Origin of the sequence: Pseudovibrio flavus (genome assembly GCF_009711345.1) — a bacterium.
GTDB lineage: Bacteria > Pseudomonadota > Alphaproteobacteria > Rhizobiales > Stappiaceae > Pseudovibrio > Pseudovibrio flavus.
This window is the reverse complement of sequence record NZ_SMMA01000055.1, coordinates 1-56,933: the sequence shown is the minus strand read 5'-3', so window position 1 is coordinate 56,933 and position 56,933 is coordinate 1. Positions and strand designations below refer to the sequence as shown.

The window sequence follows — 56,933 nt, the reverse complement described above, 5'->3', positions numbered from 1 at the left end:
TGCGCGACCGTATCGCAGCACTCGAAGCAGAAATCAAACGCCACAAGACAGAACTCGACAACAAAAGCTCCGCATCATCCGCTGCAGAAAGTCTTTTCAAGTAAACACAACAGATAACTATTGTAATTATTACTCAATTTTATTTCATAGATTACTATATAGTTTCGATTTTTATTTTGTTATTTACGTTGCGTTAACCATTTTATTATAGAAAAGGCTTATCCAGTCATCTGGATGGAAACAGCGAGTTGCTGTTTCATTTTGACGCCTCCCTGTTATACCACTTTGAGCCGCTCTCCAGCGGCTCATTTTTTCTTCCCCCTCATCTCAATGCTCCATTCAGACGGAGGCGAACCAACCCGCCTCGATCCGCTGATTGTGAACTGGCACGCCGGTTGCGTTACTCACATTAGTTAAAACTCTAATGACCCAAATTGATACGACTAGGGAAAACTACAGTATAATTAGTCTAAAATTGGCTGTTTGGACTGTTCTAGACTGGGACTCAGCGTACAAATGGGAATTAGGGGCCGATGAACGCACTGACCGGGAGCTAAAAAATGAGCGACATAAAAAGACTGGCCAGAACGCCTACAGTTTCTTTCGCAGATCATCTGATCGGCTCGAACGGCTTCAACAACCTGTTCAATGAAGGCATGGCGCTGGTAGAAGAAACCGCAGCCTACCTTGATGGCGAAGGCCGCTCGATTTCCAGAGAACTAAGTCGCCCAGCTTCCCTCGCCTACGCAACAGAATCCATGCGTTTGACGACCCGCCTTATGCAGCTTGCCTCGTGGCTTCTTCTACAGCGTGCTGTAAATGAAGGCGAAATGACCGCAGAACAGGCAGCTTCAGAAAAGTTCAAGGTTCGTCTGGATCGTGAGAAAGGTCCCAATCCATCTGACGGTGAAGAAAAGCTACCAACGCCGATGCTTGAACTTGTTGCCCGCTCATTGCGCCTGCAAGAACGCGTAAAGCATATGGATAGCCTTCTGCATGACCAGCTGGAACGTCAACCAGTTATCGGGCGCAAGAACCCTGTAGCAGACCAAATGACTATGCTTTCCGCTGCTTTCGCAGCGGACTAGAAGCAACGCCAGAACCTCCGACATTTCGGGAGGCCACAACAACGGGATGCTCCACTAAACTTCGCTGGTGAAGTCTTAGGTAGGAACTGGGAGATCCCGTTTGAACGGCCTGACCTTGGAAGCATCCAGCACTTATACCGTTGATGAGCAAGCCGTCCTCATAGAATCCGTCTCTGACATTCTTGAGATCTTGCAACGACCCTACGATTACCTCTCGGATGTACTGGGACCTGATCCGGTTGCCCCAGTAGGATACACCGACGACCGTTTCCCTCGCCCGTTTTCTGCGGGCCTATGGTTCCGCGGTGATGGCGATGCAAACCAAACGGCAACGCCCTCCATTTTCCGCCAGTTCAAGCATGGCCAAAGCAGCCACTTGGAAGAAAACAACCTGACAGCTCAATACCTTAATTCAAGCAGGGACGGCAAACTCTCCTTGAGAATGCTGGAAGGTATGTTGAACGATGGCCTTCCAACGCGTCTTCTGGAATGGACGGGAAACATATTGGAAGCCACCGCAACGGCGATAGAAAGCTACATCACGCAAACGCAGATGTCTGATAACGGCACAGTGTCTTCGTCGCCCAAGGGTAGTAGCGATATGCCGGCAATCTACATCCTCAACGCTTACCGGCTGAATATGCAAACCTCTGCTGTGCTGACCCATGCAGAGTTGTTCGTGGAGGATGAGCTGGATGTCATCCTGCGCGTCACTCAGGCAATTAGCCTTTATACAGAAGACGTTATAGCAACTGCCCTGCGCGCGCCGGCCCTTCGCTTGGATCAGAAGTGCCTGCAGATGATAGAAGCGCTTGAAAGCACCGAAGGCCAACCGCCTCCGGATTTCCTTCGTAATCTTGCCGCGCCCATCGCTGTCTATTCCACTCAGGACCCGGCAGGAACGCTGTTCACCCTCCACGGCGGCAAACTCAAATACTTCGAGACCACTCGAAACCCTGAGCTAAAGAACCGGAATTTCGATAGAAACAAAAACAGCCGTATGCCTGGGCAATGGAACTTTCTGCCAGAGCCCATCGAGCTTTATCAACTCAACGAGCATATGCAGGCGACCCGTTTTTGCCAGTTCATGAAGAAGTTCCTGATCTCGCCCGACGCCGTACACCGCATCCGCACAGAGCTGGACAGGCTGGGCATAAGACCGCGAACGCAAGCGGGCACCCCTGCCCACAAACCACAGCCATGGCAGATTCGAGGATCAGAGAACTTTACGCTCACCCTACCGCGGCTAGAACGCCCATACGGCAGCAACCAGAGCGCTGAGCTCTACGATGAGCAGGATATGGAGCTGATACGAGAAATGCACGCCAGCGCCTCTGAAACACCGCAGACAAACGAGCAATAAAAAACCCCGCTGCAAGCAGCGGGGTTTTTCGAACGACTTCGTCGTGTCTTCGTGGCGATTATGCGCCGAGGAAGCCACCGAATTTGTTCTTGAACTTGGATACGCGACCATCGCGGTCCATCAGCTGACGGTCGCCGCCGGTCCAAGCTGGGTGAGAGCTTGGGTCGATGTCGAGGTTCAGCACGTCACCTGCGGAACCGTAGGTAGAACGAGTGGTGTATTCAGAGCCATCAACCATCTTTACAGTGATGGTGTGGTAGTCTGGATGGATATCCTGTTTCATAGCCAGTCCTTTCAGCGTCAGCCCCGCCTCCGCAAAACCGGTCAGGCTGGCTCAATCCGCAATTACTCAAGCAAAGCCGACCTCGTTCAAGGAGGCAGCTAAAATAGTGAGGGCGTCTATAACCTATAGCTCCCCGTGTTACAAGAGGTTTAAGCCATGTGTTTTAAGAGAATCGGCTTGCAAATTGTCTTTCGAGACTACAGTTCTCATAGGAGCACCGAAAGACACCCTTCCTGATTGATCGAGGTCGCCAAATACATGTCGCAGGCTGAACCGGTTAAGCCCCGTATATCCCTCAAGCCATTACTCGCACTTCTGCCATTTCTTATGCATTACAAAGGGCGAGTTTATGGCGCAATCGCTGCACTTGTTGCAGCTGCTGGCCTTACCCTAGTGCTACCTGTTGCCTTAAGGCAGATGATTGATCTGGGCTTTGACGCTGGAAGCGCTGCCGCAATCGACCAATATTTCCTCGTAATTATCCTCGTAGGCGGCGCACTCGCCGTAGCCAGCGCCAGCCGCTACTATCTGGTTATGTGGATCGGCGAGCGGGCTGTTGCAGAGTTGCGCTCGGCGGTCTTCCGCCACCTCACAGAGCTAAGCCCCTCGTTCTTCGATAAGACTCGCTCCGGAGAGATCATCTCTCGCCTGTCTGCCGACACCACGCTTATCAAGTCTGCCTTCGGCGCTAGTGCCTCCATTGCTATGCGACAGGTGCTTTTGCTCATCGGCGCTGCCGGTATGATGGTGGTCACCAGCCCAAAGCTCTCAGCTATCGTGCTGCTGGCGATTCCCTTGGTCGTCCTGCCGCTCATCGCGTTCGGCAGATCTGTCAGACAGCGCTCACGTACGGCGCAGGATTCGCTTGCTGATGCCCTCGCCTACGCCACAGAGGCCCTTGGCGCAGTGCGCACCCTGCAAGCCTTCACAGCAGAAAAGCAGGTCTCCGACCGGTTCGAAAACGATACACAGACCGCCTTTTCTGCGGCAATCTTCGCAACCCGTGCCCGTTCAATCCTCATCGCAACAATCATGCTGGTGGTTACCCTCAGCATTGTGTCGGTGCTGTGGATAGGCGCGCTTTCGGTCATCGACGGCACCATGTCCGGCGGTGAGCTAACACAGTTTCTCATCTACTCCATCATGGCCGCTGGCGGGGTTAGCTCCCTTGCACAGGTTTGGGGCGAGCTTTCACAGGCAGCGGGCGCGGCCGAGCGCCTATCCGAGCTACTGGCCATTGAGCCGGACATCGCCGAGCCAAGCACCCCGCAGCACTTTGCAGGTGCTGTAAGAGGTGCAATCGCTTTTGAAGGCGTGGGCTTCTCATATCCAACCTCTACATCCCTCAGCGTTCTGGAAAACATCAGCCTGCACATTCGCAATGGCGAGAATGTTGCAATCGTTGGCCCAAGCGGCGCGGGTAAATCAACCCTCTTCCAGCTATTGATGCGTTTCTATGACCCTTCTGAGGGCCGCATCACTTTGGACGGGAAAGACCTCACATCTCTGCCACTCCATGAACTGCGGGATCAGATCGCGTTGGTTCCGCAAGATACAGCTATCTTCGCTATGAGCGTTGCCGACAACATCGCCTACGGGTCGCCGCATGCCAGCCGCGAAGACGTAGAACGAGCAGGCAAACTTGCCCGTGCTGACGAGTTCATTGTCAAAATGGAAGAAGGCTACGACACCATTATTGGTGAGCGGGGCTTTACCCTTTCAGGCGGACAACGTCAGCGCATCGCCATTGCACGCGCCATTTTGAAAGACGCGCCGGTGCTGTTGCTTGATGAAGCCACAAGTGCGCTGGATGCCGAAAGTGAAACCCTTGTACAGACAGCCCTTGAAGAACTCATGAAGGGTAGAACGACACTCGTAATCGCTCATCGCCTTGCAACGGTGCTCAAAGCCGACAGAATTATTGTGATGGAAAACGGTGGCATTGTGGAATCAGGAACCCATGCGTCCCTGATCCAGAAGGGCGGGCTTTATGCAAAGCTTGCCCGAATGCAGTTCGATTCGGGCAATGCAGCAATGCAGAACTCTGATTAGTTGTCGTCGCCAGAGGTAACAATATAGTTCAACGGCAGACGGCCACCATCGGCATAAATCGTCTGTCCGGTAATGTAGCTTGCTTCGTCAGAGGCAAGGAATGCAGCAACGGCGGCGATTTCCTCTGCTTTGCCCAAGCGGCCCAGCGGCGTGCGAGAAAGCACAACATTCATCTTCTCGCTGCTATCGTTGATAGAGGCGAGCATCTCAGTATCGATAGAGCCTGGGCCAATGGCGTTTACGCGAATGCCGTATTTGGCCAGAGCCAACGAGGAAACGCGTGTCAGCTGGCTCAAACCACCTTTAGACACAGAGTAAGGCAACTGGTTCTCGATACCCAGAACCGCATTGATCGACGAGATATTGATAATACAGCCCGGCGCACCGCCTTCGTTAACCCGCTCAACCATGTTGCGGGCAACAACCTGCGTGCAAAGGAAAGGACCTTTGAGGTTAACACTCATAACCTCGTCAAACTCTTCCTCTTTGATCTCCAAGAAGTCACCGGCAATGGCAATGCCAGCGTTGTTGACCAGAATATCGACATCACCGAATGCATCGATGGTAGCGGCCACCATGTTGCGCACGCCCAAACGCTCTGCAACATTGCAATGAATATAGGAAACCTGACCAAGCTCGCTCAGTTCAGCTTCAACAGCTTCGCCAGCTTTTTCGTCAATATCAGCGAGCATTACTTTCGCGCCGGCTTCGACAAATCTCTTTGCAATCGCATAGCCTATGCCTTTGGCGGCACCTGTGACGATGGCAACTTTATTCTCAAGCGTCACGATAAGATAACTCCGTGTAAATCAGCAAAAACGGCGCAACCTTAGTCTTTTCCATTGGCGCTGTCGACGCCAAGGGTTGTCTATCGTGGACAAACCGCACCCAAAAGAACGTAGAAAGCCGGAAATCTCCGGCTTTCTCTAATCAAAATTACAGAAGAAATTTCATTGGGCTAAAGGGCTTTTGTCAGACCTTTCCCAGCGAGTTTTTCCTCAATCTCCTGCAAGATCACCGGATCATCAATGGTTGCGGGCATCTTGTAGGTAACGCCATCGGCTATAGAGCGCATAGTACCGCGCAGGATCTTGCCTGATCGCGTTTTTGGAAGTCTCTCAACCACAACAGCCAGCTTGAAGGCAGCTACTGGACCGATTTGCTGACGAACAAGGGTAATAAGCTCCTTCTCGACAACTTCCGGCTCTCGCTCCACTCCAGACTTCAGCACCACCATTCCGCAAGGCAACTGCCCCTTCAGCTTGTCCGTAATGCCAATCACCGCACACTCGGCAACATCTTGATGGCTGGCGAGCACCTCTTCCATGGCGCCTGTAGAGAGCCTGTGTCCGGCAACATTAATAATGTCGTCAGTACGAGCCATGATGAAGAGGTAGCCATCTTCATCAATCGTTCCTGCATCCGAGGTCTTGTAGTAACCGGGGAACTCGTTGAGATACGCCTCTTTAAAGCGTTCCTCGGCGTTCCACAGGGTCGGCAGACAGCCCGGAGGAAGAGGCAGCTTAACAACGATATTGCCAAGGGTATTCGCAGCAACAGGATGACCGGCATCATCGAGAACCTGCACATCATAGCCCGGCATAGGCACAGTGGAAGAACCAACCTTCACCGGTAGTTTGCCAAGGCCCAGCGGGTTTCCGGCAATGCACCATCCGGTCTCCGTCTGCCACCAATGGTCGATAACAGGAACACCCAGAATTTCCTCTGCCCACTCAAGCGTATCCGGATCGGCCCGCTCACCTGCCAAGAACAAGGAACGCAAGCTGCTCAGCGAGTATTTGGAAAGGAACTTGGCCTCTGGGTCTTCCTTCTTAATGGCACGGAAGGCGGTCGGCGCGGTGAACAGGCAAGAGACAGAGTGCTCGCTAATCACACGCCAGAAAGCACCAGCATCCGGCGTTCCCACCGGTTTACCTTCATAAAGCAGCGTTGTCGCTCCATGCAGCAAAGGCGCATATACAATGTAGGAGTGACCAACGACCCAGCCTACATCAGAGGCCGCCCAGAACACTTCACCCGGCTCTACACCGTATAGATGGCCCATGCTCCACTTGAGAGCCACCATGTGACCGCCGTTATCACGTACCACGCCTTTAGGCTGGCCAGTCGTGCCGGAGGTGTAGAGAATATAAAGGGGATCGGTGGCAGCAACAGGAACACACGGAGTAGTCAGCCCTTCGCGGAGAGCTTCTGTCATCATGTCGCCAAGGTCATAATCCCTTCCCGGCACCATGGAAGCAATGCACTGCTTGCGCTGAAGAATAAAACAAGCGTCCGGTTGGAAATCACAAAGCGCGATCGCTTCATCCAATAGCGGCTTGTATTCAACCACCCTCCCCGGCTCCAACCCGCAAGACGCAGCAACAACAAGCTTTGGCTTGGCATCTTCAATACGCGTTGCCAGTTCCTGTGCAGCAAATCCGCCAAAGACTACGGAATGGATAGCTCCGATACGCGCGCACGCTAGCATCGCCATAACGGCTTCCGGCACCATCGGCATATAAATGAGAACGCGGTCGCCCTTCGCTACGCCGTGACGCTCCATAAGCGCGGCCATGGCACTTACCTGATCCAGTAGCTCGGAATAGGTGTAGGTCTTCTTGGTGCCGGTGACAGGACTATCGTAAATAAGAGCAGGCTGACCGGGGCGGCCGCGCTCCACATGACGGTCTAGGCAATTGTAGCAAGTATTGGTGTGCGCCCCCACAAACCAGCGCCCATACGCCCCTCGGGACCCATCAAATACCTTTGACCATGGCTCCAGCCAATCAATCGCGCCCGCAGCAGTTTCCCAAAACTCCTCAGGGTTTGCCTTCCAGTCTTCATAGACTTCTTTGTAATGGCTTACCATTTGCGGTCCACCTCCCATGTCCACATATGCAGCCAGCGACCTCCAACCAGCTACCTCCGTTCCCCTAGAGTGGCCAGAGAGTGACGCTAAGGCAAGAGGCTAGACATTGGAAAATGGAATGAGTTCGGCTGTTCCTTTCCTTTGGGTCTTGAAGAAGTTGGCTACCCGTGACACAGAAGGGCACCACCCCAGATTATCTTGAGCGAAAAATGCTACCTATTGCCGATCCCGTCTTTTACCTCTGCGCGATCCCTGCCGTTCTGATTATCGGCATCTCCAAGGGCGGCTTGGGTGGTGGAGCGGCTTTGATCGGTGTTCCGCTTCTTTCGCTGGCGATACCCCCGCTTCAGGCAGCCGGTATCCTGCTGCCGATTCTCTTGGTGATGGATGCGGTCGGGCTCATCTCTTTTCGCGGCACCTACGACAAGCGCACGCTGATAATGTTGATACCGGCAGGACTGGCAGGCGTATTCATCGGCTGGATGACGGCATCCTACGTGTCTGAGTCGCACGTACGGCTCATCGTCGGCATTATTTCGCTCATGTTTGTGCTGAACTATTGGCTCGGTGGGCGCAAAAAGACAGAGCCTGCACCACACAACACGCTCAAAGGCCTGTTCTGGGGAACGCTTTCCGGCTTCACCAGCTTTGTCTCCCACGCAGGCGGCGCGCCCTATCAAATGTACACGTTGCCTTTGAGGCTATCGCCGGTCCTTTATGCGGGCACCGCGATCATCTTTTTCTCGACCATCAATTTCTCGAAGGTCTTACCTTACTTCCTGCTCGGCCAGTTCGATGCAACGAACCTGTCGACGTCGCTTGTTCTGCTACCCCTTGCAGCTATCGCCACATATGCAGGCGTTCACCTGGTGCGCATCATCAACGTTACGCTGTACTACCGCATCACCTACTTTGTGGTCTTTCTCGTAGCGCTGAAGCTCATTTACGACGGTCTGACCGCATAAAATAAAAAAGCGGGCCGAATGACCCGCTTGAATGTCTTGTCTAAGCTCTTTGAAAACAGAGTTAGGCAACGCCGGTAAACGAGAGGCAGCTATAACGCAGCACACTCAGCGGAGCCTCTCCGCTAAAAGGGCTTTCGCGTACTCCCACGATGAGAGCAACAACGCCCGATACCAGCAGCACTGAAACCCAGAAGAACCAAGTGCGGCGCATGTGATGCACGGCCACATGGCGGCATAGGTAAAGGTTTACGGCAAACGCCAAGCCGATCAGACCAAGCAGCCAAACAGACACACTTTCAGATGCAGCTCCACCGGCAAAATTATTCAACGCCCAGAAAAGTCCAGCTGCGCCAAAGCACGCGCCAAGCACGATAGTCGCCACGTCTTTGTGGAGTTTTTTATTGAATCGTTGCATGGGTGCTCTTCCGTCTTTTGGACCGCTCCTTACAGAAAGGCCTTGGACCGCGTTATGAGCTCAGTATAGGCAGAAGTTTTAAAGACGAAGATGGCGCAAATTGTCGCCCGCAGTAAAATAACTTCAAGAATGGTAGAATAACGGCGCAAACATCGTAAAATTACAAACAACACCGGCAAGTATCATTAAATTTATCAACAATTCTGCTCAATCGCTCAGCTTATATATACCAAAGTATAATCATAAAATAAGCGCCACATCGTGAGATATGACGCTTACACCCAGTATATCAGGGTTCAACTGTGAAATTTTAGTGACGCGTTTCCGTCTTTAGCTTGGCAATCTCGTCCTTTATCTGGAGCTTCCGTCGCTTGAGCTCAGCGATTTCCAAAGAGTCTGCGGAAGGGTGAAGCGAAGCAACTGCGATTTCTTTTTCAAGAGAAGCGTGGCGACGTTCCAGCTCGGACAGATGAGATTGGATGGACATAGATAAAAATCCTCCTGCCATTAGCGTTTACGAAGTGAGTGTGACACCAAATTCTCGGCTTGTCGAACGAGGAATGGATGTAATTTCCGTAAGGTCCGCAACGCACGATAGGCATATTGCCACCATTTATCCGTAATTGTGCTCCAGCAAAAAACCACTAATTAACCATAGGGGTCTCCGCTATTTCACGTATCTCCTTAGAAACGCCACGACAAGTTGTAAGCACTATGGAAAACCGGTGGCGTGGTAGAGCCAATCCCGCCTATACTCTGCGCAACGCAGCATTACCCATAGCTGCGACCCCTTGCCACAGGACCGGGAGGTTTCATGACAGATGACGCGACAGATCAGGAAGAAATAAGAGCCCTCGTTACATCCTTGCGACTCGAACACCGCGATCTTGATGATGCGATCAACGCTCTCACAGCTTCCGGCACCAGCGATCATCTTCAGCTACAGCGGCTCAAAAAGAAAAAGCTACAGCTGCGCGACCGGATAATCCTTCTAGAAAACCAGCTCCTACCCGACATAATTGCGTAACTGAGTTAATCGCTACAAAAAGGTTAGAGCGTCCCCCTTGCCTCAGTGCAGCGGATCCCTATACTTCGCGCCTTCTTTTCAAAACTCTCAGGGGATCGGGGTATGGCAAACACCTCCAGCGCTTCCGTTGCTATTATTATGGGAAGCCAGTCCGACTGGCCAACAATGAAGAACGCCGCGGACACTCTTGATGCACTCGGCATTTCCTACGACGCGAAGATTATCTCCGCTCACCGCACTGTTGACCGTCTTTATGACTTTGCAACCAACGCCCGCGATAACGGCTACCAGATCATCATCGCCGGTGCTGGTGGTGCAGCGCACCTGCCGGGCATGACTGCGGCAATGACCCCTCTCCCTGTTTTTGGCGTTCCGGTTCAGTCCAAAGCCCTCAGCGGTCAGGACAGTCTGCTTTCTATCGTGCAGATGCCAGCGGGCGTTCCTGTAGGCACTTTGGCGATCGGCCGCGCTGGCGCAGTTAACGCTGCATTGATGGCCGCATCTGTGCTTGCACTGAACGACAAGACCATTGCTGACAACCTTGATGCATGGCGCGCCAAACAAACCGACGCAGTTGCACTTGAACCAGTAGACGACCCGGCATAAAAGGCCCGCATACTCAAGCGAAAGAAGGCTCTGAATGACCAAAGCCCTTACTCCCGGAGATACCGTCGGCATTCTTGGCGGTGGCCAGCTGGGGCGTATGATTGCCAGCGCAGCAACACGTCTGGGTCTCAAGACCCACATCTTCTGCCCTGATGCCAATTCCCCCGCATTTGATAATTGTGCGGCGGTGACCAGAGCAAACTACACAGATCAAGAAGCCCTCGAAAAATTCGCCGCTTCCGTTTCTGTTGTCACCTATGAGTTTGAAAACGTTCCGGGTGAAACCGCAGCTTTCCTTGAAGCCCGTGTTCCGGTCCGTCCAGGGTCCAAGGCACTCGCCGTTTCTCAGGACCGCCTCCACGAAAAAACCTTCCTCCAAGACGAAGCCGGTGTGGCTGTTGCCCGCTTTATGCCAGTGGAAACACAGGCAGAGCTGGAAGACGCGCTCGCAGCGTTTGGCGGTAAAGGCGTTCTCAAAACCCGCCGCTTCGGTTACGACGGCAAGGGCCAGATCATGATCCGCTCAGCTGAGGACGCGCAAGGCGCAGTCGCCAAGCTCGGCTCAGGCCTCATTCTGGAAGAACTGATTCCTTTCCAGAAAGAAGTCTCCGTCATCGTTGCTCGCGGTGTTGATGGACAGATCGAATGCTACGACGTGGCAGAGAACGTTCATAAAAACCACATCCTCAAAACCTCCACAGTTCCTGCTTCCGTCAATGAAGCGACTTCCAAGGAAGCCGTTGCCATGGCAACACGCATCGTTGAAGGGCTGGACTATGTGGGTGTGATGGGCGTTGAACTCTTCCTTCTGGAAGATGAAAGCGGCCAGCAGCTGAAAGTGAACGAGATTGCGCCGCGCGTGCATAACTCCGGTCACTGGACCGAGGATGCCTGTCAGGTTTCCCAGTTCGAGCAGCACGTACGCGCTGTAGCAGGTTGGCCACTGGGCAGCGCAGAGCGCGATTACGACGTGGTGATGGAAAACCTGATCGGCCACGATGCTGATAGCTGGAAGGATATTCTGGCGGAAAAGAACGCTCGCTTGACCCTCTATGGCAAAGCAGAGACCCGCGACGGCCGCAAGATGGGCCACGTAAACCGTCTCGCTCCTAAGAGCTAAAGGCGGCAACGCTTTAGAGTATAGCTAATAAAAAAGGGCGATCCACGGATCGCCCTTTTTGCATTCTGTCTTTAAGTGGACTGCCGCCCGCAATTGCTTAGCAGCACTCCAAGCCTGTTTCCCTGCGGCGATAGAAGCGCCATGTCAGCATCGCAGCCGAGGCAGCAAGACCGCCAGCAAGACCAATCCAGATACCTTCAGGACCAAAGCCAAGCTTGAACGCCAGCACGTAGGACATAGGGATACCGATGACCCAGTAGCCAATGAACGCAATAATCATTGGGGTACGGGTATCGGAAAGACCGCGCAGCGCACCGGCTGCTACGACCTGAATACCGTCAAACACCTGAAACGCAGCAGCCCAAACGAGCAGAGGAACGCCAAGCGCCAGAACTGCCGCCGCATTCGGGTTGGTCTGGTCGAGATAGAAACCGATCCAGATTTCCGGCAGAAGCCAGAAGAGCGAAGCACCAACGACAGCGACGCCCATAGCCATCAAGATACTACACCAGCCAGCAAGCATAATGCCTTGAGCATCTTTACGGCCCAGAGCCAAGCCAACACGCACAACAGTCGCGTTGGAGAAGCCGATTGGAATCATGAAGGCAAGACCGGCAAGCTGCGCGACAATACCGTGTGCAGCAACTTCCAGCGTACCGAACCAGCCCATCATAAAGGCAGCAGCGCTGAACAGACCTGTTTCAGCAACCAGCGCCAAAGAATACGGCCAGCCAAGGCGCAGGGTTTCAAAGAATGCACCCCAGTCCGCACGCCAGAAGCGAACGAACACCTCGTAGGTCTTCACGGTCGGTTCGTTGAGCACGTACCAGATAAGAATGACAGCAGCCAAAGCGTTGGTACCAACGGAGGCAACACCTGCGCCGACAATACCCATTTCAGGCATGCCGAACTTACCGAAGATGAAGGCATAATCGAGCACCGCGTTAAACAGCGCACTGATTACCGTTGCCCAAAGCACGATCTGCGCACGCTCAAGCGAGGTCAGGAAGCTACGCACCGCCATAACGAACAACGATGGATAGATCGACCACTGCAAGATACGCAGGTATTCACCAGCCAGCGCGGAAACATTAGGGTCCTGACCAAGCAGCAGCAGTATCTGCTCCCCTTGCCAGAGCACTCCCATGCCCAAAGTGGAGAAGCCAAGCGCGATCCACATACCCATGCGGGCCGCACGGCGCACACCACGCACATCACCCTGCCCTGCAGCTTGTGATGCCAGTGGCATAACAGCCTGCACCAAGCCAAGGCCAGCGAGCCATACAATATAATAGAGCTGGTTTGCCAAAACCGCAGCAGCAAGCTGATCTGCGCCAAGCCAACCAATCATCACCGTATCGGTAACGTTGATTGCCATCTGCGCCAGCTGCGCACCAATAAGCGGCAGGCCCAGCAACAATGTTGCCTTGGCTTCCTTAAGCCAAAGTTCCAGTGGTCCGGCTTTTCTGCCGCCGAATTTTTCAAACGACGCCATGCATTGCTCCTGCACAAAAACAGACAGCTCATACCTCAGACCGGATTCCAGTCTCGGTTAACTGATGGGATGGAGTTGACCTAAACTGATTAGGTGATCAGTTAGGCGACCTCTTTTTTGAAGTTTTTCACTTCAAGAGGCATAAAACTAGGAGCACCTATGCCCCCAAAATAAATCATTTGTCCAGCAGGAACTTCAAACCAGTCATTATTGATTGGGTCCAGAGGCTCCGAGACAACGGTCAAACCACCATCACACAGCCGGTAATAAAGGCTGGGAACAATAGCGTCACTGGAATAGCGCATTACATAAAGACGCTCACCATCAGAAAGGGCCGCAGTAAAGCGCAATGCTTCCCGCACGCCATTCTGATTCATAATGTCGAGCACGTCCTCAAGCACTTCACGGGTTACACGGCACGGGTCCACCGCCACACCACGGCTGAGCAGCGCAAGGAAGAGCGCTTCGCTATCTGTCGTGCCTTGGCGGTGGGCGTAATACTCGTCCGAGATCATATTCTCGATCTGTCTGCGGATCTTTTGATATCCGCCGATCTGCCCGTTATGCATAAAGAGATAGTTGCCAACCGCGAACGGGTGACAATTGTTGCGCGATGTCGCTGTTCCGGTGGACGCACGCACATGGGCAAAGAACAAACCCGACTGGATTTGATGCACAAGGCGGCTGAGGTTTTCATCACCCCATGCCGGAAGCGTGTCACGATAAAGACCGGGCGCAGAACGCGCGCCGTACCAGCCGATACCAAAGCCGTCCCCGTTGGTATCGACCTTCGCCTCGCTACAACTGAGCGATTGCGCGATGAGAGAATGTTTTGGCTGCCGGACAAGGTCCTCCAAAAAGATAGGTTTGCCTTTATAGGCCAGCCAACGACACATAGTTCCCCTCACCTGTTGCTAGGCTCACCTTCCCAGCAAATACACTTCTTTAATATTAGACTTTCTGCAAAGCCGTTTGATCACCGGCCGCGATTACGCAGCTTGTCGGCTGTCTCGATAATGATCGTGCTGGCAGTCTTTTCAAACGCAAATGGCAAGATTGCATGAACAAAGGCAGCAAGACTTGCGCCGAGCATGATACAGCCAAAGCGGAAGGCAAAGGCCATATGCTGGAAATAGGTTTCGCCGACAGAGCGTGGATGATCGGTAAAAGCGGTCAGAATGCGCATATATAAAGTCCTCCGGATTTCTAATTTTCTTGTTTGAACGAGCCAAGCTTAAAGAGAACCTGCAGGACGCGCTTCCCATTCTTCGCATTAATACGTATATTTATGCGACAATCATACCAAGAATCGGGAAATACTGATGACAAAGCTGGATGAATTCGACAAAGCGCTGCTCGATCAACTCCAAACCGACGCGACTTTGTCCCTTGCTGAGCTGTCTGAGCGCATAAACCTGTCCCGCAATGCCATCTGGCGACGACTCACGAGACTCGAAAGCGAGGGATTCATCCGGGAGAAGGTGGCCAGACTCGACCGCGACAAGCTGAATCTGGGTCTGACTGTGTTTATTTCTGTGCGAACCGAAGCCCATTCTTCACAGTGGTTCGATTCCTTCCACAAGGCGGTAAGCGAAATCCCTGAGATCACCGGCATGTACCGAATGACTGGAGATGTAGACTACGTTTTACATGCTTTTGTTCCGGATATGCGTTCGTACGATAGACTTTACAAGCAACTCATTAGTAAAGTGGCCCTCTCAGACGTTTCATCTAGCTTTGTAATGGAAGAAATTAAGGACACGACCAAGGTCCCTTTGACCTACATCTGAGTGCACAACAGGTCCTCTACACATTATTTTCTGAACTTACGAAAAAAATTAAGCAAGTTTCAGAGTATCGACTGTAGACACGATCATCGCATTCTGGTAGGAACCCCCAACACTTGAGCGAGGCCCTTCGTGGCGGCGTACCTTTGGTTATGCGGCTTTCTGCATCGCTCTCGTCATAGTCTCTAGATGGATCAACGCCGGTCAATTGCGATAGGTGTTGGAGAAAAAGGATCAACGCGTGCAGGTTCTCGTTCGCGATAACAATGTCGACCAGGCGCTTAAAGCGCTGAAGAAGAAGATGCAGCGTGAAGGCATCTTCCGTGAAATGAAGCTTCGTGGCCACTACGAAAAGCCATCTGAAAAGAAGGCACGTGAGAAGGCTGAAGCAGTACGTCGTTCCCGCAAGCTCGCTCGTAAGCGCGCTCAGCGTGAAGGCCTTCTGATTGGCAAAGGCCGTCGTTAATTCTTGACGCCTGCCTCGGAATAGGATGAGGCGCGTCTAGCGCCCCATATTCTTCAAAACGGACCCACCGGAAGCTTCTGGTTGGTCCGTTTGCTATTTCTGGTGGTGTTTTTTCCTAGAATTTGTCAAACTACACCTCCATATCAAAATTAAAGGAAGGCCGTATGCGGCACATGAAGATTGACCGTTGGGGCGCAAAACTGCGACCTGTCATCACCACGTGCGCACTTGCTGCGACCCTCGCCGCCTGTCAGTCCACGGGCACTGTCTATAAAGACGTTCCAATCAATCAGGCAGTAGGCTCCAGCAGCAACATCGGTTCCTTGACAAATGTTGTCGAGGCGAACCCGACGAGTGCTCTTGCCTACAACACCCGCGGCATTGCCTATGCAGAAGCCGGTCGCCTCGATCAGGCGATTGAAGACTTCAATCAGGCAATCGCGCTTAACCCGAATTCCTATCAGGCTTACGCAAACCGCGCCCTCGTTGAACGCCGGAAGAAAGACTTCAATTCCGCCATCAGCGACTATAACCGCGCGCTTGCTATCAAGCCGGATTACGTTCAGGCCCTGAACGGCCGCGGCAACACCTACCGCGCCCTTGGCCAGAACACCGCAGCTCTGCGTGATTATAACGAAGTGATCCGCCTTAACCCGAACGATGCGAAGGCCTACCACAACCGTGGTCTCATCTATAAGGCACAGGGTCACCAACAGTCTGCAATCGTTGACTTTTCTCGCGCTATCGGCCTGAACTCGCAAGCCTATTCGCCGCTCATCGCCCGTGGCACCATCTATCTGGAACAGGGTGATAATCTGGCAGCGCTCCGCGATCTGGGTAACGCAGTTGCTTTGAACCCGCGTTCGTCCTCCGCATGGGCAAACAAGGGTCGCGCAGAAGAAGCACTGGGCCGCGCTGCAGAAGCACGCCGCTCTTACCAGAAAGCGCTTCAGTTCAATGCCAACAACTCAATGGCAGCGCAAGGCTACGCCCGCTTGGGTGGCAAAGCCGCTTAAGCGACAAACTGATCTAACGAAAAAGCCCGCTCATCGAAGCGGGCTTTTTTATTGCCTTATGGCTGGCTCATCATCCAATTGAGCACCAACCGCCAATCAGTCATGCGGATCGGCGTGCCATGAGTTCCCGCTTCAAATAGCGCAAAGCTTGCCGGATAGGTGTCATCCTTAGCGCGGATAGCTTTGTAAAAGCCAACCTGCTGCTGCCACGGGTAAACGATGTCCTTTGTTCCATGACCAAAGTAGATCGGTACCTTGCGCGCAAAGGCTGGGCTGGTCAGGAAGCTTTCATCCAATGAACCGCCAAGGATCAGATAGCCATCAATATGACGGCTTGCTCGCTCTTCATTGGCAAGGCGATAGCAGAGTAAGCTACCCATAGAACCGCAGGACAGGAAGATCGAGGCATTTGGCGCTTTTTCTGCGTAGGCCGCGATCAAGGTTGAGAGCTCACGCTGACCTGTATCGGCAAAATCGCTAAAGTCGGGGGAGAGATAAACGCCTTTGTTGCGGATCATCAAGTTTTTGATGCGATTGAAGTTTCCGCCAAAGCTGCCATCTTTGACCCCATCAAGACGAGAGCCGCCTTTGCCATGGAGATAGATGGTAATCACCTGTGTCTTCGCATTAGCCTTTCCAACGCGAAAATAGTCCAGACGAAGCTCACCCTGTTTGAAGGTCGCATCACGCTGATGCCAACTTGGCTTGGTGGAAATGTATTTGCGCTTTGCCTGCACAACAGGCGTTGCATCACGCCCGTTAATGTCACGCATCTCGTTATAATCCACCCGCACAAACTGGCCGTTATCGGCCTGCTCAAGCACCGATGGATAGCTAAAAAGCTCGTCTTTATAGGGCGCAAGCGCCTCTGCCTTGGCATGGGTAGCTGTAAACACTGCTGAAAGCAGCAGTCCGATCCAAATCTTTCGCGCCATCAAATTCCCCATCACCTCTGGCTTTGCGCATACCCTATGGGAAGCGGCGAAAAATGCCTAGCCAAACTACAAAAAAGGGGAGCAGTAGCTCCCCGTTTTGCAGTGCTATTCAAGCGTCAATTCCGGAACCTTAATCAACGGGGCTCGTTCGCGAATGAAGGCGCCGCTGTTCCATGAAAGCTCATGCAGCTTGCTGCTTGCAAGACCAAGAACGCGCAGCTCCACCTGCCCTTCATGCGCAGACGCTGCCATCTGCTTGATCAAGTAATCTGCATCCTGAATCTGGCGGTCGGAGAACCCAACGCGGTCTGCTGCTACAAAAGCAATCCGCTTTCCGGCGGCAGTAACGCCAACCGGAACGCCATGCTCCATTTTCAAACTCTTGAGAGGCGCTTCATGCTTGTCATACTGCGCAGCCATCAGCAGCGACATAACCATGTAGTTCGCAGCATCTGGATTCGGATTGGATGAAAGGAACAGGTTGATCTGCTCTGCCGTAGTATCGCGCTTGCCTAGCGTGTGAAGAGCACCAACGAAGATAGCTTTCTCACCGCGTGTCATCGCCGGCATGGTCACAAAGCGATGGGCCGTTTCCTTGGAGATACCAAGGCTCATGAGAGAGCGGCGCATGGTTTCGTCGGCAACAGTCGGGCTTTCCACCAACATCAGGCCGATTCCCGAAGTCGCATAAGCGCCGGTTACGACAGCGCCCACACCGCCCGGAATGAAGAAGGTCGCGACACGCACAGCGGTTGAAGAAGAGGCAAACGCCCAAGCCGCTTCATCCAGCTTGTCAGAAATCGGCTGGAACTCGGTGTAAGGATCAACGCCCAGTTCTACAGCGATACGGCGGCGGGCTTTTTCGCGGCCAACAACAGCAGCGGCAACTTTCTCGCCAGCGCTTTCATCACTGCCGCTTGGCGGGGACTTATCCGTTGAGGACTGTGTGAACGAGGTAGCAACACCGCCCACCATTTTACCAGCACGCTCTACACTGTTGCTGATGGTTTCACCCGGCTTAGTGACAAGGTTGCCAAGGAACCCGATTGGCCGGGTCACGGCATCAACAACACCCTCACCTGCATTTTCCGCCCAGTCGGTATGTTCCAACTGCTGCACTGCACCCATTTCCTGAATACGCTTGCGCAGCTCAGCGGTACCGCGAACGGTGAAACGGCCGTAGTTGGTTTGCAGTTGATACTCAAGCAATGTGCCTTTAAGGCGAACTGGCGCCACCACCTGATAGTTGGCACCGCGCCCGATAATATCCTCACTGCGCAGCACATCTTCAAGGCTGCCTATTTCCGCAGGCAAAGCATGGGCAACCGGCACAACAGCTGTAGTACCCAGCACAACAGAAAGGGAAAAAGCGAGCGCAGCGGCAAACCGCTTGGTGGAGTGTTTTGGCATTTATCTTTTTAACCACGCAAGACAATGAAAGGCATTTAAACCTTTCTGCGGGGATGGTTAACAAAGACCTAACACGAACGCAATTGTAGTTATGCGAACGAAAAAGCCGCGGCTCCCGCCGGAGCCACGGCTTATAATAAGCATCAACCAGCGAAATTAAACGACGGTGAAAAGTGCCGCGACCGCTGTCAAACCAAGAACGATGCTAGGGATCTTGCTCGCGCTCTTTTTAGAGGCAAGGCCAATGCCGGCAGCAACAAGGTTGAGAATGAGCATAATAGAGCCCAGTACAGTGCCGGCGGTGCCACCAAAGCCAAACATAGCCAAGCAGATTACAACACCAATCACACAGAGTGTGCCGACAATAGAAAACTTGATGAAGCCTTCGTAGGTCCGCTCGTGTTCATTATAGTCCATTGCAGGAACTCCCCCCTCGGACATATGACCCCCTAATAGTAAATTCACGTAGCAAACATCTATCATTAGCAGCAAGCCGACGCAACGCAACCTTGGTACACACTACCAACCTGCTGTTGGTAGCCTGCAAACCCCACTGATCACGCCGCTTAAACCGCCTCGGAGATTCCCGCTCGTTTAAGCGCCATCTCCTGTCTGCGTGCTACTGCAGAGCTGGAGAAGTTGGCGATCTGGTCGTTAAAGAGGGCGAAGAAATTGAGCTCTGCCCGCAAATGCAGGAATACGCCGCCTAGGCCGATAGCTGCCCTATCCATAAACACGAAGTAGCGCGGCACACGCACAGGCCCCAGCTCCTTCAATGCCTGATGAACCTTGAACGCCTCTTGCCGCCCGTATGCGGCAGGTGAAACACCATCGGCAATGGATCGGGTACGATCACTAAGCAGCGGGCCGTAAATAAACCGTGCCCAGACATTCAACACATCGATCAGTTCACGCGATAGGTTCTGGAAGCCCCAAAGCTCATAGGCAGAAACAATGCGGGCGTCGTCGTCATGGAGAAGACCTCTATACAACTCGACAACCCCTTGCACGAACTGCGGCGGGAAGATGCGAACGCAGCCATAATCCAGCAGGTTGATTCCCGCAGCTTCACCGTCTTTTTCAAAGACCGTGTAGTTGCCCAAATGCGGATCACCGTGAATGACGGCAAAATGGCTAAATGGATACCACCACGCCTCGAACATTGTCTGCGCTAGTCTGTTGCGCACTTCCTGCGGCGCATCCTTGTAGGAAAGCAGTGAGTTGCCCTCCTGCCAGCTCATGGTCAAAAGCCGCCGCGTGGAAAGGTCGGCATGAACCTTCGGCACGCGAATATTTTCATGAGCTGCAAGGATAGAACGGTAGAGCGCGGCGTGCGCTGCTTCGCGCTCATAGTCCAGCTCTTCCCGCAAGCGACCGGAAATCTCCTCGGCAATCTCGCTGGTGTCGATGGCAGGGCGCATGCGCCGATGAAGGGAAAGCAACATGGCAAACTGGGAAAGGTCGGCCTCCACAGCGCTATCCATCTCTGGATATTGCAGCTTACACGCCAGCGGTTCCCCATCAGGCGTTGTTGCCCTGTGCACCTGCCCAAGAGACGCTGCCGCTGATGGCGCGTGGTCAAACTCGCCAAACCGGCTCAGCCAGTCAGCGCCCAGCTCTGCCCGCATGCGCCGCTTTACGAAGGCCCAGCCCATTGGCGGAGCGTTGCTTTGCAGTGTTGCAAGCGCCTCGGCATACTCCGGCGGAACCGCATCGGGGATTGTGGAAAGCAGCTGCGCCACCTTCATCATCGGCCCCTTGAGGTCACCAAGCGCTGCCGCGATCTCTTCAGCATTCTTCGCCTTATCCAGATCCTTACCCAACAGCTTTGCGCCGGCAAGCTTAGCGGCAATACCGCTCATGTTGGAGCCAACACGAGCATAGCGGCCAACACGGGCCGAAAATCTATTTGTTTCGCGATCCCTCATTCGCAAACCTTTTGTCTGTTTTGATCAGCAGATGTCTCGTTCACGCCGTCCGCGAGAGCATCAAGACACACAACGACGCTCTCCAGACTATCGCATAGCCCCTTATACGCGCGCTGCTCCTTGGTTAGACCAAGCAGTTGCTGCTTTAAGCCCGCAATTAGTTCTGCCGCGTTGGGCTGCTCGGCCAGCTGCCGCAGCGGATCATGGTAGATGCGGATCATGAAAAGAATATCGCCGCTTTCAGGCAGCCGCCGCAAGCTCTGCTTTTCAACCCGCAAGTGGATGGTATCAAGCAGCTCATCAACGCTTCGATCCGCCGACAACGGCGCGATCCTACGGGGAACCGGATTGTGTAGTGCTCCGTCAGGATAAAGAGACCAATTGAGCCGCCATACGGGGCGCTCTACCGCCAAGCGCTCGAAAATGCGGTGGGTCATTTGCCCCATGCGGGCACCGTTAAAATCCGGCACACCATCATGGATTTGCGTCATGGAGCGGCCGTACTTTTCAAGAAGCGCCCATGAGGAGGGAAAGCAAAGCGCTGCAGCAGCAAGGCGATAGCCGTCTTCTCCCGCGCGCATCAAAACAAGATCTTCCTGCACCAGCTTTGCAGCGGTAAGCAGCGGCGGTTCTGCACTCGCAAGGTCGATCCTCCCGCCTGTCGAGCGGATGCTTATGCTGCTGTTATCACTGCGGGAATAGTCCTGCGGAAACTGCTTAAGCACATGTGCAGCAATAAGGTCGAGAACCTCCTGCTGTGCAGCGTGTGTTCCCTCTTCTGCTGCAAACACCTTGTCTTGCCGTTCGGCAAACAGACGCGCTTTTTCAGCAAGGTGGCTGGCTAAGAAGCGGTCCGGCTCAATCCAGTGCGCAAGATCAAGCGGCTCAAGACCAACTGTAAACGGCGTTTTCGATCCATCGTACGGCGTGTAAGCGAATCTCGACATAAAAATCCCCCTCGCCGCGCACAATGCGACGAGAGGGACAAAATTAATAGGGATATTTCCGTAGTATCTAGAACTTTAGCCCAGTGCCTTCATGAAGTGCGCAAAGGACAGAAGGCCTTCCGGCCACGGGCCTTTTCCGCTTTCTTCATTGATGTGGCCCGCTTCACCTGCATCCTGCAAGGTGGCGTTCCAAAGCTTTGCCAGCTGCTCTGAACGTTCAAACGTGCAGTACTTGTCATCGCGGCTTGCAACAAGACGAGCATGGAACGGCAGAGGCGAAGACGGCAGCGGGTGGAACGACTTCATGGATTCTGGCGCGCCGTTATCGTCGATAAAGCGGCTATCATCCACGTCAGGGCAAGCCACCAGAAACGCACCCTTAACCCAATGTTGAAGGCGCGGTGCGGCATGAACAACCGTGGCAACACCAAGCGAGTGAGCAACAAGCACAACAGGTTTAGTTGCTTTTTCAACTTCGCTTACGAGCTTGTCGGCCCATGCTTCCAGATGCGGCTCCATCCAGTCGTCCTGCTCCAAACGGCGAGCAGTGCTCAACTTGGTTTCCCACCGGCTCTGCCAGTGGTCCGGTCCGGAACCCTTCCAACCGGGAACGATAAGAATATCGACTTCAGAAATCTTCATATGGGGCCTCAATAAAGTCTTTCCGGGCTTGTGGCGGTATCTCCAGCGGTGTGAAAAATCCGCTTCTAAGCGCACCAGCCCAGTCACCTTGTTGGTTCCTCATAGCCTGTTTGGCTGCCAAATCCCAGTCATACTCGACAATTCGGTGTTCAAAGGTCCAGCGCGTCCCAACGCGGGTGGCAATAGCATAACGGGCATGCGGACTGCCATTTTCGACCTTGGCAGAAGTCGCGCTCTTGCCGCTAAAGGCCTGCAAACCAACGCTTCCGGGATTAAGCACAAACTGCCCTCCACGAACCATCACAACACGGGGAATATGGGAGTGACCACACAGAACAAGAGGCAAGCGAACGTCACCTAGGCGCGCTTCGACCTCTTCTGGCGTAGCAATGCAGCAGATACCATTTTCCTTGGTATCAAGCAGATAATCATTATCGCTAGTCGGCGTACCGTGACACAAAAGAACCCCGCCATCGAGTTCCATGCTTTGCGGTAATTGCTGCAACCAGTCCTTCGACTGGGGCGTAAGCTCACCCCACGCATTAAGGTCCGTTGGCCCCATCTTGTGGGCACAGCGGTCACTCAAATAACGGTCATGATTTCCGGCAATGGTGCGCCATCGCTCGGCAATAAGAAACTGAGCCGTCTCCTCCGGCCACAGATAACCAGAAACACAGTCACCCAGATTAACGACCTCGTCCGGCGCATACGCCTCAAGGTCTGCTTTTACAGCTTCCAGCGCGGCAAGATTGCCGTGAATGTCAGATAAAATCGCAAGGCGCATGGAATGACATCTCCATTTCTAAAGCACATTCCGAATGAAGCTCTGGCGCTTCACCAATAAGAACATGCAGGAAAACAAAGATCGTTAGCGTTAGGGCGATTGAGGTTAAATCGCCAACGCTCGAATAGTCCGAACCATAGAGTGGACTATGTTTCTTGCCGCGTGCCTAACAATGTGAGGATGTTTCCAGCCGGGTCATGGAAGTGTGCCAGCACACCGCCCCACTCCTGTTTGGTGGGTTCCATAACAAAGACAACGCCAGCGGCCCTAAGCCAATCATGGGTTTTGTGTATGTCGTCAACTTCCAAAGAAGCGCCGACGAACCGACCTGTCCAGGACTTTTCTTCTTCATCCTGAGCCAGCTCGATGATGAGTTCGGCATTGTCCAATGCAACGCCGAACGCATGCAAATGCGGCATTTCCCAATTGAGAGGAAGGCCCAGTGCCTCCGTGTAAAAAGACTTTGCCGCAGCAAGATCATCTACAAAAATTCGCAGGCCATAGAGTTTCATGGGCTTTCCTCATCAACTAGATCATGAGCTTATGCCTCACCGAAAACGCGCTTGAAGATCACATCAACGTTCTTGGTGTGGTAGCCAAGATCGAAGCGTTCGCGGATCTGCTCTTCAGAAAGGTACTTGCGTACGTCTTCGTCGTTCAGCAGTTCGGTCAGGAAGTCTACTTTAGACTCACCAGACACCTGATAGCTATCCCAAACCTTCATAGCGTTACGCTGCACCAGACGGTATGCGTCCTCGCGGGAGCAACCAGCCTGAGTGAGAGCAAGCAGAATACGCTGGGAGTGCACCAGACCGCCAAGACGGTTCATGTTGCCCAGCATACGCTCTGGGTAAACAACGAGGTTGTCCATTACGTTGGTAAGACGTGCCAGCGCGAAGTCGAGAGTAACGGTGGAATCAGGACCGATCATACGCTCAACGGAAGAGTGCGAAATATCGCGCTCATGCCACAGGGCAACGTTTTCCATTGCAGGAATAGCGTAGGCGCGAACCATGCGAGCCAGACCGGAAAGGTTCTCGGTTAGCACAGGGTTGCGCTTGTGCGGCATTGCGGAAGAACCCTTCTGGCCTTTGGAGAAAAACTCCTCAGCTTCAAGCACTTCGGTACGCTGCAGGTGACGAACTTCAACAGCCAGACGCTCGATGGAAGACGCGATCACACCCAGTACGGAGAAGAACATCGCATGACGGTCACGCGGGATAACCTGCGTAGAAACCGGCTCTACACCAAGGCCCAGCGCTTTAGCTACGTGCTCTTCAACGCGCGGATCAATGTTTGCGAAGGTACCAACAGCACCGGAAATTGCACAGGTCGCGATTTCTTCACGAGCAATTTCAAGACGCTTGCGGCAGCGGTCAAACTCGGCATAGGCCTGCGCCATCTTCAGACCGAAAGTGACCGGCTCAGCATGGATACCATGGGAGCGACCGATGGTTACGGTGTCTTTGTGCTCGTAAGCGCGGCGCTTCAGGGCTGCCAGCAGCTTATCCATATCCGCCAGAAGCAGGTCAGCAGCTTTTACCAGCTGAACGTTGAAGCAGGTGTCCAAAACGTCAGAAGACGTCATGCCCTGATGCACGAAGCGTGCGTCCGGACCTACGATTTCTGCCAGATGGGTAAGGAATGCGATAACGTCGTGCTTGGTTTCACGTTCGATCTCGTCAATACGAGCGATGTCAAACTCGGCAGGACCGCCTTTTTCCCAGATCGTCTTTGCAGCTTCGGCTGGAATTACACCAATTTCAGCCAGCGCATCACAAGCATGGGCTTCAATCTCGAACCAAATGCGGAACTTGGATTCAGGGGACCAGATGGCGACCATTTCCGGTCGCGAATAGCGCGGGATCATGCCTATCCTCGTATGTGTGTCTGTTCTGCGCAGGGTTTAGCAGGATGCCCCCCAATCCTCAATGCTGGAACATGAATTTGGCGACAAAAACAGCCGCCCGAGGTCATATTTTTCTCAATACAGGCAATCCCTTTTGAGCGGTTACAGCCCGTTACACCTTCCAGACAGTTCGAAGACCATTTTTCCAGTAGTTAATAGCCAACGACCAACTGTGGAACTCGACAATGCTAAAAAAGTAACCATCCCGATTCTTTGCTGCCTGCCAATTGCGGCGATGCTCATCACATCTGCCGATGCCCAGCGCGCAGGCAACCGCCTTGCGACCCTCTCCGACACCCTCGGCGTCTCTGAGTACAAATTGAAGGAGTGTTTTTCCCGCTTGGACTTGCGCGGTAAAAACCGTCAGGCAGCAGGCAGCGGTGCCATGATTGAGCCCCTCGCCCTTTGCCTTCAGGAAGAAAACAACACAATTACCAAAGCGCAACTGGAAGCGATGTTCAAACGGCGCCGTTGATATTCACTCTAGAAATGCACTAAGCGTCTAGACGGCCAAGCACCCAGTTGATGCCAGCAAAGAATTCCTCGATGCCAAGCCTCTCGGTTGCGGTGGATACAATAGTCCGCGAGCCTGTAGCGGCGATTGCGAAACCGTGAGTGTAATCAATCAAAACGCTCACCACGGTTTGAATATCGCTAGCCGCAACGCCGCTCTGCTCCAATTCGCGCCTAAGCAATGCGTCAAACTCCCCCGCAACGCCCTCAAGGCTTGCGGGGTTGAGAATGACACAGCGCATGAGCTGCGGATACCGAAGCGTCCACTCACAGTAGGCACCAAGCATATCCCTAATGCGTTGCTGAGGCGTCGGCGCGTTGAATTCCAACTGCAGTTCTTCAAAGGCCTTTCGCGCAAGTGATGCCACCAGTTCTTCCCGTGTCCCAACGTGATGGGTTATCGCCATGGCGGTCACACCCATCTGCTTGGCTATGCCGCGAAAGGTCAGCGCCTCGGCACCATTTTCCTCGAGCAAGGCTAGAGCCGCAACCAAGATACGTTCGCGGCTTAAGGTGCTGTCCTGCTTTTTCGGTCGAGCCATGGTTCAGCCTCGCCTAACGCTCTACGCGGTAATGGGACTGGACCATATTTTCATTTAGGACCTTTGAAGAAACCAATTCCAGATCAATATCTTGAGGTAGCTCACCGAAGAGAGAAATACCCTGACCAATGAGGATTGGGATAGTGGTGATCACCAGTTCCTCAATCAACCCTTCGCGCATGAAAGACTGCACCAAACGGCCACCATCAACGTAAGCTTTCGTCCAGCCCTCAGCGTGCAGCATATCCATTGCTGCCTTCGGGCTAAGATCGACAGTGCGCACCTTATCTTGTAACTCGGCCGGAACATCACTCTGCGACAAGGTCTTGCTCAACACCACAACAGGCTTGGTGTAGGGCCAAGTGCCGAAGCCCTTCACAGTCTCATAGGACCCACGGCCCATTACCAGACCATCGATTGTTTCAACGAAGGCCTCATACCCAGTATCGTCCGGCCCTTGTGGCTGCTTCATGAGCCAATCGAGAGAGTGATCTTTACGGGCAACATAGCCATCAAGGCTTGTCGCAATGAAAACGCGGCCAGTTGTCATAGTGGGCTCCTAGTGAATTATCTATACGCCGTATAATTAATCCGAACCACTTCAGCAATACATCTACGGTTGAAACCACGCGCCCCTTCAGACCAACAAAAAAGAGGCACCCAATGGGTGCCCCTTCAAATTCTAATCCTAGAGAAAGGTAGCCTTAGCTTGCCTGATCCATCTCTTCCAGTTCATCGATCAAACGTTCGATGACAGAAAGGCCCTTCTGCCAGAACGCAGGATCGGTTGCATCAAGACCAAACGGCGCCAGAAGCTCGCTGTGGTGCTTGGTTCCGCCCGCTTTCAAAAGCTCGAAGTACTTCTGCTGGAAACCATCCTCAGCTTCTTCGTAAACCGCATAAAGCGAGTTCACCAAGCAGTCACCAAACGCATAGGCATAAACGTAGAACGGTGAATGGATGAAGTGCGGAATGTAGGTCCAGTAGTTCTCGTAGCCCTCATTCAGCTTGATGGCATCGCCAAGGCTTTCCTCCTGAACGCCCAGCCAGATTTCACCCAGCAGTTCGGCAGTTAGCTCACCTTCTTTGCGCAGTTCATGCACCTTACGCTCAAAGGTGTAGAACGCGATCTGGCGCACAACGGTGTTGATCATGTCTTCAACCTTGGAGGCCAGCATGATCTTGCGCTTCTCAGGTGTTTCCGCTTTTGCCAGCAGATCCTTGAAGGTCAGCATCTCGCCAAACACACTTGCGGTTTCAGCAAGGGTGAGCGGAGTTGGTGCCATCAAAGCACCATTCGGCGCGGCTAGAACCTGATGAACGCCGTGACCCAGCTCATGAGCAAGGGTCATCACATCGCGGATTTTGCCCTGATAGTTCAGCAGGATGTATGGGTGCGCAGATGGAACGGTCGGGTGAGCAAAGGCACCTGGCGCCTTGCCCGGACGTGCTGGCGCATCAATCCAGTTCTTATCAAAGAAGTCTTTTGCAATACCGGCCAGTTCAGGAGAGAAACGACCATACGCTTCAAGAACGGTGCTGCGAGCTTCGTCCCATGGGATGACCTTGGTATCGGCTTTCGGCAGCGGCGCGTTGCGATCCCAGAAGTTCATCTGTTCCATACCCAACCACTTCGCTTTCATTGCGTAGTAGCGGTGGGAGATGCGCGGGTACGCTTCACGAACAGCCTCGACGAGAGCATCAACCACTTCCCGCTCAACACGGTTGGAAAGGTGGCGGCTGTCGGCAATATCATCAAACTTGTGCCAGCGATCGTAGGTTTCTTTATCCTTGGCCAGCGTGTTGGTGATCAAGGTAAAGACGGACAGGTTACGGGCGAAGGTTTTGGAAAGCGCAGCAGCTGCCTTCTCACGTACTGCGCCATCAGAGTCCTGAAGCAGGTTGAGACACTGCTCGATAGCCAGTTCCTGCCCATCTACTTCATAGCGGGATGCAGAAATGGTCTCGTCAAACAAACGGTTCCACGCGCCAGCGCCGGTAACGTGCTTTTCATGGAAAAGCTGCTCGATCTGGTCTTCAAGCTGGTGCGCCCGTTCCATGCGAATGTCTTCAAGCCAAGGCTTATAATGAGCAAGCGCTGCAGACTCAGCTGCTTTATCTAAAACAGCGTCTTCGATGCGGTTAAGTTCCAGCACGAAGAACAGCATGTGCACGCTGGCAGCAGTCAGCTTGTCTTGCACATCGCCGTAAAACTTCTGGCGCTGCGGGTCCGTGGTGTTTTCAGTATAGGAGAGCGCCGCGAAGGAACCGATGCGGCCCATCAGGTCCTCGAGCTTTTCATAGTCAGCTAAAATCGCTGCCAGCTCATCGCCAGAACGAGTTGCAATCTCGGCCAGCTTTCCTTTGTAACGCTCTTCAAAAGCAACGGCATCGGTCTTGCAACGCTCTAGATCGGCGCGCAGCTCAGGCGCGTCCATATCAGCGTAAAGGGCAGTAAGGTCCCAATTCGGCAATGCGCCAAGGGCTGCATCGCTAGCGACCGGTTCACCGTTACTGAGGGCATAGGAAGGAATGGATGGCAATGTTGTTCTCATCGATGTGCTGACCCAAAGTCTGGTTATGATTTCGCCGCCAATTTTAAACGACTGGCTTCGTTTCTATTAAATATGACGTGACATTGAACATGTCCAATGGCGAGTTTTCACTCTCCTTGGATTTATAGGGGGCAATTTGTTTACCAAATTCGACGCAGGATGGCCCGTAATGGCACAGCACACATGAAAGTTTAGCTGAGAGGGAAGGCGCGTCATGGGCAGACGTATTCTGGTAGTGGACGATGATCCGGTTCAACGTCGCCTTCTTGAGGAGGCACTAAAACGCTTTGGATACGAGTCGAAAACCGCAGAAAACGGCCTTGAGGCTCTCTCTATTCTAAATGGTCCGCAGTCCGCACGGATTGATCTTGTTATCCTTGATTTGGTCATGCCGGAGCTGGATGGCATCGCGGTTCTTCAAGAATTGCGCAAGGCCAAGAACGGTGTCCCCGTAATCGTGCAAACAGCCCACGGCGGTATCGACACCGTTGTTGGAGCCATGCGTGCCGGTGCGCAGGATTTCGTCGTTAAGCCGATCAGCCCGGAGCGCCTTCAGGTTTCCATCAATAACCTGCTAAAGGTCTCAGCGCTTGAAGACGAGATCACCCGAATTCGCAGCCAGTCCTCCGGCACTCTTACCTTCGCAAACATTGTCACCCGTTCTGATGCCATGGACCGTGTGCTCCGCCTTGGCGAACGCGCTGCCGCTTCCAACATTCCGATCCTTATCGAAGGGGAATCCGGCGTTGGTAAGGAACTGATTGCCCGCGCTATTCAAGGCTCCAGCGATCGCCGCAGCAAGCCGTTCGTCACTGTAAACTGCGGAGCAATTCCTGATCACCTCGTGGAATCCATTCTGTTCGGCCATGAGAAAGGTGCGTTTACAGGCGCGGTAGACAAACATATCGGCAAGTTTCAAGAAGCAAACGGCGGCACACTGTTTCTGGACGAAGTGGGTGAACTACCCCTCGACGTTCAGGTAAAGCTGCTACGCGCCTTACAGGAGGGAGAGGTTGACCCTGTTGGCGCACGCAAGCCGGTTAAAGTGGACTTCCGCCTGATCTCAGCAACCAACCGCCGCCTTATGGAGCAGGTTAAGGAAGGCAAATTCCGCGAAGACCTCTATTACCGCCTGAATGTCTTTCCGATCTGGATACCGCCACTGAAAGACAGGCTGGAAGATATTCCTGAGCTACTGCGCCATTTCGTTGCCCGTTTTGCGGCCGAGGAGAAAAAGCCTCAGGTCAGCGGCTGCGACGCAGAAACCTTGAATATGCTCCAGCGTTACGAGTGGCCTGGTAACATTCGCCAATTGGAAAACGCAGTATTTCGGGCTGTGGTTTTGTGCGATGGTGCGCAACTAACAGTTAATGATTTTCCGCAGATCGCCCAGTCAGTTGGTATGGAGTCGCTGGTACCTGCATCCGCTTCTATTTCCCCTACCGCTACAAATGGGCCTTCTGTTGAACAACAGCAGGACGAACAGTTCCGTCAAGCCGAGGCTAGTTCTGGCTTTGGCGCGGACCAGCCGCCGTTTGGCTTTATGCGCTCTCTGGACGACAGCGGCCATACGCGCAGGCTGGAGAAGGTTGAAGAAGAGATGATCCGCTTGGCAATCACCCACTACGGTGGGCGAATGACTGAGGTCGCCAAGAGGTTGGGCATTGGGCGTTCAACGCTTTACCGGAAACTCAAAGAATACGGCTTGGAGGACAACTCCGACCAGAGTGCAGCATAACGCGGATACCGGGGTTTCCATACGGATACCCTTGGTAAACCACGCGTGAAATGCAGACTGGAGCTGGCGTAATTCGAGGCAAAACTCGAATGCGCACAGAAACCAGTGAGTACAAAATAATGTGAGCACTACTAGAGATTACATATAAGTAAAAATCATGATAAGGCCACGATAGAGAAGGGTCGGAACTTTTAAAACAGGGTGGAAGAAAATGCGGTCTAGCGGTGTTTTGCGCCGACTTGCCATTGCGGCAGGTCTGGCTTCCTTCGTCTCATTGTCAGGTGCCAATGCGGCTTTCCCTGACTTAATGACTGAGTTTGATCAGCAAAGCGCCCTTCCCCTTTCACCTATGGCTCAAGAGCTTGAAACTGTCTTACAGCAAGCGGCGAGCACCAAAACCTTCCGCCATAAAAGAGACCGTGCAGCATCCAAACTGTTCTATGAAGAGCGCGGGTTCCAGCCGGTCTGGGTTACTGGCACTGAGCTAAACACTCTGGCTTTGGAAGTCATTGAGGTACTAAGAGCGGCTGAGGATGAAGGTTTAAATCCGGCGGACTACCCTGTCCCACCTGCGGATTTCAACGCTACTGGCACTGCCGCCCTAGCTGAACTGGCGGCCGCTGAAGTTCAGATAACTGAATCTGCTCTGATGTATGCAGAAGATGCGCAAGGTGGCCGGATCTCGCCGAAGAAAATCTCTAAGAACATCACCCAGAACCCTGAGCGCCCAGATCCGCTAGACGCTTTGCGGGCTCTTGCTGTCTCCGCCAATCCCGCCTCCGTTCTTGCAGCCTACAACCCGCCACATCAAGGGTACCGCCTGCTCAAGGAGCAGCTGAAGGTCCTGCGCACAGGCGTACCGGCAACAGAAGAGCTTGTTGAGATTCCGACCGGCAAACTGCTCAAGCTGGGCGTAAAAGGTGAGCGCGTTGCCCTGCTTCGCCAGCGATTGAAGGTACCATCTACCCCCGAAACGGAAGCGGTCTTCGACGCAGATTTGGAAGCGGCAGTTAAGAAGTTCCAGAAGGATAACGGCCTGAACAGCGACGGCGTTGTTGGTTCCCGCTCCCTACTCGCTCTCAATTCCCGCATCACCGGCAACCCGATCCATGATGTTATTGCTAATATGGAGCGCTGGCGCTGGATGCCTCGCGATATGGGCGACCTCTACATTCATGTGAACGTGCCGGAGTTCCTAGTTCGCATTCGTCAGGAAGATTTCACCCTTTATGAAGAGCGCGTGGTCGTCGGCAAACCTGCCAACCAAACGCCGGTCTTTTCAGACAACATGGACCACGTGGTTGTAAATCCATACTGGAACGTGCCTTACTCCATCGCTTCAAAAGAATTGCTGCCGGAGATGCGTCCAAACCCGATCGCCTACCTTGCGAAAGGGAATTACGAGGTCGTCGCCAAGGGTCGCATTATCGACCCACAGCGTGTTAACTGGGATGCTGTCACCTTCAAGCAACTGCGTATTCGCCAGCGTCCGGGCCGCGGCAATGCATTGGGCAACATCAAGTTCATGTTCCCTAACAAGCATAGCGTCTACCTGCACGACACACCGTCCAAGTCGCTGTTCAAGCGCTCTGAGCGCGCCTTCTCTCACGGCTGCGTCCGCGTTCGTAACCCGATGGACTTTGCAGATGCGCTGATGTCGTTCCAGCCAAAGCTGAATGGCCGTTATATCCGCAGCCTTGTTGGCAAGCGCGAAACCCGTGTGAACCTGCAAACAAACTTCCCGATTCACATCACTTACTTTACGGCCTTTGTAGATGACCAAGGCAAATTGCAGCGCAGGCCAGACATCTATGGCCACAATCAGAAAACAATTGACGCGCTCGGCCTTCTATAAATCACCGTAAAACACAATTATCCACAGATAGACACCCCACATATCCCTTCGGTATGTGGGGTTTTGCCTATCCAGAACACTGGAAATCTGCGGTTTTTCTTGGCATGTGGCGGTTTTGCAACTATCTCACCCTAATTGAAAGCGAGGTAAATGCTCATTAACCTTGAAGCATCTAAATGGGCATGGGGCTATAGTTCAGATAGACGCTAGAAAGCGAGTTCGAATTGCGTAACCTGCCAGTACTCGGGCACTTCACACTGGCCAGTTTCAGAAGTGCATATTTCGCTGCAATAGCAACACTGGGCTGCACCTTCGTGCTGGCATCGTCCATCTATGCTAGCGCAGAAACCCGAACCCTCAAGCTCTACAATACCCATACTCGTGAGAAAGCAGAGATCACCTTCAAAAAGAACGGTCGTTATGTCCGCTCTGGCTTGAAAGAGTTGAACCAGTTTCTCCGTGACTGGCGTCGTAATGAGCCTACCAAGATGGACCCTGAACTCTTTGACGTGGTTTGGGAGGTCTACCAAAAGGCAAAGACCAAAGAGTACATCCACGTCGTTTCGTCCTACCGCTCGCCCAAGACCAACAATATGCTGCGCAGCCGCTCCAGCGGCGTTGCCAAAAACAGCCAGCATACCAAAGGCAAGGCGATGGACTTCTTCATCCCGGGCGTTAACACGCGCCGCCTGCGCGACTACGGCCTACACCAGCATGTTGGCGGTGTTGGCTTCTACCCGCGCTCCAATACTCCGTTTGTGCACTTGGACACCGGCACCGTGCGCCACTGGCCGCGCATGTCCCGCTCCGAGCTTGCTAAAGTGTTCCCACGCGGCGACACCATCCACGTGCCGTCCGATGGCCGCCGCATGGCACGCTACGGCGAAACCCTTGCAGAAATTAACCGCAAAGGTAACACCAGCGACACCTCCATCCGCACTGCTCGCCGCAGCAGCGACAATTCTGGTACCAAGCATCAACGCGTGAGCCCGAACTCCGGTGACAAGGACAACAAGGGAACGTTCTTTGAGCGCCTGTTCTCCAACTCCGGTGAAAAAGACAGCGCGAAGACAACAACTCGCCGCCGTCAGGAAGATCCGGGCCGCCGCGTTGAAGCAGACAAACCGGTATCCGTAACGCCGAAAGCCAAAGTCGTTCTGGCAAGTGCCGAAGCACCAGCTCAGCCGCAAGCCCAAACACCTGCGGCAGCAACACCAATCGTACTTCCGCCATCTACTCAGCAGGTAGCGGCGACAACGCCTGCGCCGGCTCAACTGGCTCCAGAAGCTGTAGAGGTTGAAGCGGTAGCGAATGCACCGGTCCAGCTGGCAGCAGCTGTTCCTTACGCTAAACCAGGTTCCGAGCGCACCGTTGTTGCAGAAGAACCCGCAGCGCAGGAAGAAGTTGCCCCAACGCTCTTGGCTTCCATCGCGCAGCCACGAACAAAGCCAACGCAGATCGCCGCGCTCAGCGCATATAACGCTGATCCATCGATCCTCCGCGCGCCGCGTAAACCTCTAGATGCTATAGGCGCCATTGACCTTGTAACGAATGATCAAGGCACAGGGGCCAACGCTGAAGCACCGGTTGTTCTTGCTTCGGCCGATCCGCGTCAAAGCATGGCGGCACTGCAAACTGCATCAACTGGCAGCGCAGAACCTGCAAAAGCGCAGGCACAAACGCAAACGCGTAGCAATCTGGACCCGATGGCTCACTTCACAGCAAGACCGGGCGCGAACACCACTTTATTGCTGAGCGGAGATCAGGTTGAACGGGATTGGAACCTCGCCCACCTCTACCATCCAAATCAGGTAGATCTTGGCGAAGTAACCACCGCAGTGAACACAATCGTAGCGAACGGCTTTAATACGAGCACCAATCAGATCCCGACATCTGGCGCGTTCTCTGGCAATGCTGTCACTTGGCTTAAAACCACCTCTACATACTGACGGTGGGCCCAAGCTAGAACGCCCATCGCAGTCGGCAGATACAAAAAAACCCGCCACATGGCGGGTTTTTTATTGCCGTAATAGGCAACCGATTAGCTATCGGAGGCGGCGACACCTGCCATGCCAAGAGCATGCAGATAGAGGTCCATGATCGCTTCTTCTTCTTCACGCTCATGTGGCTGACGCTTACGAAGCGCGATAATTTTGCGCATAACCTTAACGTCGAAACCGTTGCCTTTAGCCTCTGCGTATACGTCCTTAATATCGTCAGAGATGACCTTTTTTTCTTCTTCCAAACGCTCAACACGCTCAATGAACGAACGCAGCTGGTCTGCTGCTACTCCGCCGTTATCAGACATCTATGACTTCCTTTGAATACGTTAAGTCTCACAAAAACACTGAGGCACTGCCTGCCAGATCCACGACTGAGGGTCAACTGATTGAACAGGTTTATCGCCAAGCTTCACAGCCTAAGAAAAAATTATTCATCCACGCCCTGCATTAGTTCCTAGGCAATCCATGCAGATATCGAACATGCCCCTCACCTCTTCCAAGGGTGCCCCTGCGGCGCGGGTCAAACTGCTAGCTAGAATCTTAAAAGGCGCAATTTATGCACTCTTTTTTCGCAACGCCCGTTGCTCGGAAAATCGGAAGATTGCGGGAAATTGTGCGCCAAAACGCCACTATGGTAATATACCTATTTTTAACGAGGGATCTTCTAATATATCTGCGATTTTAGAGTCATTTATACGGAGTTTCTTGCATATACCACAGAAGTATCAGACCACTTTAGTTCACTAAATGATAGCTCCGTGGGCTACGATCACTCCACCAAACGAGGAGTACCGATCGTTACCCATCGAACTTCTCACGCCACTGAGATTGCAACAGCGCAACTGAGCGACACTTCATGTTGCCGCTAACATATGGAACTAACAGCAATATATTGATAACTGACATGGTAGCCAACAATTCAAGCCCCGAACACAAACAAAGCTCTGCCGACGTCGCAGCATTTCTAGGCGGAACGATCCCTTTGAGAATTTCCGTTACCAGATGTGAACCAAACCACACCTTCAGTGCCGCAAAACAGCCTGTTGGTTCCTACAGAAAACCTCAAAACATGCATTTTTTGCGCTTTTGGCGGAAAATTTAGACCATACAAATGCCGCCTTCATGCGGGTACACTAATAGCGTAACCCGACTTTCGTATTTTGATAGAGCAGCTCCAGTTTTTAGGTGCCGCGCGTAGCTTTGCAGGCATGCTCAGCGCGCCATTGACAATAGAGCGTTCTCGGACCATTAGACTATCCTTTGGTCGCAGTTAAAAGATTGCAGATGAAACCAATCAAACGCAAAACACTACCAGAATTTGAAAAAAGTTCCTGGGCGCGAAACCTGATGATCGGGATTGGCGCTGCCGGTTTTGTTTGGCTCGGCGCGCCTGGCGAGGCCAGAGCTGACCTCCGCGTCTGTAACAAGACGGAGGGTTCGGTAAGCATTGCAATTGGTTACAACGACAGCGGCGAATGGGTCACCGAAGGTTGGTGGGAGCTAGGCAAAGCCGATTGCCAGACCATTATTCCCGGCGATCTTCAGGCCCGCTATTATTACATTTACGCTGCGGACAATGAAAAGATTGGCGAATGGAGCGGAAAGGCGTACATGTGTGTACGCCAGAAGAAGTTCACAATTCGCGGAATTGAGAACTGCGTTGCTCGCGGATACGAGCGCGTTGGTTTTTTCGAAATAGACACTAACGAGCAGAGCAGCTGGACTGTGCAGCTGACTGAGCCAATACAACAAGGAACTGGTGGACAATGAAGCGCAATAGACGGGTCAAAATCCTCGCAACCCTGGGCCCGTCCTCTTCCAACAAGGACATGATCAAGAAGCTGTGGCTCGCTGGCGCGGACGTATTCCGCATCAACATGAGTCACTCCAGCCACGAAGTGCTTAACAACCTCGTTAACACCATTCGTGAAGTTGAGCAGGAAGTCGGCCGTCCAATCGGTATTCTTGCTGACCTGCAGGGACCAAAGCTTCGTGTTGGTACTTTCGAAGGCGACCAGAAAGTTATGCTCGAAAACGGCGCAACTTTCACTCTGGACGCTGACAGCACCCCAGGTGATGTTACCCGCGTTTACCTGCCGCACCCAGAAATCCTGGGCAGCCTTGAAGTAGGTCACCGCCTTCTTCTCGACGACGGCAAAATCAGCCTGCGCGTAACCAAAGCATCCCCTGCAAGCTGCGAAACCATTGTTGAAGTGGGCGGCAAGCTTTCCAACCGTAAGGGCGTAAGCTGCCCTGACACCGAAATCCCTGTTGGCGCTTTGACCGACAAAGACCGCAAGGATCTCGTTGCAGCTCTTGAAGCAAAAGTTGACTGGGTTGCTCTGTCCTTCGTACAGCGTCCAGAAGACCTCGTAGAAGTACGTGAAGTTGCTCAGGGCCGCGTTGGCGTTCTGGCGAAGATCGAAAAGCCACAGGCTATCGACCGTCTCCCAGAAATCATCGAGCTGTCCGACGCTATCATGGTTGCACGTGGTGACCTTGGCGTTGAAATGCCTCTGGAACAGGTTCCAGGTCTGCAGAAGCGCATGATCCGCGCTTGCCGCAAAGCAGGTAAGCCTGTTGTTGTAGCAACCCAGATGCTCGAAAGCATGATCACCGCTCCAGTTCCTACCCGCGCAGAAGTGTCCGACGTGGCAACTGCTGTGTTTGAAGGCGCTGACGCAGTTATGCTTTCCGCTGAATCTGCTGCTGGTCAGTTCCCTGAAGAAGCTGTTGCGACCATGAACAAGATCGCTATCGAAGTGGAAAAAGACACCCACTTCCGCGGCATCATTCACGCACAGCGCAACGAACCAGAATCCACTGGCTCCGACGCTATTACTTGTGCAGCTGCACAGGTGGCAGAAACCCTCGACGTTGCAGCTATCGTTAGCTACACCGCTTCCGGTTCTACCGCTCTGCGCGCTTCCCGTGAGCGTCCAAGCACCCCGATCATCGCTTTCTCTCCAGAAGCTGAAACCGTACGTCGCCTGACCCTCGGCTGGGGTCTGCACTGCGTTGCTTCCATGGATGCAGCAAACGAGCAGGATCTGGTTGAACGCGCATGTGAACTGGCAGCTCGCGAAGGCTTCGCACAGCCAGGTCAGCGTATCGTAGTTTCCGCTGGTGTTCCTTTCGGCACCCCAGGTTCTACAAATATGCTGCGCATCGCATTCGTTGGCGAAGAACACTAATTTTTTGCCGACAATCTAATCGATTGAATACCCCCGCAAGGCAACTTGCGGGGGTATTTTCGTTTAGCTTCACAAAAGGTTAGATAGGCTGCTTCTTGAGGGTCACACGAAGCTCTTTAATAGCCTCCTGAGCGCTCTTTTGCATGGGATTGATGGTGAGCACATGCTCAAACACATCCAGCGCCTGCTCGGGCTCTTCGATCCGCCGCAAGATCATACCCAAGCCCGTTAGAGCAGGAAAATGGCGCGGCTCCAGAACAAGTACGCGCTCGATATCGGCAATCGCCTTGCCGTAATCCTCTCTGAGGTAATGAACAGTCGCACGGCGATTCCAAGCCTCGACAAACTCCGGTTTGATCCGAATAACGCCATCAAGCAGATCTAGCGCCAATGGTAACTGACCCGCCCGAATAGCCTCACCAGCGCGCTTCATCAGCAAATCGGCGGTAGCACTACCTGAATGCAGCAAAAGCCCCTGTATCCGCACAGAAATGCCCTCTGCAACCCGCTGCTCATCCGCGTCTCGCAAATCATTGAAGAGCTTATCTAGAAGGTCCGCGCGCGTTGTGCCGGCACCAGCCTCCCCTTCCCCCTCAGCAGGAGGCACATCCTCTTCAATCGGATTTTCAAGATTGGGATGCTGGCCATATTCCTCCAAGGATGGAGGCATAACCCGAGGATCGGGCAATTGAACGCCATCGTTCGCTCCAGCGGCCGTTAAACCACCTAACAGGCAGCAAAGACCGACCGTTGTAGACGCAACAAACTTGGCTTTGAGGGAATAGGACATCGCCTTTCGTTCTCGTAAGGAACGAAGCGGTAGAGATGCAACACAAGATACAAACGCAAAAAACCGCATTAGGAGAGCATCTCACTTCCTAATGCGGTCTTCAACCCTAAGAAAAGCGGGTCACTTCAAAAGAGCCTTAGCTCTTTATATTAGCCCTGACGAGCTTTGAAGCGAGGTGCTTTCTTATTAATGATGTATACGCGACCACGACGGCGAACCATGCGGTTTTCACGATGACGACCCATCAGAGCCTTGAGAGAGTTCTTAATCTTCATTGTCTTTTCCCCTGGTCGGGATGATTTCCTTTGGACCCTGACCAAGCATGATCCGCCAACAAAAATAGCGCCTAGGCGCCGATGGAACCCCTGATAACACTCCGCGCAGCATAAAAGCAATTCACTTTTCGCGGCGCAGGTAATGTATCGAGGCATCTGAGTGAGAGACGTATCCCGGATGCCGTATCTCACCGAAAATGGTGGGCGTGACAAGGATCGAACTTGTGACCCCTACGATGTCAACGTAGTGCTCTCCCGCTGAGCTACACGCCCTAATTTCGTTGCAGCCGAACCGTTACCGGCCCGTTTTGCTGCGGTGGAGAGCCGTATAAGGGCTATTTTGAAACGGCGCAAGGCCAAATTCAAAAAAAGCGGGCTTATTTCCACATCAGCCCTGAATTTCTTAGGCTACCAACATTCTTTCCACTTCCTGAACCAGATCCCTTAGGTGAAATGGCTTGGAAAGGACCTTGGAATCCTTTGGCGTTTTGGAATCAGGATTCAGCGCTACAGCCGCAAAACCTGTAATAAACATAACCTTTAAGTCTGGATCGAGCTGCGTTGCTTTGCGCGCAAGCTCAATGCCATCCATCTCGGGCATAACTATATCTGTTAGCAACAAGGTAAAAGGTTCTTCGCAAATCCGCTCGTACGCGCTCCGGCCATTATCGAATGAGACAACGTCATAGCCGGCCCGCTCAAGAGCCTTGGCTAGGAACAGACGCATATCATTGTCATCTTCCGCAAGCAGAATTCGAGACATCTATTAGTACCAATCCGTCGTATGAGGTAACGATAAACAACCCTGAGGTTGTCAGAATTTCATCTTATAACTTAGTAGGCTCGACAATATACATAGAATCACTAGTATTTGATTTGAAAGCCAACCAACTGTGGACATTACCTTCGCTCTGCAGGCATGACAACTAAACCAAAAAGGGAGGCGTCGTTTGTCGGCAAGACAAAGTGCACAAGAAATGAAGATTGTTGAAGAGTACAACAGCCATCCATCTCACGCTGAACAGTGTGAGCCGTTTGAGCTGACTGCTCCTTCTTACTGGCGTGTACCGTTCGTTTTCAATTCTCCGCACTCCGGCCGCCATTACCTTAAAAGCTTTGTGGAAGCATCGCGTTTGGATCACCATCAGATCCGCCGCTCTGAAGATGCCTTCCTCGACTTGCTTTATGCTGACGTCCCGTCTTTGGGCGCTCCGTTACTCAGCGCAAACTTCCCTCGTGTCTATCTAGACGTGAATCGGGAACCGTATGAGCTGGACCCGAAGATGTTTGTTGGCCGTCTGCCAAGCTACGTTAATTCTCGTTCTTTGCGCGTTGGCTACGGTCTTGGAACCATCGCAAAAGTGGTTAGCGAGAAGCGTGAGGTCTACCGCCACCGTATTCCGGTGGAAGAAGGGCTGGAGCGAATTGATACGCTCTACAAGCCTTATCATGCTGTTTTGCTTGGCCAACTTTCCGCATGCAGGAAAAAATTCGGGCACGCTATCCTTGTTGACTGTCACTCCATGCCTTCCTGCTCTCAGGCTAAGGTAACCGGCAAGAAGGCAGACATCATTCTAGGGGATCGCTATGGCAGCAGCTGCGCGCCGGAGCTGACATACGCAGCCTACGAGATTCTTTCCGACCTGGGCTTCCACGTTGTGAAAAACAAGCCATACGCTGGCGGTTTTATCACCGAGCATTATGGAAGACCGGCCAAAAACATCCATGCGCTGCAGATCGAGGTGAATCGCGCCCTGTACATGGATGAGGAAAACCATCGCCTGCACGATGGGCATCTAGATGTGAAGAAGCGTCTGTTCCGCTTTGCAAACGAGTTTATGCATTACGGCCTGACAGACTTTGGCTCGCTTGCAGCCGCTGCTGAGTAAACCTCAACCGGCATCCTTCCAAAAAAAAGGCCGCCCATTCTATCGGCGGCCAAAAGTCTAGGGAGGAAACGCCCAAGGAGGGCGAAGCGGTATAAATACCGCACTGCAATATAATTAGTTTGCATCGCAGCATTGTCAAGGGCTTTTACGCACTCCAGTATAAACTTGGGGTAGAGAAGAGCAGTCGTGGAGATCGCTTACCCTGCACTCCTGCCCGCACAGCAAATCCGGCTTTGAAGTGGCCTGACTTTTAGGTTCCCTCATCGTTTTCCAGAGGGTCGCCTCTAATCCTTGCCTTAGCCGTTTACCCCTCACCGTTTTCCGCTTAGGTTGCGCCTACAACATCCTCTTAATCTCAAGGCGCATGATCCCATGCTGAACACACCCGTTCCTATTGAGTTTCTTCACGAGCTTGCAGACGCCGCCGACAACGAAACCATGAAGCATTTCCGCAGTGGTTTCAGCGTGGACAACAAGCTGGAGCAAGGCTTCGACCCCGTGACCGTTGCCGACCGTGATGCTGAACTGGCCATCCGTGCTCTCATCAACGAGCGCTATCCAGACCATGGCATCATCGGTGAAGAACACGGCCGCATGAACGAAGACAGTGAGAACGTGTGGGTTCTTGACCCTGTAGATGGTACACGCGCCTTTATCACGGGCATTCCGCTTTGGGGCTCTCTTATCGGCCTGCGCCACAAGGGCAAAGCACAGCTAGGCATGTTAAGCCAGCCATATGGCCGTGAGCGCTACTGGGGAGACACACAAACAGCTTGGTACAAAGGCCCCGTAGGCGAGCGCCAGTTGAAGGTGCGTAGCTGCTCAGACCTTTCCCAAGCGATCATGCTCACGACAACGCCTACCCTCTTCACCGAGAGCGAGCGCCCAGCCTATGACAACATCGAACGGCAAGTTCGCCTCGCCCGCTATGGCACAGACTGCTATGGCTACGCGATGGTTGCGGCAGGGTGCGCTGACTGCGTGATTGAGTCCGGCCTACAGATCTATGACATCCACGCCCTTATTCCAATTCTGGAAGGCGCAGGCGCTCTCGTTACCAACTGGACCGGTGGCAACTGCGAAAACGGTGGCCGTGTCGTGGTATCTGGCGATCCACGCTTGCACGACCAACTACTCAAGGAACTGTCGCAGGTTAAATAGGCGCTAATCTCCAGCGCCTGGAATAAACGCATCAAACGCGGCCCAGAACTGCTCTCGGAACCAGTCGCGCTCCATCATGATTTCATGGTTGGATCCGCGGACCTGCAAAAAGCCGAGCGCGGGGCTCGTCCTGCAAAGCTCTTCGGCCGCATCACTGGAAACGATGCGGTCGGCACCGGCAGTAATCACAAGTGATGGTACGTCGAGGCTGAAGCCGAACCGCTCCTCTTTGAACTTGGCAAGAGCACGCGAACAGGCATGGAACCAGCCGATCGTCGGCGAACCCACACCAAGCGACGGATTTTCTTTCAAAATATCGACCATGCGCTTGAAGCGGCGTTCGTCGCTTGTCTGCTTATTCTCTTCAAAATCGCAGTAGAGGCTGCTGTTGCCGCCCGGTACATAACGCCCATTCATGCCGATCCAAATGAGAGACTGGGCCAAAAGACGGCTAGCACGAAGAGCGCGCCTGTTCATTTCAAGCTCAATGAGAGGGGAAGAGAAGACCGCACGATCAATCATGGTCTTCAAGCGCTTATGCGCCAGTAGTGCAACTGCACCGCCCGTGGAATGGGCAAGAAGATAATGCGGGCCTGGACAATTGCTCAGCACAACCTCTTCCATGATGCAAAGCAGGTCGGTGACATATTCATCGAAACTATCGACATGGCCACGAAGCGGGTCTGGTAACAGCCGTTGAGAGCCACCCTGCCCGCGCAGGTCAAAGGTCACAACGTAAAACCCGCGTGCCTGAAGCTCGCTGATCACCTCGAAATACTTCTCGATGAATTCTGCGCGCCCCTGCACCAAGGTGACAGTGCCCTTCAGGCCACCACCGGTTGGGGCAAAACGTGCCCACCGCAACGAAACACCATCCTTGGTCTTTACCGAACCAACGGTGCTGTTTGCAGGAATAGGGTTTCCTTCGCTTGCGGTCAGCTCCATCGCCAATGCCGTGCCTTTAAGTTTTTGCAACATAACTCAGGTGATACCCTTCCCTCATAAAGAGACGCAACCGGAGATTTCTGAATAGCGCAGGAACGTGACAGCCGACAGAGCTAAAAAATAGCCCCCTCAAATTTTGAGGGGGCTAAATCGGTTAGCGAACGCGGACTTCGCTGAGAATGCGACCGTTGCGAGCACTCACAACGATACGCCAGGTGTGTGCGCCCAGTTTGGTGCGGCTTGCACGAACGACCCAGCGGTCACCACGGCGTTCGATGCTCTTGATCAGAGCATAACCCTGACGGCGAACGATACGGCGAGCTTCCTTACGGTTTACGCGGTGGTGAACCGGATAGTGAACCTCAACCATGTTCATGGAGGCGACATCAGCAGCAGATGCAACAGCAGGTGCGATTGGCAGAGCCTGCGCCGCAAACGCAGGAACAGCCATAGTGGAAGCAGCAGCAAGTAGGATAGACGCGCTCAGGCAACGACGAAGTGACAACATTTTCTTACCGATTTTTTGTTAATTTAATCTTGGATTTGTTTTTCTGAATGTTGGTATAGCCCGCCCAGTTTGAACGCTTTCGGAAGCACTCGTTCATCTAGCGTTCATGATGCAGTGGGCGGGTATAACTTTTGAAAGTAGAGACACTTAGTGCCAGTGGCCGTACCAGCCATAGTTTGGTCGTTTGTGGATTGGGCGCACCGCAATAACCTGACCGTTAAAGGCATTGATTACGATGCGTGCGCGGTAACGATGCGGGGCCTTGGCACGCACAACGTAAACGTCGCCTTTGTCACGAACCGCCAAGATTTTGCGAAAGCCCATTCGCTTGGCAATACGCACAGCGCGGCGCTCGGAAATTCTATGTCCGCGCCACTTTCTGTGATGAACCTGTTCAACGTTTGCAGCGATCTGAGTCTGGGACGAATTTGTTAAAACGGTTGGCAGAATTTCTGCACTGGCCCCGTTCATGGTCATGCCGCCAGAAATCAAAATACCCGCGATCTGGGCTACGATAATGTTCTTGCGCATCTTCCGGCTCCTCCAGCTTGGGATCACAAGTGATCAATTGAAGCCAAGGTAGCGCGGGCTCTTTGAACCGAAGCGGAAGCAACTGTTCATGTACTATTCAGCGGCGAATTAATTTTTCTCCACCTCTCTTGAAACCGGAAAACCCCATCATAAATGTTTAGGTACAGGCGCCGAAGACGGGTCTGTTACCGGCTCATTCGCCACGAATGGGAATGGTCGGAAAGACTGAACCAAGGGGCAAATAGCCTCCAATCTTTGTTGCTCAAGAGAGGACAAAACCATGAGACATTTTGATTTCACACCGCTGTACCGTTCAACCGTCGGGTTTGATCGACTGTTCAATCATCTGGACTCCAAAGGTGGAGAACAGAACTCCGCTTACCCCCCTTACAACATCGAGCGGACCGGAGAGAACAAGTACCGTATCACCATGGCAGTTGCGGGCTTTAAGGAAAGTGAACTGAGCATCGAAGTGAAGGAACACTCCCTCACAGTTCGCGGCGAAAAAGCTGCCGAATCCGGTGACAGAGAGGTTCTGTATCGCGGAATCGCCTCCCGAGCCTTCGAGCGTCATTTCCAGATCGCCGAATACGTAATCGTATCCAGCGCTTCCTTGGAGCACGGTTTGCTTCACATTGATCTGCTTCGCGAGCTTCCAGAAGCTGCAAAACCTCGCCGCATTGAAATCAAAGCTGGCGAAGGCACAACACCTAAGCAGATTGAAGGTGAAAGCACGCACTAAAATAAAAGGCCGTTTCTGCCTTCCTCCTGGTCGCGACTCCCACTGATTCTCCCCGTCAGGCGACCAACACCCCATGCGCCCCGTTAATCCCGAACGGGGCGCTTTGCGTTTGTGCTTCACAAGCAAGCGCCCTGCCCGTCTTCCTAATGAGGTTTTCATTTTGCCAATTGGCATTTTATGAATGGAGGGGAAGATGCAGGCTCCCATTATTTTGTATGGCAGCGCGGTACAAGATGCGCGCAACATTTTAAAATCCGCCCAGATCTCAACCATGGTGGAAGTTCTGAGATCGGCTTTGTTTTCATCAACCGCGTCGCAGTCCAGTTACTTTTTCTCCGCGAGCGCCTTTGCCAATACCTTCAAAACATGGCTAACGGGCCTTGCTCCGGCTGATCCGCCGAAAGCTGCAAAAGAGGCCCTCGACAATGCAATAATGCGCCTCAACCAATTTGATAGCGCTGATACGATCTACGATCTCTTTGCTATTGGTGACGCGCTAAGATATGCGGGTGAGTACATCGAGAACCTCGGCAAGGATAACCCGCTGAACGAATTTAGAGATGGGTTACGCCCGCAGCCAGCTTTCAACAAGCAAACCAATCGTGCTCGCGTATCCATTCAAGACTTCCCCCTTAGCGGATGGCCTGATTTGGGCATTTTCAAAAACACGCTGATGGATAGAAGTGTCGTCGCCTACATGGAGCGATACTATGGCCCTTACATTGGAGCCGATATTTCCGGCACCACAACTGATGCGTTGGCAGTGCTCGCCTATTACTGGAAAGATAAATTCAGCAAGCCCAGTTTGGTAGAAGGCGCTAAAGCGGCGATCAAACAAGGCGATGAACTCATACCAATCGCAACAATGGTACTGCAGTATCATCATACGTTGATGGAGACGGGCCTAGCGCTAAGCCTCGCATCAAAATCCATGGAAGGCCAGCCTAGCGACGCCGCTTTACAGTCGTTCAATTTCTACGACTTTTCTACGCTTACCAATAACTCCACTGTGTCTGCGGTTAAGGCCGTAACAGACAACGGCAATGCAACGCTGGGAAAAGACCTAGCAGGCTGCGGCCTCGTGATCCTTCGAGACCTAACGGATATCGATGGCAGCCCTTTTGCAGACGTGGAGATTGCCGCGCTCATCCCAAAACCTGACACCTCCAAGGTTTTCAACCTTGCTAAAGCCTATCCCGCCTTCTCGCAAACGCGGCAACGACAAATGATGAGCAGCACAGGCTATCACTATGACGACAGGCCCCCGAGCCTTGCTGCAATCGCCTCACAGTATCTGCAAGAGCTAGGCTTCGGTGATAATGCAGATCTGGCAAGTGAGGCATTCAACAAACTGATCAAAATGAATTCGCTTGAGTTGAAGCAGGCAAATAGTGATGGCGACCTTAAGACCTATTCTGACCTTGGGGATGCACTCAAAGCGATCAATGCTGCAGGTGGGCAGGTTCAAGGAGTTCAGGCCGTTCAAATGGTGCAGCCTCAGCTGCAATCCAGCCAGCAAACCGACGCGGCCAATGGTAACCAAGCAGCTAGGCAGACAAGTGCAGCACCAACAGATGACCTTGTAAACGGCGTGAATCCGAAAACGCTGAAAGCAGCGCTTGAGCTAATGGCACTCGCACGCCAGTAACAAAAAAGGCGCCCCACGGGGCGCCCTTTCAAATGCTTATCAGTCAAGAAGGCCCAACAGCCGCATTACCATGTCCTGCGTTGTCGCAAAGCTGGTCACAAGGCGGATCATAACTTCACCTTCAGAAAGCCCTTCAGCAGGCCATTCATAGAAGCCAACACCGGCTTCTTTGAACTTTTCAGCCTGTGCTTTGGAGATGATCGGGAACACTTCGTTCGACTGAGGCCAAACCGGAAGACGCACACCTTCAGCAGCACTTAGGCCCTTTGCAAGGACCTGCGCCATCTGGTTAGCGTGACGGGCACTTTCCAGCCAGCCATCATTTTCGAAGTAACCTTCAAACTGCGCAGAAATGAAGCGGCTCTTGGAGAAGAGCTGAGCAGAGCGCTTGCGAAGGTATTCAAAGCCGCGGCTTTCGGAAGGGTTGAAGAAGACAACTGCTTCCGCACACCAGCAACCGTTCTTCGTCGCGCCGAAAGACAGAACATCAACGCCCTGCTTCCAAGTCATTTCCGCTGGCGTTGTATCCAGAGAAACCAGCGCATTGGCAAAACGAGCGCCGTCCATGTGCAATGGCAGACCGCGAGACTTTGCTGTTTCGGAAATCGCACCGATTTCGTCCAGCGTGTAGAGCGTTCCGATTTCGGTTGCCTGCGTAATAGAAACCGCAGCAGCCTGACCGTGGTGCACAACGCCTTCCGGCACAGCGTTCATTGCTCGTTCAAGACCGGTTGGCGTGATTTTGCCATCAGCACCGAAAATCGGGAAAATCTTGTTTCCGCCGGTCGCGAATTCTGGTGCGTTACACTCGTCAACGACGATATGCGCTTCGCGGTGAGCGAAGATCACGCCACCCGGGCGCGCATACTGTGCAAGCGCAAGCGAGTTCGCCGCCGTTCCGGTAGACACCAGAAACACCGCAACTTCCCGCTCGAAGATTTCATTGAACTTCGCTTCAATGGACCGACTGAGCGGATCTACACCATAAGCGGGGGCAAAGCCGCTAGTGTGGCGTGCAAGTGCAGCCATTACTGCCTCTGTCGCGCCAGCCCAATTATCACTCGAAAAAATCATGCGCTCGACATATCACGTAAATACTGGCACGCAAGGACAATTACGCGCCGCCTACCTCGGTTTTTCCGCGTGGATGATCCTTCGTCCCACTGGAGAAAATCGCGTCAAGCGACAGTGCACCAGCGCCACGCACCACAAGGTAGAGAAGTACAAAACCCCAGTACATTCTTTGATCTAGAATTAAACCAGAAGGATTGCCGTCAAACAGTCCGCCGATAGCAGTTGCATCCGCGCCATGACCCACAATATCCACATAGCTCATCACGATGAGAAAGCCGATCATGCCAAGGCTGGCAGCCCGCGTAAACAGCCCCAAAACCACAAGAGCGGGCAGGATAATCTCGGCCAGCGTTCCTGCAATAACAATCAAGCCGTAAGGAAAGAAGGCAATAGCCGTGGTGTCATATCCGGCGGCCTCGGTTATCTGCGGCAAAATCTGCGCATACGCTCCGGTCGTCGGTTCCAGAAATCCGAAAAGTCCAGGACCTATCTTGGTCATCGCCGAATTCCAGAAATAAAGGAGCAATGTGCTTGCAAACACAAACCGCGCCACAGCTCCTAAAAACCAATCTCCGGCAAGCCGCTCAATGCCATAAAAGAAGCCATTATAAAGTCCGGCAAAAAATCGAACGATACCCATAGTAGTTCCTCTTCACTCCGGTTTTATTTCCTAATTTCAAGGTCTTGAAAAACTTGCGCGGCCAGCAGCGCCTGAAGCGCTCTGTTGAGATCAAAGCCGCCTCCGCCGGAAGCTGCTAAAGTTGCCGCCTCCCCAAGTGTTCGCGCCTCAAAAAGCGCTGATGCGAATGTGAAATCAGCAGGCTCAATCCAAGCGATGTTGACCGCAACTTCCGGTCTGCAAACCACTACGGCTTGAGGCCTTTGCTCACTGTTCTCCATCTGCGCAAACTCTCTGTTCTGCAGGAAGATGCTCGCAGCCGGAAACTCGGAAAAATGAAGCGACGCTGAAGGGTGAGGCACAAGAACGACCCGCGGCATGTCCTCAGGCGAAACTGACGCCAACTTCTGCGCATCCAAAATGGGCGCATCAGCACTGTGATAGGCGCTCAGCCATGCCCATTCTATGCGGGCAACATCTGCAAGGTAGGGATAAGATGCCAGCGGCGGAAAGCTTTGAATGAAATCAGCAAACCCGCCTCCATATTCGGAAAGGACGGGCTGTACCGGAGGGTGATGGCGAATAAACTCTGCCGCGAGCGCCTTGAAGTAGTCCGCTCCCAGCAATCTCTGGATCGCAGGGAAATTGGCAGCCAAAGCACCAACAAGACTGCTAACCACGTTATTGCGGTAAACACCGTACCGTTTGGCAGAAACTTCACCATCACGCCCCAGAACTCCCTCGGGAACGGCGGCAGATGGATTGAGAAGCCCCTCAGCAAAGGCATGCTCTACATTCAAATGGACGCTACTGTGCTTATTCTGCTGCAACAGGCTGCCCTCCATTTTCGTGAGCACGCAAAATCTCGTCGGCTCTCTGGGCTTCGGCGGACAAAACAGCCCATGTCGGGATATCGCTATCCCATTCAATCAAAGTTGGGCGTGCGCCAATGCGCTTGATTGTCTTGGCGTAGAGTGCCCAGACCGGATCGCTGACTTCCCTGTCATGAGCATCAATCAGCAGTGTATGGCCGAATTCGTCTTCATCAGGCGCATGACCGCCTAGATGGATTTCACCAACATGGCTTACCGGAAACGCTTCCAAATACTCTTCCGGCGAGTACCCATGGTTGGACGCCGAAACAAAAACGTTGTTCACGTCCAGCAGCAATCCGCAGCCGGACCTTTTTGCGATCTCGCGCAGAAATTCCGTTTCTTCCAGCTCGCTTTGTTCAAACACAACGTAAGTCGATGGATTTTCCAGCAGCATTTGCCGACCGATAACCGACTGCACCTCATCGATGTGCTCAACTACCCGCGCTAAGGTCTCGCTGGTGTAGGGGAGCGGAAGAAGATCATTGAAGTAGGCAGGCTGATGAGATGACCAAGCCAGATGCTCGCTAAAGAGCCCCGGTTGATAGCGATCATGCACCTGCTTCAAACGTGCAAGGTGGTCTTTATCAAGCGGCCTTGCCCCGCCGATGGAAAGTCCAACCCCATGTAGAGACAATGGGTAGTCACGCCGGATAGCCTCAAGATAGGCATGTGGCGGTCCGCCTGCGCCCATATAGTTTTCGGCATGAACCTCAAAGAAGCCCATAGATGGCTTCTGTTCCAGAATATCGTGATAATGCTCGGCCTTCAGCCCTACACCACTTCGGCTAGGAACCTTTATAACCTCATAGGGTTCACGATCTGACATAACGCCCATCCCCTCAAAACAAACCAAAATGACCAAAGGCGGCAGAACACCCGCCGCCGCAGTCATCTAGACAACTAGATAATTAAGCTTTCGGCAGATCACGGTCCAAAGGAGCCAATGAGCCCTTACGGCCATCTGGAAGTTCCATTGTTTCGCAAGTGCCTTTTGGTACGAGGGTCCAAGCGTTACCTTGATAGTCTACGGTAGAAGTGCCCGCGCATGTGGTGCCAGCACCGGCCTTACAATCGTTCTTACCTGCCATAGACACGCCATAGCACTTCTCTTTTGCTTCGGCATGGGCAACGGTTGGGGCACTCATACCAGCCACGGCGGTAGCTACTGCGCCTGCAATTACGGCTGATGAGAGAATTTTCGTCGACATTCGTGGTCTCCTCCGGATCGAGTGAAAGCAACAATAATTTTGCTGCATGTCCAAAAGTTTGGCGACTTTCCTGCTCAACAGGAAATCAAAGCCCCGTTACATTCACGCGAGCGGCATGATAAAAAAGGAAATATCAGACTTAAAACTGTAACTTTAGGGAAGTTTATTTCACCTAAGGCAAACAGGTTCCAATTTTCATTCAGATTTTGCATAAAATTGAAACCCTATACCTACAACTGCCCTAATACCTCGCATATTAGCAGTTGCACAAACTCTGGCTTATCAATTAAATATAGGACAGCTCTCCTGTCCTTTGAGAGGTAGGTGATTAGCCTTATTGTGTGCTAGGATCACTTCGAAGGTCGGAAGACACCGCTCGAAATCAACTTTGATCACAAAAGTTGTGAGCGCCTAGACGGCACCGCGAGCCGACCAAATGACACGAGGAAACCCGACCAAGCGGGTTCCCGATACAATCGCTCTTCATTCGACAGATCCGAATTGCCGGACTTCGAACGAGCCGCGTGGGTTTAACACGCGACCCGAACGGGAAAGTTGCCTGAAGAGCACAAAAAGTAACGTTGCGCAGCCTGAGGCGCTTAGGGGCAAAAGGCGGCGATGTAAGTATGAGGAAACGGCACCCATGACGAGAGCAACCTCAGTAGGCACCGTTCATGAGAAACGTCGCGAAGCAGCGCGCAACGGTCTCTACATGCCCCAAAAGGAGCATGATGCCTGTGGTGTAGGCTTCATCGCCCAAATGAAGGGTGAGAAATCTCATAGCATTGTCGAAAACGGTCTTCAGATTCTGGAAAATCTCACCCACCGCGGTGCGGTTGGCGCAGACCCTTTGATGGGTGACGGCGCCGGAATGCTGGTGCAGATCCCCCACGAGTTTTTTAAGGAAGAGACGCGAGAATGCGGCTTCACATTGCCGGAGGCGGGAAAATACGGCGTTGGCTTCTTCTTCCTGCCTCAGGATGAAGAGCGCCGCAAAGCCTGTATTGCTGAAATTGAAGGCTGCGTGAAAGCAGAAGGCTTTGACATTCTTGGCTGGCGCGATGTGCCGGTAGACAATGCCTCCCTTTCCAAAGAGCCGGATGTTGCAGGCACAGAACCAGTTTCCCGCCAGCTCTTCATTACGACGCCCGATCTTGTCAGTGGTCTGGATATTGAGCGCCGTCTTTATGTGCTGCGCAAGGTTATTTCCAACAGCATCCGCGCCAAATCCGATGCGGTAGAGCACGGCTATTACATTGTCTCGTTCTCCAGCCGTACCATCGTCTATAAAGGCATGTTCCTAGCCTATCAGCTTGGCGCTTATTATGCAGATCTCAAAGACCCGCGCTTTACATCGGCACTAGCCCTTGTTCACCAGCGTTTCTCCACCAACACGTTCCCTTCATGGGATCTGGCGCACCCGTACCGCATGGTTGCCCATAATGGTGAGATCAACACCCTTCGCGGCAACGTTAACTGGATGGCTGCGCGTCAGGCTTCGGTCTCCTCGCCGCTATTTGGCGAAGACATCTCCAAGCTCTGGCCGATCTCCTATGAAGGTCAGTCCGATACGGCGTGTTTTGACAACGCACTCGAATTCCTCGTCATGGGCGGGTACTCCCTCTCTCATGCAGCGATGATGCTGATCCCTGAGGCTTGGGCAGGCAACCCGCTGATGGACGAAAACCGCAGAGCCTTTTACGAATACCATGCTCAGATGATGGAGCCGTGGGACGGACCGGCAGCGGTAGCCTTTACCGACGGCCTGCAAATTGGCGCGACGCTGGACCGTAACGGCCTGCGCCCTGCCCGCTACATCGTGACTGACGATGACTTTGTTATCATGGCATCCGAGGTCGGCACGCTGTCTATCCCAGAAGAGAAGATCGTCGAGAAGTGGCGTCTGCAGCCGGGTAAAATGCTGCTGATCGATCTGGAAGAAGGCCGCATTGTTTCCGACAACGAGGTCAAGCACCAGCTTTCTACCGCAAACCCTTATAAGGATTGGCTGTACCGCTCACAGATCGTTCTGGAAGACCTGCCGCAGGTACGCGAGCGTGCACCCGTTGCCGGTGAAACGCTGCTCGACCGTCAGCAGGCCTTCGGCTACACACAGGAGGACCTGAAACTCCTCATGCAGCCAATGGCAACCATTGGTCAGGAAGCAATCGGCTCCATGGGCACCGATACCCCAGTTTCGGTCCTCTCTGACAAATCGAAGCTGCTTTATACCTACTTCAAACAGAACTTCGCGCAGGTAACCAACCCGCCTATCGACCCGATCCGCGAAGAGTTGGTCATGAGCTTGATGTCGTTCATCGGCCCACGCCCAAACCTGTTTGACCTGAAAGGCCTTTCCAACTCCAAGCGCCTTGAGGTTCGCCAGCCGATCCTCACCAACGCTGATCTTGAAAAGGTACGCGCCATTGGCGAGCGGGAGGACAACCAGTTCCAAACCCAGACGCTGGATATCACCTATCCATCTGAAAAGGGCGCGGAAGGCATGGAGTTGGCGCTCAAGGCGCTATGCCATGCTGCAGAAGAAGCCGTTCATGCAGGTTTCAACATTATCATCCTGTCTGATCGCCTCATCTCCCGTGCCCGCATTGCCATTCCGGCGCTGCTGGCAACAGCGGCTGTCCATAACCACCTGATCCGCAAGGGCCTGCGCACCTCAGTTGGCCTTGTGGTTGAAACAGGTGAAGCCCGCGAAGTGCATCACTTCTGCGTTCTGGCAGGCTATGGCGCGGAAGCGGTGAACCCTTACCTTGCCTTTGAAACTCTGCGCTCCATGCATGCAGAAGGTCTGCTGCCAGAAGAGGTGGACGAGCAGGAAGTCGTCACCCGCTACATCAAATCCATCAATAAGGGCATCCTCAAGGTTATGTCCAAGATGGGCATCTCCACCTATCAGTCATATTGCGGCGCACAGATTTTTGACGCTGTTGGCCTGAATAGCGCCTTTGTAGAAAAGTTCTTCTTCGGCACTGCAACGACCATTGAAGGTATCGGCCTTACTGAGGTTGCCCGCGAGACAGAAGAGCGTCACCACAACGCGTTTGAAGATATTCCAATCCTACGCCGCTCGCTGGATGTTGGCGGTGAATACGCCTACCGTATCCGCGGTGAAAGCCACATGTGGACGCCGGATAACATCGCCCATCTTCAGCACGCCGTTCGTCAGAACCTGCCGGAGAAATACCGCGAGTTTGCCAAGGAAGTGAACGAGCAGAACGGCCGCTACACCATCCGTGGCCTGTTCCGCATTAAATCCGCGAACGAGCTGGGCCGTGAACCGATCTCGATCAATGAGGTGGAATCGGCGGAGGAGATCGTAAAACGCTTTTCTACCGGCGCGATGTCCTTCGGCTCTATCTCTAAAGAGGCGCACTCCACACTGGCCGTTGCTATGAACCGAATAGGCGGCAAATCCAACACCGGTGAAGGCGGTGAAGAGCCAGAGCGCTTCAACCCGTTGTTTGACGGCTCTGCCAACCCTGAGCGTTCTGCAATCAAACAGGTTGCCTCTGGCCGCTTTGGTGTGACCACCGAGTACCTCGTCAATGGCGACATGATCCAGATTAAGGTGGCACAAGGGGCAAAACCCGGAGAAGGCGGCCAGCTGCCGGGCCACAAGGTTGACGCTGTTATCGCCAAGGTGCGCCACTCCACACCGGGTGTGGGGCTTATCTCGCCGCCGCCGCACCATGACATTTACTCTATCGAGGACTTGGCGCAGCTGATCTTCGATCTGAAGAACGTAAACACGGCGGCGGATATCTCCGTCAAACTGGTGTCAGAAGTTGGTGTTGGCACTGTTGCAGCAGGCGTTGCAAAGGCCCGTGCAGACCACATCACCATATCCGGTTATGACGGCGGCACTGGCGCATCCCCGCTCACCTCGCTTAAGCACGCAGGCTCGCCTTGGGAAATGGGCCTAGCTGAAACGCAGCAGACCCTCGTTCTAAATGGCCTGCGTTCACGCGTTGCCCTGCAGGTAGACGGCGGTTTGCGTACGGGCCGCGATGTGGTCATCGGCGCTCTGCTGGGGGCTGACGAATACGGCTTCTCAACCGCACCGCTGATTGCAGCGGGTTGTTTGATGATGCGCAAGTGTCACCTCAATACCTGTCCGGTTGGCATTGCCACCCAAGACCCTGTCTTGCGCAAGCGCTTTAAAGGCACCCCAGAGCATGTGATCAACTACTTCTTCTATGTGGCGGAAGAAGTGCGTGAGCTGCTTGCTGAAATGGGTATGCGCAGCCTTGAAGAGATCGTCGGTCACTCCGATTACCTCGATAAAAAGCAGGCAATTGACCATTGGAAAGCCAAGGGTCTGGACTTCACCCGCATTTTCTACCGTCCTGACGCATCGGACGAGAAGAGCCGATGGACAGAAACCCAGAACCACCCGATTGATGATGTGCTGGACCGCAAGCTTATTGAGCAGGCAGCCCCTGCCCTTGAGCGCAAAGAACCGGTTTCCATTACACAGACAATCAAGAGTTTGGACCGCTCCGCTGGGGCAATGCTTTCCGGTGAGGTGGCAAAGCGCTATGGCAACAAGGGCTTGAAGAACGACACCATCCACGTGTCACTGAACGGTGCCGCCGGTCAGGCGTTCGGAGCCTTCTTGGCACGCGGCATCACGCTGGACCTTGAGGGCGATGCCAACGACTACGTCGGCAAGGGCCTTGCCGGTGGCCGTATCATCGTGCGCCCACCGCACAACACTCGCATCAAGCCAGAAGAAAGCATCATCGCCGGTAACACCGTGCTTTACGGTGCAACCGAAGGCTCCTGCTACATTCGCGGCGTCGCAGGTGAGCGTTTTGCGGTTCGTAACTCCGGCGCCACCGCTGTCGCTGAGGGCGTAGGCGATCACGGCTGCGAGTACATGACGGGCGGCGTTGTAATCGTCATCGGCCAAACGGGCCGTAACTTCGCGGCTGGTATGTCTGGCGGTGTGGCTTACGTTCTGGACGAGGACAACACGTTCCGCAGTCGCTGTAACCTTGCCATGGTGGACCTTGAGCCGGTCACGGAAGAAGATGATCTGCTTGAAAAGCTTCACCACCACGGCGGCGATATTGAGCACAAGGGCCGTGTGGACCTGAAAGCCGATATGACCGCCCACGATAACGAGCGTATCCAGTCGATCCTCAAGGATCACATTACTTACACCGGCTCCCAAAAGGCTCAGGCGATTTTGGAGAACTGGGAGGCCTACCGCTCCAAGTTCGTAAAGGTAATGCCGGTTGAATATCGCCGCGCACTTGAAGAAATGCAGAAAAACCGCCTCGGCATGGCCGCAGCTGAGTAAAGGGGAGCGATATGGGAAAAGTTACCGGTTTTCTTGAAATCGACCGTCAGGAACAGAAGTACCAGCCAGCGGCTGACCGCATCCGGCACTTCCGTGAGTTTACCGTACCGCTGCCAACCCAAGAGGTTGAGCGACAGGCAGCGCGCTGTATGGACTGTGGCATTCCGTTCTGCCACGGCCCGACTGGCTGTCCGGTTAACAATCAGATTCCAGACTGGAATGATCTGGTCTTCTCCGGTGATTGGGAGGAAGCGGCACGCAACCTGCATTCTACCAACAACTTTCCGGAGTTCACAGGCCGCATCTGCCCAGCGCCATGCGAAGAAGCCTGCACGCTAAACTTGGAAGACATTCCTGTTTCCATCAAAACTGTAGAACAGGCTATCGCTGACCGAGCATTTAAAAGCGGCTGGATCAAACCGGAACCAGCAGCCCATAAAACCGGCAAGACCGTTGCGATTATCGGCGCAGGTCCTGCGGGTATGGCAGCAGCGCAGCAGTTGGCCCGCGCGGGTCATACGGTTCACGTTTACGAGCGTGAACCAAAAGCTGGCGGCCTTCTGCGTTACGGCATTCCAGACTTTAAAATGGAAAAACACTACATCGACCGCCGCGTCGAGCAGATGGAAGGTGAAGGCGTTACCTTCCACTACGGCTGCGAAGTTGGCAAGGACATGACCATGCAGGAGCTGCGTGAACGTCATGACGCCACGCTGATTTGCGCTGGTGCCGAGCGTCCGCGCGATCCAAACCTTCCGGGTATGGACCTGAAAGGCGCCATGTACGCCATGCCTTACCTTGTACAGCAGAACCGACGCGTTGGCGGTGAGCCTGCAGGCAGGGAAGAACCAGTATGGGCGGGCGGCAAGCACGTTGTTGTTGTTGGCGGCGGTGATACGGCCTCAGACTGTGTGGGAACAGCCTTCCGTCAGGGTGCGCTCTCTGTGACCCAGATGGACATTCGTCCGATGCCACCGGCCAAAGAAGACAAAATGGCCTTCTGGCCGTATTGGCCTACAAAGTTCCGCACGTCCACCTCTCAGGCAGAAGGTGCAGAGCGTGAATTCTCTGCGGCAACGCTGGAAGTCGTTGGCAATGAGGACGGCGAAGTGGTCGGCGTAAAATGCGCCCGCGTTGACGAAGCTCGTAAGCCACTGGCTGGAACCGAGTTCATCTTGAAGGCAGATTTGGTTCTGGCGGCAATTGGTTTCTCTGGTCCTGAGATGAACACCTACATCAAGGAAGCTGGCGACGATCTGGAACTGGATGCCCGCACCAACGTGAAAGCAGACACGGACAGCTACGCCACCAGCATGGAAGGTGTGTTTGCAGCAGGTGATGTGCGCAAAGGCCAGTCTCTGGTTGTTTGGGCTATTCGTGAAGGCCGTCAGGCCGCCCGCTCTATCGACGAGTACCTGACTGGCAGCTCCAACCTACCGCGCTAAAGGTCTTCATAACGGAAGAAATATGACGGCTCTCTGGCGGTGAAGCGCAGGGAGCCGTTGCCATTTGGTGCTCCGTTATTCTGCGACGGCGTATACTCTCATCTACAGTTAGACCGCGATGCTATGGAGGTTATCCTTTCCTTCCAGTTCGATAGGATACCGGCCCACGCTTGCGCTTGTCCCGTCTGACAAGCGTGGATGCAAAACCACTGTTCGAGGCTGAGACAAAGGCCTTGCTATCAATTCGCCTTTGCCGGTCTTAGTTGCGTACCTGCTCCAAGCCAACATCGTTACGAAGACGATCAGGCCAGTTTCCGCTCTCACCCGTACAAACTCAATGCTCTACCTATGCACTTAATGGCTGGATGCCGGATCAAGTCCGGCATGACA

General features: G+C 53.4%; 55 protein-coding genes and 1 tRNA gene (1 of these 56 running past the window's edge). 23 read left to right on the top strand and 33 right to left on the bottom strand.

The genetic code is table 11. The features are described 5' to 3' along the window. From E1162_RS04895 to E1162_RS04885, 3 genes are all read left to right on the top strand, one after another. Positions 1 to 104 carry the 3' portion of a DUF1192 domain-containing protein gene (locus E1162_RS04895; protein ID WP_155127670.1) on the top strand. The gene continues 91 nt to the left of window position 1, outside the view, so the window shows 104 of its 195 coding nt (coding positions 92-195); the start codon falls outside the window, past its left edge; the stop codon is at positions 102 to 104. A 456-nt stretch (positions 105 to 560) separates the two neighbouring features. After that, positions 561 to 1,088 (top strand): protease adaptor protein RcdA, encoded by a 528-nt coding sequence (gene rcdA / locus E1162_RS04890; protein WP_155127667.1) that lies wholly within the window; start codon positions 561 to 563, stop codon positions 1,086 to 1,088. 100 nt (positions 1,089 to 1,188) lie between these two features. Further along, complete coding sequence (locus tag E1162_RS04885) at positions 1,189 to 2,451, top strand: FRG domain-containing protein (RefSeq protein WP_155127664.1); 1,263 nt, start codon at positions 1,189 to 1,191, stop codon at positions 2,449 to 2,451. Between the two features lie 58 nt (positions 2,452 to 2,509). On the opposite strand, the gene rpmE is transcribed toward E1162_RS04885, so the two are convergent. Then, positions 2,510 to 2,734: a 50S ribosomal protein L31 gene (gene rpmE / locus E1162_RS04880; protein ID WP_155127661.1), complete on the bottom strand. Its 225-nt coding sequence runs from the start codon at positions 2,732 to 2,734 to the stop codon at positions 2,510 to 2,512. 258 nt (positions 2,735 to 2,992) lie between these two features. Here rpmE and E1162_RS04875 point away from each other — a divergent pair, with 258 nt between their 5' ends. Beyond that, a complete protein-coding gene (locus E1162_RS04875) occupies positions 2,993 to 4,786 on the top strand; it encodes an ABC transporter transmembrane domain-containing protein (protein WP_155127658.1) in 1,794 nt (597 codons plus the stop codon). Here E1162_RS04875 and E1162_RS04870 read toward each other — a convergent pair. Continuing rightward, positions 4,783 to 5,574, bottom strand: a complete 792-nt coding sequence (locus E1162_RS04870) for an SDR family NAD(P)-dependent oxidoreductase (RefSeq protein ID WP_371311812.1) — start codon at positions 5,572 to 5,574, stop codon at positions 4,783 to 4,785. The genes E1162_RS04875 and E1162_RS04870 overlap by 4 nt on opposite strands. A 170-nt stretch (positions 5,575 to 5,744) precedes the next feature. After that, a complete protein-coding gene (locus E1162_RS04865) occupies positions 5,745 to 7,658 on the bottom strand; it encodes a propionyl-CoA synthetase (RefSeq protein ID WP_155127655.1) in 1,914 nt (637 codons plus the stop codon). A gap of 209 nt (positions 7,659 to 7,867) precedes the next feature. On the opposite strand from E1162_RS04865, the gene E1162_RS04860 reads away from it, so the two are divergent. Continuing rightward, complete coding sequence (locus E1162_RS04860) at positions 7,868 to 8,623, top strand: sulfite exporter TauE/SafE family protein (protein ID WP_155127872.1); 756 nt, start codon at positions 7,868 to 7,870, stop codon at positions 8,621 to 8,623. A 61-nt stretch (positions 8,624 to 8,684) separates the two neighbouring features. Here the strand turns inward: E1162_RS04860 and E1162_RS04855 are convergent, their stop codons facing one another. Together E1162_RS04855 and E1162_RS04850 are read right to left on the bottom strand one after the other, a co-directional pair. Beyond that, positions 8,685 to 9,038, bottom strand: coding sequence for a hypothetical protein (locus E1162_RS04855; RefSeq protein WP_155127652.1), 354 nt, complete (start codon positions 9,036 to 9,038; stop codon positions 8,685 to 8,687). 310 nt (positions 9,039 to 9,348) lie between these two features. Beyond that, on the bottom strand, positions 9,349 to 9,525 hold the full coding sequence (locus tag E1162_RS04850) for a YdcH family protein (RefSeq protein WP_155127649.1): 177 nt from the start codon (positions 9,523 to 9,525) through the stop codon (positions 9,349 to 9,351). Between the two features lie 327 nt (positions 9,526 to 9,852). Between E1162_RS04850 and E1162_RS04845 the strand changes: the two genes are divergently transcribed. The 3 genes from E1162_RS04845 (at position 9,853) to E1162_RS04835 (ending at position 11,791) form a co-directional block, all read left to right on the top strand. After that, positions 9,853 to 10,065, top strand: a complete 213-nt coding sequence (locus tag E1162_RS04845) for a YdcH family protein (protein ID WP_155127646.1) — start codon at positions 9,853 to 9,855, stop codon at positions 10,063 to 10,065. 102 nt (positions 10,066 to 10,167) lie between these two features. Then, positions 10,168 to 10,671, top strand: a complete 504-nt coding sequence (purE, locus tag E1162_RS04840) for a 5-(carboxyamino)imidazole ribonucleotide mutase (RefSeq protein WP_155127643.1) — start codon at positions 10,168 to 10,170, stop codon at positions 10,669 to 10,671. A gap of 34 nt (positions 10,672 to 10,705) precedes the next feature. Further along, positions 10,706 to 11,791, top strand: coding sequence for a 5-(carboxyamino)imidazole ribonucleotide synthase (locus tag E1162_RS04835; RefSeq protein ID WP_155127640.1), 1,086 nt, complete (start codon positions 10,706 to 10,708; stop codon positions 11,789 to 11,791). A gap of 97 nt (positions 11,792 to 11,888) precedes the next feature. Here the strand turns inward: E1162_RS04835 and E1162_RS04830 are convergent, their stop codons facing one another. The 3 genes from E1162_RS04830 to E1162_RS04820 all read right to left on the bottom strand — a co-directional run bounded on the left by E1162_RS04830 (position 11,889) and on the right by E1162_RS04820 (position 14,472). Then, positions 11,889 to 13,286, bottom strand: coding sequence for an MATE family efflux transporter (locus tag E1162_RS04830; protein ID WP_155127637.1), 1,398 nt, complete (start codon positions 13,284 to 13,286; stop codon positions 11,889 to 11,891). Positions 13,287 to 13,387: 101 nt separating this feature from the next. Then, a complete protein-coding gene (locus E1162_RS04825) occupies positions 13,388 to 14,182 on the bottom strand; it encodes a class II glutamine amidotransferase (RefSeq protein ID WP_257098680.1) in 795 nt (264 codons plus the stop codon). An 80-nt stretch (positions 14,183 to 14,262) separates the two neighbouring features. Further along, positions 14,263 to 14,472, bottom strand: coding sequence for a DUF6356 family protein (locus E1162_RS04820; protein ID WP_155127634.1), 210 nt, complete (start codon positions 14,470 to 14,472; stop codon positions 14,263 to 14,265). Positions 14,473 to 14,605: 133 nt separating this feature from the next. Between E1162_RS04820 and E1162_RS04815 the strand changes: the two genes are divergently transcribed. From E1162_RS04815 to E1162_RS04805, 3 genes are all read left to right on the top strand, one after another. Then, positions 14,606 to 15,076 carry an Lrp/AsnC family transcriptional regulator gene (locus E1162_RS04815; protein WP_155127631.1) on the top strand — a complete coding sequence of 157 codons (471 nt, stop codon included), beginning with the start codon at positions 14,606 to 14,608 and terminating at the stop codon, positions 15,074 to 15,076. 214 nt (positions 15,077 to 15,290) lie between these two features. Beyond that, positions 15,291 to 15,539, top strand: coding sequence for a 30S ribosomal protein S21 (gene rpsU, locus E1162_RS04810; RefSeq protein ID WP_371311811.1), 249 nt, complete (start codon positions 15,291 to 15,293; stop codon positions 15,537 to 15,539). Positions 15,540 to 15,703: 164 nt separating this feature from the next. After that, entirely contained in the window at positions 15,704 to 16,555 is an 852-nt protein-coding gene (locus E1162_RS04805) for a tetratricopeptide repeat protein (protein WP_155127625.1), read from the top strand. A 56-nt stretch (positions 16,556 to 16,611) separates the two neighbouring features. Here E1162_RS04805 and E1162_RS04800 read toward each other — a convergent pair whose 3' ends face one another. The 9 genes from E1162_RS04800 to purB all read right to left on the bottom strand — a co-directional run bounded on the left by E1162_RS04800 (position 16,612) and on the right by purB (position 25,071). After that, a complete protein-coding gene (locus E1162_RS04800) occupies positions 16,612 to 17,490 on the bottom strand; it encodes an alpha/beta fold hydrolase (RefSeq protein ID WP_155127622.1) in 879 nt (292 codons plus the stop codon). Between the two features lie 105 nt (positions 17,491 to 17,595). Continuing rightward, positions 17,596 to 18,900 (bottom strand): hypothetical protein, encoded by a 1,305-nt coding sequence (locus E1162_RS04795; protein ID WP_155127619.1) that lies wholly within the window; start codon positions 18,898 to 18,900, stop codon positions 17,596 to 17,598. A 156-nt stretch (positions 18,901 to 19,056) separates the two neighbouring features. Beyond that, positions 19,057 to 19,341 carry an aa3-type cytochrome c oxidase subunit IV gene (locus E1162_RS04790; RefSeq protein WP_257098679.1) on the bottom strand — a complete coding sequence of 95 codons (285 nt, stop codon included), beginning with the start codon at positions 19,339 to 19,341 and terminating at the stop codon, positions 19,057 to 19,059. A 125-nt stretch (positions 19,342 to 19,466) separates the two neighbouring features. After that, positions 19,467 to 20,828 carry an ABC1 kinase family protein gene (locus tag E1162_RS04785; RefSeq protein ID WP_155127616.1) on the bottom strand — a complete coding sequence of 454 codons (1,362 nt, stop codon included), beginning with the start codon at positions 20,826 to 20,828 and terminating at the stop codon, positions 19,467 to 19,469. Then, the gene (locus E1162_RS04780; RefSeq protein ID WP_155127613.1) at positions 20,825 to 21,775 is read right to left on the bottom strand and encodes a heme-dependent oxidative N-demethylase family protein; all 951 of its coding nucleotides are present in this window, start codon (positions 21,773 to 21,775) and stop codon (positions 20,825 to 20,827) included. Before E1162_RS04780 ends, E1162_RS04785 begins: the two co-directional genes overlap by 4 nt. A 75-nt stretch (positions 21,776 to 21,850) precedes the next feature. Continuing rightward, the gene (locus E1162_RS04775) at positions 21,851 to 22,417 is read right to left on the bottom strand and encodes an RBBP9/YdeN family alpha/beta hydrolase (protein ID WP_155127610.1); all 567 of its coding nucleotides are present in this window, start codon (positions 22,415 to 22,417) and stop codon (positions 21,851 to 21,853) included. Continuing rightward, positions 22,404 to 23,201, bottom strand: a complete 798-nt coding sequence (locus E1162_RS04770) for a metallophosphoesterase family protein (protein WP_155127607.1) — start codon at positions 23,199 to 23,201, stop codon at positions 22,404 to 22,406. Before E1162_RS04770 ends, E1162_RS04775 begins: the two co-directional genes overlap by 14 nt. 146 nt (positions 23,202 to 23,347) lie before the next feature. Next, complete coding sequence (locus E1162_RS04765; RefSeq protein WP_155127604.1) at positions 23,348 to 23,713, bottom strand: VOC family protein; 366 nt, start codon at positions 23,711 to 23,713, stop codon at positions 23,348 to 23,350. A gap of 29 nt (positions 23,714 to 23,742) precedes the next feature. Beyond that, positions 23,743 to 25,071 (bottom strand): adenylosuccinate lyase, encoded by a 1,329-nt coding sequence (gene purB, locus E1162_RS04760; protein WP_155127601.1) that lies wholly within the window; start codon positions 25,069 to 25,071, stop codon positions 23,743 to 23,745. Positions 25,072 to 25,132: 61 nt separating this feature from the next. On the opposite strand from purB, the gene E1162_RS04755 reads away from it, so the two are divergent. Further along, complete coding sequence (locus E1162_RS04755) at positions 25,133 to 25,585, top strand: hypothetical protein (RefSeq protein ID WP_257098678.1); 453 nt, start codon at positions 25,133 to 25,135, stop codon at positions 25,583 to 25,585. A gap of 19 nt (positions 25,586 to 25,604) precedes the next feature. On the opposite strand, the gene E1162_RS04750 is transcribed toward E1162_RS04755, so the two are convergent. From E1162_RS04750 to E1162_RS04740, 3 genes are all read right to left on the bottom strand, one after another. Then, the gene (locus tag E1162_RS04750; RefSeq protein WP_155127595.1) at positions 25,605 to 26,165 is read right to left on the bottom strand and encodes a TetR/AcrR family transcriptional regulator; all 561 of its coding nucleotides are present in this window, start codon (positions 26,163 to 26,165) and stop codon (positions 25,605 to 25,607) included. Between the two features lie 13 nt (positions 26,166 to 26,178). Beyond that, complete coding sequence (locus tag E1162_RS04745; RefSeq protein WP_155127592.1) at positions 26,179 to 26,715, bottom strand: dihydrofolate reductase family protein; 537 nt, start codon at positions 26,713 to 26,715, stop codon at positions 26,179 to 26,181. Positions 26,716 to 26,869: 154 nt separating this feature from the next. After that, positions 26,870 to 28,720, bottom strand: coding sequence for a M3 family oligoendopeptidase (locus E1162_RS04740; RefSeq protein WP_155127589.1), 1,851 nt, complete (start codon positions 28,718 to 28,720; stop codon positions 26,870 to 26,872). Between the two features lie 214 nt (positions 28,721 to 28,934). On the opposite strand from E1162_RS04740, the gene E1162_RS04735 reads away from it, so the two are divergent. The 3 genes from E1162_RS04735 (at position 28,935) to mepK (ending at position 34,262) form a co-directional block, all read left to right on the top strand. Further along, positions 28,935 to 30,458, top strand: a complete 1,524-nt coding sequence (locus E1162_RS04735) for a sigma-54-dependent transcriptional regulator (RefSeq protein ID WP_155127586.1) — start codon at positions 28,935 to 28,937, stop codon at positions 30,456 to 30,458. A gap of 211 nt (positions 30,459 to 30,669) precedes the next feature. Further along, complete coding sequence (locus E1162_RS04730) at positions 30,670 to 32,313, top strand: L,D-transpeptidase family protein (protein ID WP_155127583.1); 1,644 nt, start codon at positions 30,670 to 30,672, stop codon at positions 32,311 to 32,313. A gap of 224 nt (positions 32,314 to 32,537) precedes the next feature. Further along, positions 32,538 to 34,262, top strand: a complete 1,725-nt coding sequence (gene mepK, locus E1162_RS04725; RefSeq protein ID WP_257098677.1) for a peptidoglycan L,D-endopeptidase MepK — start codon at positions 32,538 to 32,540, stop codon at positions 34,260 to 34,262. A gap of 92 nt (positions 34,263 to 34,354) precedes the next feature. Here mepK and E1162_RS04720 read toward each other — a convergent pair whose 3' ends face one another. Next, positions 34,355 to 34,621, bottom strand: coding sequence for a DUF2312 domain-containing protein (locus E1162_RS04720; RefSeq protein ID WP_155127580.1), 267 nt, complete (start codon positions 34,619 to 34,621; stop codon positions 34,355 to 34,357). 1,042 nt (positions 34,622 to 35,663) lie between these two features. Between E1162_RS04720 and E1162_RS04715 the strand changes: the two genes are divergently transcribed. After that, on the top strand, positions 35,664 to 36,086 hold the full coding sequence (locus E1162_RS04715; RefSeq protein ID WP_257098676.1) for a DUF1036 domain-containing protein: 423 nt from the start codon (positions 35,664 to 35,666) through the stop codon (positions 36,084 to 36,086). Next, on the top strand, positions 36,083 to 37,510 hold the full coding sequence (gene pyk, locus E1162_RS04710) for a pyruvate kinase (RefSeq protein ID WP_155127574.1): 1,428 nt from the start codon (positions 36,083 to 36,085) through the stop codon (positions 37,508 to 37,510). Before E1162_RS04715 ends, pyk begins: the two co-directional genes overlap by 4 nt. A 79-nt stretch (positions 37,511 to 37,589) precedes the next feature. Here pyk and E1162_RS04705 read toward each other — a convergent pair whose 3' ends face one another. From E1162_RS04705 to cpdR, 4 genes are all read right to left on the bottom strand, one after another. Beyond that, a complete protein-coding gene (locus E1162_RS04705) occupies positions 37,590 to 38,300 on the bottom strand; it encodes a tetratricopeptide repeat protein (protein ID WP_257098675.1) in 711 nt (236 codons plus the stop codon). Between the two features lie 149 nt (positions 38,301 to 38,449). After that, positions 38,450 to 38,575, bottom strand: coding sequence for a type B 50S ribosomal protein L36 (ykgO, locus tag E1162_RS04700; protein WP_155127568.1), 126 nt, complete (start codon positions 38,573 to 38,575; stop codon positions 38,450 to 38,452). A 198-nt stretch (positions 38,576 to 38,773) separates the two neighbouring features. After that, positions 38,774 to 38,848, bottom strand: a tRNA-Val gene (locus tag E1162_RS04695). 130 nt (positions 38,849 to 38,978) lie between these two features. Further along, positions 38,979 to 39,338, bottom strand: coding sequence for a cell cycle two-component system response regulator CpdR (gene cpdR / locus E1162_RS04690; RefSeq protein ID WP_155127565.1), 360 nt, complete (start codon positions 39,336 to 39,338; stop codon positions 38,979 to 38,981). A gap of 214 nt (positions 39,339 to 39,552) precedes the next feature. On the opposite strand from cpdR, the gene E1162_RS04685 reads away from it, so the two are divergent. Beyond that, a complete protein-coding gene (locus tag E1162_RS04685; RefSeq protein WP_155127860.1) occupies positions 39,553 to 40,464 on the top strand; it encodes an N-formylglutamate amidohydrolase in 912 nt (303 codons plus the stop codon). Positions 40,465 to 40,836: 372 nt separating this feature from the next. Beyond that, positions 40,837 to 41,625 carry a histidinol-phosphatase gene (hisN, locus tag E1162_RS04680; RefSeq protein ID WP_155127562.1) on the top strand — a complete coding sequence of 263 codons (789 nt, stop codon included), beginning with the start codon at positions 40,837 to 40,839 and terminating at the stop codon, positions 41,623 to 41,625. 3 nt (positions 41,626 to 41,628) lie between these two features. Here hisN and E1162_RS04675 read toward each other — a convergent pair whose 3' ends face one another. From E1162_RS04675 to E1162_RS04665, 3 genes are all read right to left on the bottom strand, one after another. Next, a complete protein-coding gene (locus tag E1162_RS04675; protein ID WP_257098674.1) occupies positions 41,629 to 42,603 on the bottom strand; it encodes an alpha/beta fold hydrolase in 975 nt (324 codons plus the stop codon). A 121-nt stretch (positions 42,604 to 42,724) separates the two neighbouring features. Further along, complete coding sequence (locus E1162_RS04670; protein WP_155127559.1) at positions 42,725 to 43,078, bottom strand: hypothetical protein; 354 nt, start codon at positions 43,076 to 43,078, stop codon at positions 42,725 to 42,727. 147 nt (positions 43,079 to 43,225) lie between these two features. Beyond that, complete coding sequence (locus E1162_RS04665; protein ID WP_155127556.1) at positions 43,226 to 43,609, bottom strand: PepSY domain-containing protein; 384 nt, start codon at positions 43,607 to 43,609, stop codon at positions 43,226 to 43,228. A gap of 280 nt (positions 43,610 to 43,889) precedes the next feature. Here E1162_RS04665 and E1162_RS04660 point away from each other — a divergent pair, with 280 nt between their 5' ends. Continuing rightward, entirely contained in the window at positions 43,890 to 44,351 is a 462-nt protein-coding gene (locus tag E1162_RS04660; protein ID WP_155127553.1) for an Hsp20 family protein, read from the top strand. 193 nt (positions 44,352 to 44,544) lie between these two features. Further along, on the top strand, positions 44,545 to 45,999 hold the full coding sequence (locus E1162_RS04655) for a hypothetical protein (RefSeq protein ID WP_155127550.1): 1,455 nt from the start codon (positions 44,545 to 44,547) through the stop codon (positions 45,997 to 45,999). Between the two features lie 39 nt (positions 46,000 to 46,038). Here E1162_RS04655 and E1162_RS04650 read toward each other — a convergent pair whose 3' ends face one another. From E1162_RS04650 to E1162_RS04630, 5 genes are all read right to left on the bottom strand, one after another. Beyond that, a complete protein-coding gene (locus E1162_RS04650) occupies positions 46,039 to 47,073 on the bottom strand; it encodes a threonine aldolase family protein (RefSeq protein ID WP_155127547.1) in 1,035 nt (344 codons plus the stop codon). 40 nt (positions 47,074 to 47,113) lie between these two features. Next, the gene (locus E1162_RS04645; RefSeq protein ID WP_155127544.1) at positions 47,114 to 47,713 is read right to left on the bottom strand and encodes a DoxX family protein; all 600 of its coding nucleotides are present in this window, start codon (positions 47,711 to 47,713) and stop codon (positions 47,114 to 47,116) included. A 23-nt stretch (positions 47,714 to 47,736) separates the two neighbouring features. Next, positions 47,737 to 48,522, bottom strand: coding sequence for an HvfC/BufC N-terminal domain-containing protein (locus tag E1162_RS04640; protein ID WP_257098673.1), 786 nt, complete (start codon positions 48,520 to 48,522; stop codon positions 47,737 to 47,739). Continuing rightward, on the bottom strand, positions 48,509 to 49,393 hold the full coding sequence (gene bufB / locus E1162_RS04635) for an MNIO family bufferin maturase (RefSeq protein WP_155127538.1): 885 nt from the start codon (positions 49,391 to 49,393) through the stop codon (positions 48,509 to 48,511). The genes E1162_RS04640 and bufB overlap by 14 nt, the downstream gene beginning before the upstream one ends. An 82-nt stretch (positions 49,394 to 49,475) precedes the next feature. Then, positions 49,476 to 49,775, bottom strand: coding sequence for a BufA1 family periplasmic bufferin-type metallophore (locus E1162_RS04630; protein WP_155127535.1), 300 nt, complete (start codon positions 49,773 to 49,775; stop codon positions 49,476 to 49,478). Between the two features lie 643 nt (positions 49,776 to 50,418). Between E1162_RS04630 and gltB the strand changes: the two genes are divergently transcribed. Both gltB and E1162_RS04620 read left to right on the top strand, forming a co-directional pair. Then, positions 50,419 to 55,098 (top strand): glutamate synthase large subunit, encoded by a 4,680-nt coding sequence (gene gltB / locus E1162_RS04625; RefSeq protein ID WP_155127532.1) that lies wholly within the window; start codon positions 50,419 to 50,421, stop codon positions 55,096 to 55,098. Between the two features lie 11 nt (positions 55,099 to 55,109). After that, positions 55,110 to 56,543, top strand: a complete 1,434-nt coding sequence (locus E1162_RS04620; protein WP_155127530.1) for a glutamate synthase subunit beta — start codon at positions 55,110 to 55,112, stop codon at positions 56,541 to 56,543. Positions 56,544 to 56,933: the final 390 nt, after the last annotated feature.

Bases quoted from the DNA above. Each gene is read 5' to 3' on its own strand.
- E1162_RS04685 (WP_155127860.1), top strand. From the start codon at position 39,553: ATGAAGATTGTTGAAGAGTACAACAGCCATCCATCTCACGCTGAACAG.
- E1162_RS04735 (WP_155127586.1), top strand. From the start codon at position 28,935: ATGGGCAGACGTATTCTGGTAGTGGACGATGATCCGGTTCAACGTCGC.
- E1162_RS04770 (WP_155127607.1), bottom strand. From the start codon at position 23,201: ATGCGCCTTGCGATTTTATCTGACATTCACGGCAATCTTGCCGCGCTG.
- E1162_RS04805 (WP_155127625.1), top strand. From the start codon at position 15,704: ATGCGGCACATGAAGATTGACCGTTGGGGCGCAAAACTGCGACCTGTC.
- E1162_RS04750 (WP_155127595.1), bottom strand. From the start codon at position 26,165: ATGGCTCGACCGAAAAAGCAGGACAGCACCTTAAGCCGCGAACGTATC.
- E1162_RS04860 (WP_155127872.1), top strand. From the start codon at position 7,868: ATGCTACCTATTGCCGATCCCGTCTTTTACCTCTGCGCGATCCCTGCC.
- E1162_RS04715 (WP_257098676.1), top strand. From the start codon at position 35,664: ATGATCGGGATTGGCGCTGCCGGTTTTGTTTGGCTCGGCGCGCCTGGC.
- hisN (WP_155127562.1), top strand. From the start codon at position 40,837: ATGCTGAACACACCCGTTCCTATTGAGTTTCTTCACGAGCTTGCAGAC.
- E1162_RS04630 (WP_155127535.1), bottom strand. From the start codon at position 49,775: ATGTCGACGAAAATTCTCTCATCAGCCGTAATTGCAGGCGCAGTAGCT.
- E1162_RS04740 (WP_155127589.1), bottom strand. From the start codon at position 28,720: ATGAGAACAACATTGCCATCCATTCCTTCCTATGCCCTCAGTAACGGT.
- ykgO (WP_155127568.1), bottom strand. From the start codon at position 38,575: ATGAAGATTAAGAACTCTCTCAAGGCTCTGATGGGTCGTCATCGTGAA.
- E1162_RS04830 (WP_155127637.1), bottom strand. From the start codon at position 13,286: ATGGCGTCGTTTGAAAAATTCGGCGGCAGAAAAGCCGGACCACTGGAA.
- E1162_RS04845 (WP_155127646.1), top strand. From the start codon at position 9,853: ATGACAGATGACGCGACAGATCAGGAAGAAATAAGAGCCCTCGTTACA.
- E1162_RS04655 (WP_155127550.1), top strand. From the start codon at position 44,545: ATGCAGGCTCCCATTATTTTGTATGGCAGCGCGGTACAAGATGCGCGC.
- E1162_RS04620 (WP_155127530.1), top strand. From the start codon at position 55,110: ATGGGAAAAGTTACCGGTTTTCTTGAAATCGACCGTCAGGAACAGAAG.
- E1162_RS04645 (WP_155127544.1), bottom strand. From the start codon at position 47,713: ATGGGTATCGTTCGATTTTTTGCCGGACTTTATAATGGCTTCTTTTAT.
- E1162_RS04865 (WP_155127655.1), bottom strand. From the start codon at position 7,658: ATGGTAAGCCATTACAAAGAAGTCTATGAAGACTGGAAGGCAAACCCT.
- E1162_RS04720 (WP_155127580.1), bottom strand. From the start codon at position 34,621: ATGTCTGATAACGGCGGAGTAGCAGCAGACCAGCTGCGTTCGTTCATT.
- cpdR (WP_155127565.1), bottom strand. From the start codon at position 39,338: ATGTCTCGAATTCTGCTTGCGGAAGATGACAATGATATGCGTCTGTTC.
- E1162_RS04660 (WP_155127553.1), top strand. From the start codon at position 43,890: ATGAGACATTTTGATTTCACACCGCTGTACCGTTCAACCGTCGGGTTT.
- E1162_RS04820 (WP_155127634.1), bottom strand. From the start codon at position 14,472: ATGCGCATTCTGACCGCTTTTACCGATCATCCACGCTCTGTCGGCGAA.
- E1162_RS04665 (WP_155127556.1), bottom strand. From the start codon at position 43,609: ATGCGCAAGAACATTATCGTAGCCCAGATCGCGGGTATTTTGATTTCT.
- E1162_RS04775 (WP_155127610.1), bottom strand. From the start codon at position 22,417: ATGAAGATTTCTGAAGTCGATATTCTTATCGTTCCCGGTTGGAAGGGT.
- E1162_RS04875 (WP_155127658.1), top strand. From the start codon at position 2,993: ATGTCGCAGGCTGAACCGGTTAAGCCCCGTATATCCCTCAAGCCATTA.
- rcdA (WP_155127667.1), top strand. From the start codon at position 561: ATGAGCGACATAAAAAGACTGGCCAGAACGCCTACAGTTTCTTTCGCA.
- E1162_RS04765 (WP_155127604.1), bottom strand. From the start codon at position 23,713: ATGAAACTCTATGGCCTGCGAATTTTTGTAGATGATCTTGCTGCGGCA.
- E1162_RS04705 (WP_257098675.1), bottom strand. From the start codon at position 38,300: ATGTCCTATTCCCTCAAAGCCAAGTTTGTTGCGTCTACAACGGTCGGT.
- E1162_RS04730 (WP_155127583.1), top strand. From the start codon at position 30,670: ATGCGGTCTAGCGGTGTTTTGCGCCGACTTGCCATTGCGGCAGGTCTG.
- purB (WP_155127601.1), bottom strand. From the start codon at position 25,071: ATGATCCCGCGCTATTCGCGACCGGAAATGGTCGCCATCTGGTCCCCT.
- E1162_RS04800 (WP_155127622.1), bottom strand. From the start codon at position 17,490: ATGGCGCGAAAGATTTGGATCGGACTGCTGCTTTCAGCAGTGTTTACA.
- bufB (WP_155127538.1), bottom strand. From the start codon at position 49,393: ATGTCAGATCGTGAACCCTATGAGGTTATAAAGGTTCCTAGCCGAAGT.
- E1162_RS04825 (WP_257098680.1), bottom strand. From the start codon at position 14,182: ATGTGTCGTTGGCTGGCCTATAAAGGCAAACCTATCTTTTTGGAGGAC.
- E1162_RS04785 (WP_155127616.1), bottom strand. From the start codon at position 20,828: ATGAGGGATCGCGAAACAAATAGATTTTCGGCCCGTGTTGGCCGCTAT.
- E1162_RS04835 (WP_155127640.1), top strand. From the start codon at position 10,706: ATGACCAAAGCCCTTACTCCCGGAGATACCGTCGGCATTCTTGGCGGT.
- pyk (WP_155127574.1), top strand. From the start codon at position 36,083: ATGAAGCGCAATAGACGGGTCAAAATCCTCGCAACCCTGGGCCCGTCC.
- E1162_RS04790 (WP_257098679.1), bottom strand. From the start codon at position 19,341: ATGTCCGAGGGGGGAGTTCCTGCAATGGACTATAATGAACACGAGCGG.
- E1162_RS04855 (WP_155127652.1), bottom strand. From the start codon at position 9,038: ATGCAACGATTCAATAAAAAACTCCACAAAGACGTGGCGACTATCGTG.
- E1162_RS04795 (WP_155127619.1), bottom strand. From the start codon at position 18,900: ATGCCAAAACACTCCACCAAGCGGTTTGCCGCTGCGCTCGCTTTTTCC.
- E1162_RS04780 (WP_155127613.1), bottom strand. From the start codon at position 21,775: ATGTCGAGATTCGCTTACACGCCGTACGATGGATCGAAAACGCCGTTT.
- E1162_RS04670 (WP_155127559.1), bottom strand. From the start codon at position 43,078: ATGTTGTCACTTCGTCGTTGCCTGAGCGCGTCTATCCTACTTGCTGCT.
- E1162_RS04675 (WP_257098674.1), bottom strand. From the start codon at position 42,603: ATGTTGCAAAAACTTAAAGGCACGGCATTGGCGATGGAGCTGACCGCA.
- E1162_RS04745 (WP_155127592.1), bottom strand. From the start codon at position 26,715: ATGACAACTGGCCGCGTTTTCATTGCGACAAGCCTTGATGGCTATGTT.
- E1162_RS04650 (WP_155127547.1), bottom strand. From the start codon at position 47,073: ATGATTTTTTCGAGTGATAATTGGGCTGGCGCGACAGAGGCAGTAATG.
- rpmE (WP_155127661.1), bottom strand. From the start codon at position 2,734: ATGAAACAGGATATCCATCCAGACTACCACACCATCACTGTAAAGATG.
- gltB (WP_155127532.1), top strand. From the start codon at position 50,419: ATGACGAGAGCAACCTCAGTAGGCACCGTTCATGAGAAACGTCGCGAA.
- purE (WP_155127643.1), top strand. From the start codon at position 10,168: ATGGCAAACACCTCCAGCGCTTCCGTTGCTATTATTATGGGAAGCCAG.
- E1162_RS04755 (WP_257098678.1), top strand. From the start codon at position 25,133: ATGCTGGAACATGAATTTGGCGACAAAAACAGCCGCCCGAGGTCATAT.
- E1162_RS04850 (WP_155127649.1), bottom strand. From the start codon at position 9,525: ATGTCCATCCAATCTCATCTGTCCGAGCTGGAACGTCGCCACGCTTCT.